The organism is Mycobacterium sp. NGS41 (assembly GCF_059812725.1).
This window is the reverse complement of record NZ_JCALDF010000019.1, coordinates 1-56866: the sequence shown is the minus strand read 5'-3', so window position 1 is coordinate 56866 and position 56866 is coordinate 1. Positions and strand designations below refer to the sequence as shown.

Annotated in this window: 52 protein-coding genes and 1 tRNA gene (1 of these 53 cut by a window edge); 29 read left to right on the top strand and 24 right to left on the bottom strand. The window is 64.1% G+C overall.

Annotation, left to right across the window (positions count from 1 at the left end; genetic code table 11):
• The 4 genes from AC5Y21_RS17415 to AC5Y21_RS17400 all read left to right on the top strand — a co-directional run.
• Positions 1–22 carry the 3' end of a type II toxin-antitoxin system Phd/YefM family antitoxin gene (locus AC5Y21_RS17415; protein WP_499914052.1) on the top strand. The gene continues 227 nt to the left of window position 1, outside the view, so 22 of the gene's 249 nt are visible here — the last part of the coding sequence; its start codon lies beyond the left edge, outside the window; its stop codon occupies positions 20–22.
• A gap of 1 nt (position 23) precedes the next feature.
• The gene (locus AC5Y21_RS17410; RefSeq protein WP_499914050.1) at positions 24–419 is read left to right on the top strand and encodes a type II toxin-antitoxin system VapC family toxin; all 396 of its coding nucleotides are present in this window, start codon (positions 24–26) and stop codon (positions 417–419) included.
• A 142-nt stretch (positions 420–561) separates the two neighbouring features.
• Positions 562–634, top strand: a tRNA-Arg gene (locus AC5Y21_RS17405).
• 231 nt (positions 635–865) lie between these two features.
• Positions 866–1093, top strand: a complete 228-nt coding sequence (locus tag AC5Y21_RS17400) for a helix-turn-helix domain-containing protein (RefSeq protein ID WP_499914048.1) — start codon at positions 866–868, stop codon at positions 1091–1093.
• Here the strand turns inward: AC5Y21_RS17400 and AC5Y21_RS17395 are convergent.
• Entirely contained in the window at positions 1067–2470 is a 1404-nt protein-coding gene (locus AC5Y21_RS17395; protein ID WP_499914046.1) for a hypothetical protein, read from the bottom strand. The two genes, AC5Y21_RS17400 and AC5Y21_RS17395, sit on opposite strands and share 27 nt — an antisense overlap.
• A 304-nt stretch (positions 2471–2774) precedes the next feature.
• Here AC5Y21_RS17395 and AC5Y21_RS17390 point away from each other — a divergent pair, with 304 nt between their 5' ends.
• Genes AC5Y21_RS17390 through AC5Y21_RS17380 form a run of 3 tightly spaced genes read left to right on the top strand, consistent with a single transcriptional unit; the run spans position 2775 to position 5586 of the window.
• Positions 2775–3464 (top strand): hypothetical protein, encoded by a 690-nt coding sequence (locus tag AC5Y21_RS17390; protein WP_499914045.1) that lies wholly within the window; start codon positions 2775–2777, stop codon positions 3462–3464.
• Between the two features lie 32 nt (positions 3465–3496).
• Positions 3497–4348, top strand: a complete 852-nt coding sequence (locus AC5Y21_RS17385; RefSeq protein WP_499914043.1) for a hypothetical protein — start codon at positions 3497–3499, stop codon at positions 4346–4348.
• Complete coding sequence (locus AC5Y21_RS17380; protein ID WP_499914041.1) at positions 4348–5586, top strand: DNA adenine methylase; 1239 nt, start codon at positions 4348–4350, stop codon at positions 5584–5586. Before AC5Y21_RS17385 ends, AC5Y21_RS17380 begins: the two co-directional genes overlap by 1 nt.
• Positions 5587–5953: 367 nt before the next feature.
• Here the strand turns inward: AC5Y21_RS17380 and AC5Y21_RS17375 are convergent, their stop codons facing one another.
• Positions 5954–7135: a hypothetical protein gene (locus AC5Y21_RS17375; protein ID WP_499914039.1), complete on the bottom strand. Its 1182-nt coding sequence runs from the start codon at positions 7133–7135 to the stop codon at positions 5954–5956.
• A 274-nt stretch (positions 7136–7409) separates the two neighbouring features.
• Here AC5Y21_RS17375 and AC5Y21_RS17370 point away from each other — a divergent pair, with 274 nt between their 5' ends.
• From AC5Y21_RS17370 to AC5Y21_RS17360, 3 genes are all read left to right on the top strand, one after another.
• Positions 7410–7613 (top strand): helix-turn-helix domain-containing protein, encoded by a 204-nt coding sequence (locus AC5Y21_RS17370; RefSeq protein WP_499914037.1) that lies wholly within the window; start codon positions 7410–7412, stop codon positions 7611–7613.
• A 328-nt stretch (positions 7614–7941) separates the two neighbouring features.
• Positions 7942–8640, top strand: coding sequence for a hypothetical protein (locus AC5Y21_RS17365; protein WP_499914035.1), 699 nt, complete (start codon positions 7942–7944; stop codon positions 8638–8640).
• Positions 8641–8988: 348 nt separating this feature from the next.
• A complete protein-coding gene (locus tag AC5Y21_RS17360) occupies positions 8989–11175 on the top strand; it encodes an AAA family ATPase (protein WP_499914033.1) in 2187 nt (728 codons plus the stop codon).
• A 1208-nt stretch (positions 11176–12383) separates the two neighbouring features.
• Here AC5Y21_RS17360 and AC5Y21_RS17355 read toward each other — a convergent pair.
• A complete protein-coding gene (locus AC5Y21_RS17355; RefSeq protein WP_499914031.1) occupies positions 12384–13658 on the bottom strand; it encodes a tyrosine-type recombinase/integrase in 1275 nt (424 codons plus the stop codon).
• Positions 13659–14083: 425 nt separating this feature from the next.
• Here AC5Y21_RS17355 and AC5Y21_RS17350 point away from each other — a divergent pair, with 425 nt between their 5' ends.
• Positions 14084–15037, top strand: a complete 954-nt coding sequence (locus AC5Y21_RS17350; protein ID WP_499914029.1) for a dipeptidase — start codon at positions 14084–14086, stop codon at positions 15035–15037.
• Between the two features lie 11 nt (positions 15038–15048).
• On the opposite strand, the gene AC5Y21_RS17345 is transcribed toward AC5Y21_RS17350, so the two are convergent.
• Entirely contained in the window at positions 15049–15447 is a 399-nt protein-coding gene (locus tag AC5Y21_RS17345; RefSeq protein WP_499914027.1) for a hypothetical protein, read from the bottom strand.
• A gap of 717 nt (positions 15448–16164) precedes the next feature.
• Between AC5Y21_RS17345 and AC5Y21_RS17340 the strand changes: the two genes are divergently transcribed.
• Genes AC5Y21_RS17340 through AC5Y21_RS17330 form a run of 3 tightly spaced genes read left to right on the top strand, consistent with a single transcriptional unit; the run spans position 16165 to position 19413 of the window.
• On the top strand, positions 16165–17409 hold the full coding sequence (locus tag AC5Y21_RS17340) for an acetyl-CoA acetyltransferase (protein ID WP_499914025.1): 1245 nt from the start codon (positions 16165–16167) through the stop codon (positions 17407–17409).
• 1 nt (position 17410) lies between these two features.
• Positions 17411–18934 (top strand): carotenoid oxygenase family protein, encoded by a 1524-nt coding sequence (locus AC5Y21_RS17335; protein ID WP_499914023.1) that lies wholly within the window; start codon positions 17411–17413, stop codon positions 18932–18934.
• Positions 18931–19413, top strand: coding sequence for a VOC family protein (locus AC5Y21_RS17330; protein ID WP_499914021.1), 483 nt, complete (start codon positions 18931–18933; stop codon positions 19411–19413). Before AC5Y21_RS17335 ends, AC5Y21_RS17330 begins: the two co-directional genes overlap by 4 nt.
• A gap of 4 nt (positions 19414–19417) precedes the next feature.
• On the opposite strand, the gene AC5Y21_RS17325 is transcribed toward AC5Y21_RS17330, so the two are convergent.
• The 7 genes from AC5Y21_RS17325 to AC5Y21_RS17295 form a co-directional block, all read right to left on the bottom strand.
• A complete protein-coding gene (locus AC5Y21_RS17325; RefSeq protein ID WP_499914019.1) occupies positions 19418–19849 on the bottom strand; it encodes a hypothetical protein in 432 nt (143 codons plus the stop codon).
• A gap of 79 nt (positions 19850–19928) precedes the next feature.
• Entirely contained in the window at positions 19929–20702 is a 774-nt protein-coding gene (locus AC5Y21_RS17320; protein ID WP_499914017.1) for a VOC family protein, read from the bottom strand.
• A 93-nt stretch (positions 20703–20795) separates the two neighbouring features.
• Positions 20796–21269, bottom strand: coding sequence for a type II toxin-antitoxin system Rv0910 family toxin (locus tag AC5Y21_RS17315; RefSeq protein ID WP_499914015.1), 474 nt, complete (start codon positions 21267–21269; stop codon positions 20796–20798).
• Positions 21270–21273: 4 nt separating this feature from the next.
• Entirely contained in the window at positions 21274–21480 is a 207-nt protein-coding gene (locus tag AC5Y21_RS17310) for an antitoxin (RefSeq protein WP_499914013.1), read from the bottom strand.
• A 244-nt stretch (positions 21481–21724) separates the two neighbouring features.
• Complete coding sequence (locus AC5Y21_RS17305) at positions 21725–24169, bottom strand: cation-translocating P-type ATPase (RefSeq protein WP_499914113.1); 2445 nt, start codon at positions 24167–24169, stop codon at positions 21725–21727.
• Between the two features lie 76 nt (positions 24170–24245).
• Positions 24246–25364, bottom strand: a complete 1119-nt coding sequence (locus AC5Y21_RS17300) for an MBL fold metallo-hydrolase (RefSeq protein WP_499914011.1) — start codon at positions 25362–25364, stop codon at positions 24246–24248.
• A 6-nt stretch (positions 25365–25370) separates the two neighbouring features.
• A complete protein-coding gene (locus AC5Y21_RS17295; protein ID WP_499914010.1) occupies positions 25371–26102 on the bottom strand; it encodes an enoyl-CoA hydratase in 732 nt (243 codons plus the stop codon).
• An 85-nt stretch (positions 26103–26187) separates the two neighbouring features.
• Between AC5Y21_RS17295 and AC5Y21_RS17290 the strand changes: the two genes are divergently transcribed.
• Both AC5Y21_RS17290 and AC5Y21_RS17285 read left to right on the top strand, forming a co-directional pair.
• The gene (locus AC5Y21_RS17290) at positions 26188–27672 is read left to right on the top strand and encodes a carboxyl transferase domain-containing protein (protein ID WP_499914008.1); all 1485 of its coding nucleotides are present in this window, start codon (positions 26188–26190) and stop codon (positions 27670–27672) included.
• Between the two features lie 97 nt (positions 27673–27769).
• Positions 27770–28618 carry an endonuclease domain-containing protein gene (locus AC5Y21_RS17285; RefSeq protein WP_499914006.1) on the top strand — a complete coding sequence of 283 codons (849 nt, stop codon included), beginning with the start codon at positions 27770–27772 and terminating at the stop codon, positions 28616–28618.
• A 37-nt stretch (positions 28619–28655) separates the two neighbouring features.
• Here AC5Y21_RS17285 and AC5Y21_RS17280 read toward each other — a convergent pair whose 3' ends face one another.
• Positions 28656–29237 (bottom strand): TetR/AcrR family transcriptional regulator, encoded by a 582-nt coding sequence (locus AC5Y21_RS17280; RefSeq protein WP_499914004.1) that lies wholly within the window; start codon positions 29235–29237, stop codon positions 28656–28658.
• A 105-nt stretch (positions 29238–29342) separates the two neighbouring features.
• On the opposite strand from AC5Y21_RS17280, the gene AC5Y21_RS17275 reads away from it, so the two are divergent.
• The 3 genes from AC5Y21_RS17275 to AC5Y21_RS17265 all read left to right on the top strand — a co-directional run bounded on the left by AC5Y21_RS17275 (position 29343) and on the right by AC5Y21_RS17265 (position 32715).
• A complete protein-coding gene (locus tag AC5Y21_RS17275; protein ID WP_499914002.1) occupies positions 29343–30479 on the top strand; it encodes an FAD-dependent oxidoreductase in 1137 nt (378 codons plus the stop codon).
• A 147-nt stretch (positions 30480–30626) separates the two neighbouring features.
• Positions 30627–31337 carry a two-component system response regulator PrrA gene (gene prrA / locus AC5Y21_RS17270; RefSeq protein ID WP_499914000.1) on the top strand — a complete coding sequence of 237 codons (711 nt, stop codon included), beginning with the start codon at positions 30627–30629 and terminating at the stop codon, positions 31335–31337.
• Between the two features lie 34 nt (positions 31338–31371).
• Complete coding sequence (locus AC5Y21_RS17265) at positions 31372–32715, top strand: HAMP domain-containing sensor histidine kinase (protein ID WP_499913998.1); 1344 nt, start codon at positions 31372–31374, stop codon at positions 32713–32715.
• An 8-nt stretch (positions 32716–32723) separates the two neighbouring features.
• Here AC5Y21_RS17265 and AC5Y21_RS17260 read toward each other — a convergent pair whose 3' ends face one another.
• Together AC5Y21_RS17260 and AC5Y21_RS17255 are read right to left on the bottom strand one after the other, a co-directional pair.
• Complete coding sequence (locus tag AC5Y21_RS17260; RefSeq protein WP_499913996.1) at positions 32724–34499, bottom strand: serine/threonine-protein kinase PknH/PknJ; 1776 nt, start codon at positions 34497–34499, stop codon at positions 32724–32726.
• 55 nt (positions 34500–34554) lie between these two features.
• Complete coding sequence (locus AC5Y21_RS17255) at positions 34555–36294, bottom strand: serine/threonine-protein kinase PknH/PknJ (protein WP_499913993.1); 1740 nt, start codon at positions 36292–36294, stop codon at positions 34555–34557.
• A gap of 101 nt (positions 36295–36395) precedes the next feature.
• Between AC5Y21_RS17255 and AC5Y21_RS17250 the strand changes: the two genes are divergently transcribed.
• Positions 36396–36659 (top strand): DUF2630 family protein, encoded by a 264-nt coding sequence (locus AC5Y21_RS17250; protein ID WP_499913991.1) that lies wholly within the window; start codon positions 36396–36398, stop codon positions 36657–36659.
• A 3-nt stretch (positions 36660–36662) separates the two neighbouring features.
• Positions 36663–38249 carry a phytoene desaturase family protein gene (locus tag AC5Y21_RS17245; protein ID WP_499913989.1) on the top strand — a complete coding sequence of 529 codons (1587 nt, stop codon included), beginning with the start codon at positions 36663–36665 and terminating at the stop codon, positions 38247–38249.
• Here AC5Y21_RS17245 and AC5Y21_RS17240 read toward each other — a convergent pair.
• Together AC5Y21_RS17240 and pdxH are read right to left on the bottom strand one after the other, a co-directional pair.
• Positions 38246–39541, bottom strand: coding sequence for a citrate synthase (locus AC5Y21_RS17240; protein WP_499913987.1), 1296 nt, complete (start codon positions 39539–39541; stop codon positions 38246–38248). The two genes, AC5Y21_RS17245 and AC5Y21_RS17240, sit on opposite strands and share 4 nt — an antisense overlap.
• A gap of 214 nt (positions 39542–39755) precedes the next feature.
• A complete protein-coding gene (gene pdxH / locus AC5Y21_RS17235; RefSeq protein WP_499914112.1) occupies positions 39756–40382 on the bottom strand; it encodes a pyridoxamine 5'-phosphate oxidase in 627 nt (208 codons plus the stop codon).
• Between the two features lie 104 nt (positions 40383–40486).
• On the opposite strand from pdxH, the gene AC5Y21_RS17230 reads away from it, so the two are divergent.
• Positions 40487–41608 (top strand): citrate synthase 2, encoded by a 1122-nt coding sequence (locus AC5Y21_RS17230; protein ID WP_499913985.1) that lies wholly within the window; start codon positions 40487–40489, stop codon positions 41606–41608.
• 484 nt (positions 41609–42092) lie between these two features.
• A complete protein-coding gene (locus AC5Y21_RS17225) occupies positions 42093–42551 on the top strand; it encodes a VOC family protein (RefSeq protein ID WP_499914110.1) in 459 nt (152 codons plus the stop codon).
• On the opposite strand, the gene AC5Y21_RS17220 is transcribed toward AC5Y21_RS17225, so the two are convergent.
• Both AC5Y21_RS17220 and AC5Y21_RS17215 read right to left on the bottom strand, forming a co-directional pair.
• Positions 42548–44248 carry an FAD-dependent oxidoreductase gene (locus AC5Y21_RS17220; RefSeq protein ID WP_499913983.1) on the bottom strand — a complete coding sequence of 567 codons (1701 nt, stop codon included), beginning with the start codon at positions 44246–44248 and terminating at the stop codon, positions 42548–42550. The genes AC5Y21_RS17225 and AC5Y21_RS17220 overlap by 4 nt on opposite strands.
• Positions 44249–44279: 31 nt before the next feature.
• Complete coding sequence (locus AC5Y21_RS17215; RefSeq protein WP_499913981.1) at positions 44280–45305, bottom strand: AurF N-oxygenase family protein; 1026 nt, start codon at positions 45303–45305, stop codon at positions 44280–44282.
• A gap of 195 nt (positions 45306–45500) precedes the next feature.
• On the opposite strand from AC5Y21_RS17215, the gene serC reads away from it, so the two are divergent.
• Together serC and sepH are read left to right on the top strand one after the other, a co-directional pair.
• On the top strand, positions 45501–46619 hold the full coding sequence (gene serC, locus AC5Y21_RS17210; RefSeq protein WP_499913979.1) for a phosphoserine transaminase: 1119 nt from the start codon (positions 45501–45503) through the stop codon (positions 46617–46619).
• 160 nt (positions 46620–46779) lie between these two features.
• On the top strand, positions 46780–47541 hold the full coding sequence (sepH, locus tag AC5Y21_RS17205) for a septation protein SepH (RefSeq protein ID WP_499913977.1): 762 nt from the start codon (positions 46780–46782) through the stop codon (positions 47539–47541).
• Here sepH and AC5Y21_RS17200 read toward each other — a convergent pair.
• Genes AC5Y21_RS17200 through AC5Y21_RS17190 form a run of 3 tightly spaced genes read right to left on the bottom strand, consistent with a single transcriptional unit; the run spans position 47538 to position 49135 of the window.
• A complete protein-coding gene (locus tag AC5Y21_RS17200; RefSeq protein ID WP_499913975.1) occupies positions 47538–47810 on the bottom strand; it encodes a DUF2537 domain-containing protein in 273 nt (90 codons plus the stop codon). The genes sepH and AC5Y21_RS17200 overlap by 4 nt on opposite strands.
• Positions 47811–47819: 9 nt before the next feature.
• Positions 47820–48695 carry a TrmH family RNA methyltransferase gene (locus AC5Y21_RS17195; RefSeq protein ID WP_499913973.1) on the bottom strand — a complete coding sequence of 292 codons (876 nt, stop codon included), beginning with the start codon at positions 48693–48695 and terminating at the stop codon, positions 47820–47822.
• The gene (locus AC5Y21_RS17190) at positions 48692–49135 is read right to left on the bottom strand and encodes an Rv0880 family HTH-type transcriptional regulator (protein WP_499913972.1); all 444 of its coding nucleotides are present in this window, start codon (positions 49133–49135) and stop codon (positions 48692–48694) included. Before AC5Y21_RS17190 ends, AC5Y21_RS17195 begins: the two co-directional genes overlap by 4 nt.
• A gap of 142 nt (positions 49136–49277) precedes the next feature.
• On the opposite strand from AC5Y21_RS17190, the gene AC5Y21_RS17185 reads away from it, so the two are divergent.
• Positions 49278–49553 (top strand): DUF2530 domain-containing protein, encoded by a 276-nt coding sequence (locus tag AC5Y21_RS17185; RefSeq protein WP_499913970.1) that lies wholly within the window; start codon positions 49278–49280, stop codon positions 49551–49553.
• Positions 49554–49596: 43 nt separating this feature from the next.
• Positions 49597–50052 (top strand): SRPBCC family protein, encoded by a 456-nt coding sequence (locus AC5Y21_RS17180; RefSeq protein ID WP_499913968.1) that lies wholly within the window; start codon positions 49597–49599, stop codon positions 50050–50052.
• Here AC5Y21_RS17180 and AC5Y21_RS17175 read toward each other — a convergent pair.
• On the bottom strand, positions 50049–50882 hold the full coding sequence (locus AC5Y21_RS17175) for a DUF3027 domain-containing protein (RefSeq protein ID WP_499913967.1): 834 nt from the start codon (positions 50880–50882) through the stop codon (positions 50049–50051). The genes AC5Y21_RS17180 and AC5Y21_RS17175 overlap by 4 nt on opposite strands.
• Positions 50883–51091: 209 nt before the next feature.
• Here AC5Y21_RS17175 and AC5Y21_RS17170 point away from each other — a divergent pair, with 209 nt between their 5' ends.
• On the top strand, positions 51092–52702 hold the full coding sequence (locus tag AC5Y21_RS17170) for an MFS transporter (protein ID WP_499914109.1): 1611 nt from the start codon (positions 51092–51094) through the stop codon (positions 52700–52702).
• Complete coding sequence (locus AC5Y21_RS17165) at positions 52699–53187, top strand: DUF2771 domain-containing protein (RefSeq protein ID WP_499913965.1); 489 nt, start codon at positions 52699–52701, stop codon at positions 53185–53187. Before AC5Y21_RS17170 ends, AC5Y21_RS17165 begins: the two co-directional genes overlap by 4 nt.
• Before the next feature lie 527 nt (positions 53188–53714).
• On the opposite strand, the gene AC5Y21_RS17160 is transcribed toward AC5Y21_RS17165, so the two are convergent.
• Complete coding sequence (locus tag AC5Y21_RS17160) at positions 53715–54719, bottom strand: glutathione S-transferase family protein (RefSeq protein ID WP_499913963.1); 1005 nt, start codon at positions 54717–54719, stop codon at positions 53715–53717.
• Between the two features lie 45 nt (positions 54720–54764).
• Positions 54765–56714, bottom strand: a complete 1950-nt coding sequence (locus AC5Y21_RS17155; RefSeq protein WP_499913961.1) for an acyl-CoA dehydrogenase family protein — start codon at positions 56712–56714, stop codon at positions 54765–54767.
• Positions 56715–56866: the final 152 nt, after the last annotated feature.

The following is a 56866-nucleotide window of genomic DNA, read 5'->3' as shown; positions in this document are numbered from 1 at the left end:
GTTGATTGACCAGGGTCTGTGAGGTGACATCTGGCCTTTTGGATACGTCGGTCGTGGTCGACTGGCACGACCCGGTGGTCATTGCCGCGCTGCCCGACGAGCTGGCGATTTCAGCCATTACCGCTGCCGAGTTGGCCGCTGGTCCGCTGCTGGCTACGGCGCCGATCGAGGCGGCCAAACGCCAGGCCCGATTGCAGGAGGTGGAGTCGCGGCTGGAGCCCATCCCGTTCGACGGGGCCGCCGTGCGCAGTTACGGGCTCATTGTTGCCGCCGTAGTGCGCGAAGGTCGAAAGCCGCGAAGTAGGTTCGCGGATCTGTTGATCGCCGCGACGGCGCACGCCAATCGCCTAGATCTCTACAGTCGAAACGCCGAAGACTTTTCGGGGCTCGAGGAACTGATCCGCGTCGTCGCGGTCTGACGACCGACGTTGCCTGTCGCTACTCAACCGGTCCGGCGCCGATCGCCGCAACGGCGACACCGCCGCTGACCACGCATGCCGCAACCGTCGTGTGGCCCTCGTTATGCCACCGAGGTTTCGTAAGGTATTCAAGGACGTCCCCGCCCTCGTAGCTCAGGGGATAGAGCACGGCTCTCCTAAAGCCGGTGTCGCAGGTTCGAATCCTGCCGGGGGCACAGTTTCTACCTCGACAAATGTCGCCTTTCGGGGTGCCGTACCTATCCACTACCCATGTTGCCGCCGCGCCAGCGGTGCCGAGAAGGTTGCTGGCCTCCCCGCCACGGTTGGCTCGCTTGGTATCGCTCGGGCGGCGCAATTGGCCTGGCCTGCGCAGACGGCGCGGGTTCGCGCAGTCTGCTAATCTCGGCGCTGCGGGAGGATGGTAACTCCGGAAAGGTTCATCCTCCATGTCCAAGTTCAGTTCTGGCGCACAAGGCTCCAAAACCGGTGCTACCGATATCTCCTCGCGTCGACTCATCTCCACGACGAAGGCAGCCGACCGTCTAAACGTGTCGCCCGGCACCATCCGGCAGTACATCGCAGACGGCAAGCTGCGCGGTTACAAGATCGGCAGACTGATCAAGTGCGACGTCAAAGAGGTAGACGCACTAATCGTCACTATCGACAACAGCTGAGCCGTCGTCGTTGTCCTCTGGGTCCTCCCAGCCCTGGAAGCTGTCGGCAAAGGCCAGCACCCTCGGCGCAAGCGGGCTCAGCTTTGGGCACATATTGCGGCGGGTGAAGCCCGGTCCGCTCTGCAGCGCACGTTGTCCCTGTACGCCATCGGGATACCGGGCCAAGAATTCCCGAACCGTCGCAGCGTCTGCCCCTGCATCGGGGTAGAGGATCCGATCAAGCCTCTCCTGCAAGGGACCCATTTGAGGCTGTACGGCTTTGATCATGTCCAGGACGCTGGGGTCAGACGTCATGGCTTCCAACTCGTTCCGCTTCAGCCAGGGCTTTCCCCGTTCCTCTTTAGTGAAATCAAACATGTACTGGCGATCCATGTACACGTTGACGGCGTTCTCGCCATCGAGGCTTGCCGTGAAGTCGTACTTGAAGGCGTTGATGTCGCCGTGCAGCAGGGCATCGCGCATTTTGAGCAGCCAGCGATACTCGAAGGAGTCGGCTTTGAAGTCATTGAATAGGGTCAGCACGGCCTGTTCCTGCGGCGTTCGGCGGGCGAAGGTGTCACGCACTGCGCGAACCGTTTGATCCTCATGGCTCTGTAGGGCACTGGTGAAGCTGATCAGCGCTGAGCGCACCTTGCGCCTGCGCTCATCCCACGCATCTGCATCGAAGATCCCGATCTTGTTGTCTCGCAGATCCTCAAGGATCGAAACCAGCTGATCGAGAAAACGGTCGCTCTCATCGGAGATGTGTACCAGCAGTTCACTGTCCAGCATCTTCCGAAGCCGTTCGTACGCATCGCGATACCGCTTGTCTTCCTCTTCAGTCAACGAACACACCTTCTCGAAAATCGGGGCATCAGACCGGTTGGGATCCAGATGGACCAGGATCGCGCCGTAGGGGTCTGCTTCGGCCTCTGCGTCCTGGGCTTCCAGCTCGGCGTTGCGCCTGCCAAGGGTTTCCTGTGCCTCTTGCATTTCCTTCGCCCCTGCCGCGATGCGTTGCTGTACTTCGTCGGCTGGCGGTAGGCCATCGGAAAGCCAGGGCTTACAACGAGATAGCACATCGTCCAGCGCCGTCTTGAAGAGAGGCTGGGCGGTCTCGCGCGTGTAGCGATCCCGAACGTCAGGTGTGTCAGCCCAGTCCATAATCACCACTGTTGCCGCCTGAGTTACTGCGACTACGGCTTCCAGTGCCAGCAGCATCGAGGAAGACTTCGCCGGAACCAAGTGTGGTAGGACCGCGTCGTTCAGCGCCTCAAGCGCGTTGTTGGCGAAGTCTGTTGCGTTGTCGCCCTCGACGTCGTTTAGCGCAGCGGTGAAGGCTTCGAGCCGTTCGATCCAGTCTCGTACCCGCTCTACTTCTTCCTGCTCGTCGTCCACGTTCGTACCTTCCTCTGTACTGTCACATCGTTTGTGGCTCCCTTCTCGTGGGCAGCCAAATAGACTTGCACACCGGTCCGACAAGTGCACGCACCGCCGCGCGGCGTGTCGTCAGCGGTGTACTGTCGTCAATGCAGCGGTTCCGCGACGCGGGGGCAGTTGGATGCTTAAAGAGCCCGTGGTTGCTCGGACACGTCGGATTACCAGCCGTGTCCCCACAGAAGAGAGCCGACTGAGAGCGCACCCCGCTGGGCGCTAGGTGAGCAAGGGGTCTCCTTATCTGCGCCTATCGGTAGGGGTACCTATGTCTCTCGACGACGACGCCCGCTCATTCGGGCACCACTCTAAACAAGGCGGTTGGCGGCTAGGTCTGCTGGTCGTCCGCAACGTGCACGTGTCCGATGACGAACGCGGCCGCAGTGATCTTGTTGCCGACTCCCATGGAAAGGTCACTGCGAACCAGTTCGCAGAGAAGGCGGGGGTGAGCGCAAGAACCGTACTGCTGTACTACAAAGCGTGGCAGATGGCCGCCAAGGACGGGAAATGTACACCAGCTGAGGAACTGTCGCCCGGCGACGAAGATCCAAACATCAACTTTGAAGAAGACTACGACGACATGCGGGACGAGTGGCTGACGTATTACCGGAAGACCAAGGGACCCAAAGCTGCAACACCTGATGAGCAGTCGCGACCCATCGCCTCGCAGCGACCGACCGGCACACCGCATACACCGCAGGCACGATGCAAGTTCGCCGTGAAGTCGATTCTAGGCATCGACTTAGCAGCTGCCGAAGACCTACGGGAGCTAGCACACCACCTGCAGGAGGCCCGGAAACTCATTTGCGAGCGGATAGATCAGCTGCTTGAGCGGATCGAGGCAGAACCGGTGAGCCTGGACACGGGGCCATCTACGGCTCCGGGACCCGACGCTCTTGATGGCGATGGCGGCGCGCCCTGCGTCCTTAAGCCGGACTGTCGTCCGTGCCCGATATGATCTGCGCATCCAGCCGACCGAGAGACTAGGTGATGACGGAAGCCGAGGATCTATATCTCGATTTCACAACCCGCCTAAGTCTCTTGATCTCACAGCATCCTCAGTTGATCGTTACGACGCTGTCGAATGTCTTCACCATGCGATTGATCGGGAACAAGACGCACGGCGATCTAGCTGAAGTTGCAATTTCCGAATTCATTAATCAATTTATGTATGACTTCGAGTCTAAGCACGTAGGGAAGGACCTCTTCCGGTCTAAGCAACTAGAAGAGGACATTCTAGTTAGGAGCTTGGTTACAGGCGACACGCTTCCTATTTCGTTGAAAGCGTATGGCGACGGCCCACTCCAGCTCTCAACAGATAAAGAAGCCGCAATGTTCCCGTATCTTGAGGCCCTAGGCGTTCAAGAGATCACCGATACCGCCCTCATCGCTCAAGTCTTTGATGATGTGGCGTTTAAGGGCTTCAGTGGAATAAACGTCCTTCCACTGATCTATGACGAAACCCAAAAGAAGTGCAACATCCTGGTCTTTGATTCTCGAAAGGCCAAAGAAAGTACGGCTCGTATTATCAAGGTCTCCGAGGGGCGAGGCCGTCGGCATCCAGTCTGGCGGTTCGAGACAGGTGATAGTAAGTACATCTGTGAAGTCCGGTACGGCGGCGCGTCAGCCAACGCTCTTCAACGCGGCCTTTGGACCCATACTAGGAACGCCCTGCCCTTCTTCCGATCGATAACGAATGGCTGGATCGACTACTCACACAACCTGACCCTAACTGAATTACTTGCGAAAGCACTGAACGCGACTGAAGAGGGTCACGCCGCTGCATTGAGGGAGATCGAAAGTGACCTCACTCGAATCAAAGAAAGGGAAGGCATACCGTAATGTCCCCTGAGGAGCCGACTCTCTTTGACGTATCGCCAGTCACTCACGGCGACATTGCTCCGGTCAGCCACCGGGCCCGAAAGAGGCGAAACGGCAACGCCGCCAACCCGATGCTCGTCGAAGGGCTGAATGAGGATGTGCGGACTCAAGGCATCAAGTATGCCGGCTCTAAGAGGAAGATATTGCCGCACTTGCTCCGGATGGTTCGGGACTTGCCCGTACGCACGGTGTTCGATGGATTCTCAGGCACGACACGAGTATCCCAAGCCTTCGCGAAGACCGGTTATACCGTAATTTCGAACGATAGAGCCGAATGGTCTGGGTGCTTCGGAACCGCGTACCTTCTCAATCGAAAGCATCCTGCGGACTACCATGACTTGATCGAACACCTAAACAATGTTGCGCCCGTTGAGGGTTGGTTCACCGAACACTACGGCGGCGATGACTTCAACGGTTCTGCAATTCAGCCGGACGGCAGTAAACGCCTCTGGCAGAGGCACAACACGATGAAACTAGACGGAATTCGGTCCGAGATCGACAATCTGGGGCTTGATAACACAACGAAGGCTGTTGCTCTAACTTCGCTCATATTGGCTCTCGACGCAGTCGATTCTACGATGGGCCACTTTGTTTCGTATCTGAAAGAATGGTCCCCGCGCTCGTACCTTGACCTAAAGCTAGATGTTCCGCTCTTGTGGGAGAATGACAATGTTGACCATCGAGTGCTCAAGGAAGATGTTTTCGATTGTTTGAGCACCGTTAATTCCCTGGCTGACCTGGCATATTATGACCCGCCGTACGGCTCAAACAATGAGAAAATGCCTCCTTCTCGCGTCCGTTATCAGTCTTACTATCATGTTTGGACGACAATTATATTAAACGACGAACCTGACATATTCGGTGCCGCGAAGCGGCGCGCCGACACATCCGACACCATCGCGGGATCGGTTTTCGAGGAATTTCGCAGAGGTGCATCCGGTCGATTCGTCGTCATTGAGTCGATTGATCGACTCATACGAGACACGTCGTGCCAATTCATCGCGTTGTCTTACTCCAACGGAGGCCGCGCGACGGCTGCAGAGCTTGATGATGTGTTGCGTTTGCACGGCAAGATTCGCAATGTCATCGAGCTTGAGTACAAACGAAATGTTATGTCGGGTATGCGCTGGACGAATGAATGGCTTAAGGAAGACGAAGGAAAGAACGTCGAGTACATCTTCCTGCTCGAAAAAGGATAAGACTGACAGAGCCAAGGTCGCCCAGAATCGCCGTCGGTCCTATCGGGACCTTTTACATCGGTGATGCCGCTACCTCCGACTCACACCGATGACCGGGTCGCATTTCGGCGATGTGCCCCTATATCTCCCGCCTTCGGACGGTGCCTTTACGCGGACAGACTTCGGCTCGATGCCGCCTCCCCAGCTGAACTCGGACACATCGGGTTCGGCGTTGGGGTCGAGCGGAGGCCTGATGTTGCTATTCATCTGACGTGCCTTCCTGCGCCTCTCCCGCCACGGCTGATAGCCCAAGCGTTGCGCTGGCCTGTGCTATCGCCACGATCACGTCGGCCAAATTGTCGTGAAGCCAATTCGATGCAGTCATGGCTTACATCGGGATCGACGGAGCGACGTAGCTGCCGGTGGCCTTGATCTGCGTGACCACAGCTGCACCTCGGTGCCGCGTTCCGACTCCGATGCAGCGCGCCCAGAAGCTTTCTTGCAGGGGGTAACCGGGCCGCAGGCCAGGAATGGTCCGCAAGCCCTGGTAAGTGGTGTTGGTGTGCTGGCGAACGCTTACAGCATTGTTGGGGCTGTTGGCGCCATTGGTGGCCACGACGAGCAGGTACTTGGCGGGAATGTATTGGCTGCGCACGATCCACAGCGGGCCGTAGCTGCCGTCAATCTTCAAACCGGAGTACTCGGCAGGCGCGACATCGCCCACAATCTCGTTGGGAGTGTAGTAAGCCGGAGCGCCTTGGCTGGGGATGAAGTCATGCCGCGCCACGACGGTGTTGTTGGACACCTCGCCAGCCCGGAACGACGAGACTTCATCGGCTTCTACCGGGTTCATGAAGGCGATCAGCCGCGTGCTGGGATCTACGCCGTACCCGTGCTCTTGCACATGGTTAATGGCCGCTTCCAGGTCTCCGCTGTCGATATCGGTGCTTCCGCTCACCAGATAGTGGGTGTGGCTGGCGTCGAAAGTGCGGCCCAGATACGGCGGTGGCACCATGCCGTCAGCACTCCACAACGGGTAGCAGGTGTGTCCAAATTCGTTGACCTGCGGTGCCGGATTGAACAGACGATTGACGATGAGTCCGTTCACAAGCTTGTTGTCGGCAGCGATAGCGTAGTTGGTCACCGCGCGAATCTGTTCAGCGGTGCTGTCTCGCAGAAACTTCCAGGTGAACCGGCCGGCCTTGTCGTAGTCAACCAACGTATTGCCTAGCAAGATGGCGTTGCTCGGAGCTCGCATACTCTGGGGCTCGCCGAACTCCGAGGCCACCTCGAAACTCTCGTCCGCGATGCTCTGCGGAACGGCGTCTGCGGCGTTGATCGTGTAGTGGGACAGCAGGCTGGCGACTGCGCCGCGTTCGGCGTTCCACGCCGCTAGCACGGCTTGTACCTCGGCCCACAGCGCGTTGACGTCGACGCCGTCCGCCGTGGTGTTGACCAGAACGTCGCCCTCGGTACTGATACCGAGTCCTTCGCCGCCGAAGGGGGGCAGTGCCCAGAGTGACTGCAATAATTCAGGGTTGAAGCGGGGTTGTGTGTAGATGGCACTCACGTTGCGAGCCTTTCGTTCTCGCTACCTTGCGGTAGGTGGATGAAAACACCAGGCCCGCAACGCGGCGCGGGACTGAAAGGAAAGTGTCACCGCGCTGCGTTAGGTGCCGACATCATGCCCACTTGTGTGGGTGCACAACGCCGTAGCGGCTCCTCACCGCGTGCCAGCCATGATACCCCCGGTCGGCGCGGGGCGGGGCGGCCAACGCCGTTCCCGCACAACGTGATTCGGCTATACTCGGGATCGGGCGGCAACCGCCGGAAGGGCAGAACAAATGACTGCAGTAAAGACGTATCGACCGTTTCTGGATATCAATCAGGCCGCGGAGTACCTGCAAGACATGGGGTTTGAATCGTGCACCGCGCAGACGATCAAGTATCTGGCCTATGAGAAGGGTCTCCTGCCACGGCCGAAGGTTGTCGGAAGGCGCGCGTATTGGTCACGCGTTGATCTTGACCGTTTCGTTGAGAACCTGTGAGCAATCAGATGTACCAGGATCTTCCAACGGCCGATATCTTCGCGGTGCAGCTCCCCGGCGATGGACCGCCTCAGTGTCTTGGACGCGTAACCGTGCGGTGTCCCTTCTGCGCTCACTTGCACAGCCATCGGGTGTTCACCAACGATTCCCTGGTTTTCACTCGTACCGGGCCGTGCTCCACAAACACAGATGTGCGCAGGTACAGCGTGGATCTCAATACACAGCTCCCTAAACGCGATGTCTCTCAGCCACACCCTGTGTACGCAGCCGGCCAAGACCGAGACGACAACGCTTTCGATGTGCAAGTACCGAATTGGGAGGAACAGTCATGAGATTCGATGGCGAGTCGACCGACTCATCACGTCTGCAGGAGATGAACCAACTACTCTCACAGTCGAGAACCGGCAGGCCGATTCATCCCGAAGATTGGGCCGCTGCGAGCGACAGAGCCGACGAATTGAACGGGGTAGTCGCCGATGAGTTCTCGTCGCTGGACAACAATCTGATCGCGCAGAGGATGGCGGCGCACCTGGTGTCCAAGCACGCGATGATGTGGCCAGGCTTGGGCGAACGGTGGATTGATGACCGCTTCTGCCCTGGGTACGACGAGGGAGACCTAGACACCCTGACACGGTTGTACGCGCTGGTTTACACGACCGTCGTTGCCTATCCCCTAGACACCCCAGGGCAATACCGGCAAGTGGCCGAATACCTGTTGGAGTACGCCGAGTGCTGCCAGGCGGGTATCACCAAGGGCTGCCATGAGGCTGACCGGATGCCGTCCGAGTTCATCGCCGTTAAGCGCGGGGAGTACCTGTGCCTGTTCAGGATTTGTACGTCGTGCCTGGATGCCCTAGGCAGGCTAACCCCAGATAGCCCCGAATACGCGGGTCCACCCGAATGGAACGACGACCGCATCTGGGAGCCGGATTTCTTCGAGCTCTACTACAAGAGCCCTTGGTCGGATCAGCTCAGCGAGTGGAGGCCAGCCAATCCCAACGTCGACGACGACCCTTGGAGCAGCTAGTGATAGACGACGAGATCGTGCGGCTGCACCAGACCGGGCTTGTTACCGGCGCTATAGCAATTCGCCTCAGAGTCGAATCCAACTACGTACGCCGCGTGGTCCGCACACATCTGATGACTGTGGCGTCCGCGGCCAAACCGCAATACAGCGCAAAGACTGAGCGCCTGCAGAAAGCTCAAGCGAAGGTGACCAAAGCCCGAGAGGCGCTACGAGCGGCAGCAGCCGAGCTGGACAGACTAGACAGCTGACCAAAGTCAACAAAGGCGGTGAAGCCTAGGGATAGAAGGGAAGTGGCGCCACCCGAATTTGTTTGGGACAGAACGGATGACGCCACCGGAGTGAGAAGTGATGACAGAGTTTATACCGGCGACCGGCGCAGGTGTCCACCGTGCTAACGGCCATGAACCGCAAAGCCTTTCGGTGGAGTCCTGGCTACAACAGGCTGACTGGAACCTAGCCAACGGTTGGACCGGACCCCTGCCCATCGGCAAGGAACACAAAGGCAGGTACAAACTTCCGTGGGTATCTGCCCACCACGGTTGGGACGGTACGGACGCCGACCTCGACACCTGGCCAGAGCTTGCGGGCGACGCCGAAGGCCGTCGGGGTAACGGTGCCTACGGAATCCTGTCGCTTGGTGAGCGGCTGCCCGCTGGTGTGCTCGGTATCGACGTGGACGCGTATGACGGCAAAAACGGCAAGGCCACGCTAGAGGACTGGGAACAGCGGTGGGGTCCGCTTCCACCTACCTACATCGTCACCGCTCGCCGCGACGGGGTATCCGGTATCCGCCTGTACCGAGTACCGGAGAACTACTACCCCAAAGAGATACCGAACAGCGGCGTGGAATTTCTAGACCACCATCACCGCTACATTGTCGCTCCACCCAGCTGGCACCACACCGGCCAGCTATATCGCCTGCTCGTACCGAGCGGGAAACGTAGTAAATCAGGTGTTCTGCCGTCTATCGAGCGGATTCCCTGGCTTCCTGACAGCTATGTGCAGGGCTTGCCGGCATTAGCAACCAGGGCGGGGAGGGGTGACGCCTCAAGTAGTGAGGTAGCCGATTTCGCGGCCAAGTACGACGACGGCCCACAGCCGGACATGGTGCAGGTGATCATCCGACAGACCATCGACGCACCCGACGCAGACGGCACGCGTAACCCAACGCGGCACGCGCTGTGCTGGGCAGCCCGCGAAGCCAAGGGCAAGCGCTTCGGCTGGGACAACGCCGTCGAACAGATCCGCACGGCGGCAATTGCTGCCTACGAAATCCGCGGCCAACAGCTCGACCAGGAAGAGTTTGACCGCCTGGTCACCTTCGCCGTTGGAGAGGTCCGCGACACCAGCGAGCAAGAGCTGTACGACAAGTGGCAGTCACCAGACTTTCAAGGCGGTGACCCGTTCGACGACTCAGATCCCGATGCCAACGAGAAGCGGATCGAACAACTTGTTGCCAAGGAACTAGAGAGGCAGGAAGTCCGTCGCCGGGTCACCGAAAGAGCGGCAGTGGCCAAGATCGAAGTCAACGCTGACAGGGCGGTTGATGCACTGTCGTTCCTGACCGAAGAGTTAGACGGCGAGTCACTTTGGGGCCGTGGCTCCAAGGTCCTGTGGGCACCCGGTGAAGGGCTGATGATAGTCGGCCCGCAAGGCACCGGAAAGTCGACCATCGCGCAACAGCTGTGCCTGGCGCGGATGAAGCTGCGAGACACCGAGCTACTCGGGTTTCCGGTTGCCGCTGACGACAGACCGATTCTGTACCTCGCCATGGACCGTCGTGCTCAGATACGCCGCAGCCTGGCACGCATGGTGGATGTGGACGACCCCACGACGCGTCAACGTCTATCCGATCAGCTGATCGTGTGGCCGGGTCCACCGCCACTGAAAGCCAACGAGTCACCGGATGCCTTCTGTGAGTGGGTTCGCCGCCGTGGCAACAATCCCGGTCTGGTTGTCGTTGATTCCCTCAAGGACTTGCTGTCCGGTCTGATCGACGACAGCGACGGCATCGGCTTCAACGATGCAATGCAGCTGGTCCTCAACGAGCTACGTTGCGACTTTCTGACCCTGCATCACCAGCGCAAGGCAACGTCTGACAACCGCAAACCCAACAAGTTGAGCGACGTCTACGGAAGCGGATGGCTCACGGCCGGACAGGGCAGTGTGGTGCTGCTGTGGGGTGAGGCCGGTAGCGGCGCAGTCGAACTCAACCACCTCAAGCAGCCGCAGGAGAAGGTGGAAGCGTTCACGATTCATCACAGCCACAGCGTGGGTGCTAGCTCATCCATCGACGTTGAGTCCGAGCTACTTTCGCACGCAACCGTGGCGGGAGAGAAGTGGTTCAGTCTCAACGCCATTGGTCGCCGTGTTTATCAGCTGCGCGACGATGAGCGGTTGGATACCGCCCAGCGCTCGAAGCTGCAGCGAGAGCTCAAGAAGCTTATGAACGAAGGTGTTTTGGAGCACCAGGCCGGTACTCGGGGCGGAAAGGGTGGCGGCGGAAAAGAGGCTCTATGGCGCGTAAAGACGTAACGGTCGAAGATCGCAGGGGTGCCGCGATCATCGCCGGTTTCAGCGTTAGCCCAGGTCGGCGCGGCTCAGTTGGCGAAGATCGCATAGTTGGCGCACCAGCAATCGAAAACCGGTCGAAAACCGCACTGCGGTTACGGGATACGTTTGCGCAGATCAGAGTCGAAAACCGGGGCGAAAAGCGGAGCGATCACCGCCTACACACCAGCAACGCTCGCAGGCGAAAATCGCCGCGCCCCTTTAAAGGCGCGGTTTTCGCTCGCGCCGTGTGCTCCGCCATGGCGGATGAAAGACGACAGAAGGAGTCGACCAATGACAGGCGATGACAACATCATTGACGTTGAAGCTGAGGAGATACCGGATAGCCCGGACAATCTGCCTGCAGTAGTACCTAGGCGCAGTATTGAAGACAACGGTACCCATGGAAGCACGGAACCCGTGTCAGCGGGGCACGAGACTGCCGAGCGTCCCTCTACGCCCCGTGACTGGTCTACGTACTCTAGGCCAGAACGCAGATGCACCGCACATTCGTCTCGTACCGGCGAGCAGTGCAAGAATGTTGCGATAAAGGGACACAACGTTTGTCGCTTCCACGGTGGCGCTGCGAAACAGATCAAGCGGGCCGCTCAGACGCGCCTGGACAACGCGGCTGAAGTCATGGCGAAACAACTACTGGGACTGGCACTTACGGCCGAAAGCGAAGGCGTCCAGCTGGCTGCCGTCAGGGATGCGCTAGACCGAACTATCGGCAAGGCACCAACCACAGTCGAGATAGGACCCACTAAGCCGTACGAAGAAATCTTTGAAGGTATCTCGGGTCTCAGCCGCGAAGAGTCTAGAGCGCGTAGGGGTTTGGAACCGGACAGCTACTCGCCGGCTGCTGAACCTGTGGAAGGCCGTAGCTACGCTACTGCAGAGTATGACGCCGTACCCTCTCCCGCCAAGGCTGCTCAGGCTCATTCGCCGGATGCCCCGCCACGACAGCCTAGGCCGCGCAACCCCGACCGCGACCGGCACGCTCAGCCACCCGCTCGGCACATCTCAGGCGACGCCGCGTACGAGGTCAGCGGTCAGCTGCACCGCCAGCTGGCTATCGAGAGCCCGCACAAGCGGTACCCACGACCGTAGGCAGGCAGGTAGTTAACCTGCGGCAGACAGTGCTCAGACCTGGGCAGACAGCCCTAGTAGACCGGTAGCTACCTATCCGCTAACTATGCGCGCGGTGTCGGGTCGTACGAGTCAGGGTCGTCCATGCCTGCGCATGTGGGCTCAGGCCGGTTCTTCGCCGCCTCCAGCTCTGCTAACGCATTGGCGCTCAAATTCGCGGCAACGACTGCGTCCCTACCGTCCTGGCTGTGCTGGTAGCGCAGAGCCGCCTCTACCGTCTTGTGCCCGAGACGCGCCATGTTCTCCGTCAGGGTCGCTACCTGAGCGTTCTTGCTGCCCGCGAACCGCCGCAGATCATGGGCCGAGAGATCATCTCTACCTACACTCTTCGCCGCGCGCTTGAAGGTGTCGTTGAACACCCGGTCGTGAACGTGGCAGCCACCACGGACAGGTGTGAAGAGTAGAGCCTCATTGCCTTTCGCGACGTGTCGCTCAAGGTGGCCGGCAACATCGGCGCGGATATGCGGCGGAATCGTGACTACGCGCGTGTCTTCGTTGCCCTTGGTGCTGTCGATGCGGCACCTGTCCGCCTTAGCAACACTCCCCTTCTCTGCCGCGTGAGGATCACTGCGGTGTGTGACCGCCCGTGTCACCGTGAGCACACTGCAATCGCTGTTCAAGTCCTTTCGCCGTAGCTCCGATACCTCACCGAAGCGCAGGCCACACCATGCTGCCAGCAGGACCAGTACCCGAAACTGAGCCGTACCGTCATCTGCCCCTAGCTTGTCGGCGATGGCGTGCAGCTCCACCGTGGAGGCGATGCGTACCTTTCGCTTCGGTTTGGCGTTTGTCGCCCCCACGATTTGGCACGGGTTGCGATCCAACAGACCGTCTCTGACGGCGGTATTGCAGATCATACTGAGCACGCCATAGGCGTGGCTGTTCCTGGTCGGTTTCTTCGCATCCAGTGCCGAGTACCAGGCCCGAACGGCGGTGGTGGTGATGTCGCGGACAGCCAGCCTGCCCAGCTTCGGTTCGATCAGCTGAGTCCACTTGGCTTCGTATTCCAAACGCGTGCGTGGCTTGAGCAGACGCTGGTCAATGACCGTTTTACCGTACTCGCTCAACGTGAGAACCTTGGCCTTCTTCTCGGTGGCCCGCTCGGCAGGCGGCTTCCACGTCTCCCCTGTGGCTAGGCAGCTCTCCTTGTAGTCGCGCTCTCGCGCCAACCAGCGTTCGGCGTTCATTCGAGCGGTGAAAACCGTAGGCGCGTAGTGCCGACGTTGGTCCGGCCCGATGTAACTGGCCTGGTAGCTAGGGGTTTTGGTGCGCTGCTTCTTGATGTTGCCCCATGCTCGGTGTCCCTTGGTGCCCGCCACGGTTGCCGCCTTCCTTGCATATCCTGCGGAGAGTCGGCTGTACCAGCGTAGTTGCTGGGAGCTACCTATCCGCTACCTATGCAGAGCCATCTTAACCCACGCGAGATGAGCGAACTGAGCGACCGCTCAGCACTCGAAATACCCAGTGGCCGAGATGTTTTCGCAAGTCAGACTACCTGAGAGCGGCGGGCGCGCAGGCAGGTTCGAATCCTGCCGGGGGCACGTTTTCCCCGTATTACCTCGGCTGATGCTTGACAGTTTGTCTTCGGCTGATGCCTGACAGTGTTTCGGCTGATGGTTGACGGCTGTTTCGGCTGATCCTTGACACTCCCTAGATGAAGGGAGTTCGAGTCGAGCACGCCGTCACCGCAGAACCAACATCGGCAAGTACACGGGCCGGCCACGATGATGCAGTATCGGTATTCATGACGTCGCTGCTGTGGGATCAGCATGTCTGTCTGCCGTTGCGGACCGAAACCGACGTCGATCCGCTGACGCGCTACCACCGAAGGGGCGGCGCATTCGTATCTGTCAATGTCGGGTATTCGCCGCACAGCTTCGACGACACGATGGCGCTGCTGCGCCACTATCGCGCCGCCATCGACGCACACCCCGATCTGGAGTTGGCGGCCGACGTCGACGATGTCGCAACCATCACGGGTGCCGGCCGTATCGCGGTGGTATTCGACCTGGAAGACTCCCGTCCCCTCGATGACGACATCGACAACCTGGCCGTACTGGCCAACCTCGGCGTGCGTACTCTCCTGCCCACCTACAACCACGCCAACCGTGCCGGAAGCGGCTGCCTAGACAGCAACGATGGTGGTCTCACCGCGTGGGGACGTTCGATCGTCACCGAGATGAACAGGGTCGGTATCGTCCCGGACGGATCGCACTGCAGCGCCCGTACCGGCCTCGATATGTGTGAAACCTCTACTGGCCCAGTCATTTACAGCCACTCCTGCATGCAGACGGTGTGGGATCACCCGCGCAACATCACCGACGACCAGGCGCGGGCCTGCGCGGCCACCGGTGGCGTCGTCGGAATCACCGGCGTCGGCATCTTCCTCGGCCCCAACACCCCCACCCTCGACGCCATGACCCGGCACCTGGAATACGCCGTTGACCTGGTCGGCATCGACCACGTCGGCATCAGCTCGGACTTCTCTTTCGACTACGCCGACTTCGTCGAAGAACTCACGCGCAATCCTCAACTGTTCGACGACAGCTATACGCGTTGGGGACCGATCCAGTGGATGTCGCCGGAAACGCTGCTGATGCTCGGCGATCACCTCAGCAGCAAAGGGTGGGCCGACAGCGATATCCGAGCCGTGCTTTGCGGCAACTTCTGCCGCGTCGCGCGACGAGCATGGCGCTGACGCGACGCTCACTACAGCCCGGGCAAGCAGAGGGGGAAGATACACGGCGAAGTAGGAGGCGTCTGCTCTTTCCGGAGAATGTCAGCCAGCCTGACGACCGCCACCCCCAACATCGCTTCCACTTCCGGCCGCTGCTCGGGAGGCAAATTGCGGGTCTCCCTATCCACGACGGTGACCTGCTGCTGTAGCCCTGCTATCCGCCGATTTCGCTCATCGGGGGTGAGGCCGTCCCACTGATCGTCCAGTTCGGTGATCTGCCGCAGCAACTCTTGAACCTCCGACTTGGGGTCCTGCTGGAGCTTCGGAATCGGGGTCAGCGCCGGTTGCGCCGTCAACTCGGCCTGGGCGGGACTCGCTGTCATCAGCGTGCCTGCCGCCAGACACGCCATCACGGTCGCAGTGATCTTCATGACGGTTCCCTTCTGCGAGGTAGTCGGCGATCTGGCGCTAAAACGTTGAGAATTAAGGCCTTAGTGGCTAAGGAAACAGCTGGCACAACAGTGATGATTCGGATCGGCAGCGACGGTACCTGCGGTGAGGCCCAATCCGGCCACCGCAAAACCACCGGACAGCAGCGCGCCGGCAACTAACCGCATCACCCCGCGGCTGGCAGTCATGTTGTGCTTCCCTTGTCCATGGTGTCGCCTTGATTGCTGCACTTAGGCTCCCCCGCAACGCTTGTGAGTCCATCGCGGAATCCTTGCGAATTTCTTGCGACGTTCGCGCGCGCGGCGTTGGCGACATGTGGTCAGACTTCGGGAACCCCTCTGCCCCCATCTGCCGCAGTCGAACGGGCAGGATCAGTTGTGGTCAGAACAGGCTTCTGAAAATCACTGCGAAGCAGGCGGTTTGACATCACCCGGGATATCGGCCGACGCGCACCGGATCGTGTTCACCCGTGTCTTCGCAGTTCAGGCCGTTCCGATTGGTACCTGCCGCGCGGACCGCCCGGACATGTTTGCCAACGGTCGCGGAGGGTAATGCCCCTTGGGAGGCTGACGCGTTAGCCGGCTGACGCGTTCCTCTAGGTCCCGTCGGTTCAGCCCGAGAGCCGACGGGGCCGCCACTACTTCTCCGGCATGCTCCGATTTTCCGACGAGCGATTCGATCTGTTGTACCGTCCGCATATGGAAGGCTCTTCAGGCTCGGCAGCTGTGTGGATTCTCGGTGGGTACCAGAGCGACTTTGCCCGTAACCTCACGAAAGAGAAACGCGACTTCGCGGCCCTGACCGCGGAGGTAGTCGACGCCACGCTGGACTCGGCGCGGATGGAGGCCGCTGACGTCGGGGTCGTCCACATCGGCAACGCCTTCGGCGAGATGTTTGCCAGCCAGGGTCATCTAGGGGCGATGCCGGCCACGGTTTGCGACGAGCTGTGGGACACCCCGGCCACACGCCACGAGGCCGCGTGCGCGTCGGGCAGCGTCGCGGCGCTGGCCGCGATCGCAGACCTGCGGTCCGGCGCATACGACAGCGCGCTGGTCGTGGGCCTCGAGCTGGAAAAGACCGTCCCCGGCGACACCGCGGCCCAGTATCTCGGTGCGGCCGCGTGGACCGGGCACGAGGGAGCCGACGCGCGCTACCTGTGGCCCTCGATGTTCGCTCAGGTCGCCGACGAGTACGACCGGCGGTACGGCCTGGACGACGCGCACCTGCGCGCCATTGCGCAGCTCAACTTCGCCAACGCGCGCCGCAACCCCAACGCCCAGACCCGCGGATGGACGATCCCCGAACCGATCACCGACGACGACGCGACCAACCCGATAACCGAAGGCAGGCTGCGTCGGTTCGACTGCAGTCAAATGACCGACGGCGGAGCGGGATTGGTGCTGGTCAACGATGCCTATCTGCGCGATCACCCCGATGTTCGTCCGATCGGCCGTATCGACGGCTGGGGACATCGCACCGTGGGGCTGGGTCTGCGGCAGAAGCTGGAACGCAATGTCGAAGACCTCTACGTGATGCCGCATGTGCGGGCTGCCGTGCTCGACGCCCTGCGGCGCGCGCAGGTGACCCTCGACGACGTCGACGGGTTCGAGGTGCACGACTGCTTTACCCCGAGCGAGTACCTGGCGATCGACCACATCGGGCTGACCGGACCCGGAGAATCGTGGAAGGCCATCGAAAACGGCGAGATCGAGATCGGCGGACGGCTGCCGATCAACCCCAGCGGAGGACTGATCGGCGGCGGGCACCCCGTCGGCGCTTCCGGTGTGCGGATGCTACTCGACGCGGCGAAACAAGTCAGCGGCGCGGCCGGCGACTACCAGGTCGAGGACGCAAAAACGTTCGGGACCTTGAATTTCGGCGGCAGCACCGCCACCACCGTGAGTTTCGTTGTTGGAAGTACACGAGGCGCAAGAGGCATATGACATGGATGTTGAGCTCGTCGGCAAGTATTTGTCGACACTGCCCGAAGACGACGACCACCCCTATCGCACCGGTCCGTGGCGACCGCAGACCAACGAGTGGGACGCCAACAACCTGACCGCCGTCGAAGGGGAAATCCCTCACGACCTGGACGGCATCTACCTGCGCAACACCGAAAATCCGCTACATCCGGCGTTTAAGATCTACCATCCGTTCGACGGCGACGGCATGCTACACGTCGTCGAGTTCCGCGATGGAGAAGCTTTCTACCGCAACAGGTTTATTCAAACCGAGGGTTTTCTGGCGGAGAACGAGGCGGGCGAGCCATTGTGGCCCGGACTGGCCGAACCGGTCCAATTCGCGAAACGCGAAAAGGGTTGGGGTGCACGCACGCTGATGAAGGACGCGTCGAGCACCGACGTCATCGTGCACCGCGGCATCGCACTCACCAGCTTCTACCAGTGCGGCGACCTGTACCGGATCGACCCCTACTCCGCCACCACGCTCGGCAAGGAGAGCTGGAACGGCAGCTTCCCCGCCGACTGGGGCGTGTCCGCACATCCCAAGGTGGACAACAAAACCGGCGAGCTGTTGTTCTTCAACTACAGCAAGCAAGAGCCGTACATGCGCTACGGCGTGGTGGACCAGAGCGACCAGCTGGTCAACTACGTCGACGTCCCGCTGCCCGGGCCGCGACTTCCGCACGATATGGCGTTCACCGAAAACTACGCGATCCTCAACGATTTCCCGCTGTTCTGGGATCCTGACCTGCTCGAGCACAACCTGCATCTGCCACGCTTCTATCCCGACATCCCGTCGCGCTTCGCGGTGCTCCCTCGTCGCGGCGGAACCGCCGACATCCGCTGGTTCGAGGCGGATCCGACGTTCGTGCTGCACTTCGTCAACGCCTACGAGGATGGTGACGAGATTGTGCTCGACGGCTTCTTCGAAGGTGAGCCTCAACCTCTTGAAACCGCGGCATCCGGAGGAGACAAGTGGGACAAGGTCTTTCGCTTCCTGGCGTTGGATCGTCTGCAGACCCGGTTGCACCGATGGCGGCTCAACCTGATCACCGGCGCCGTGAAAGAGGAGCAATTGTCGGAGTCCATCACCGAATTCGGCACCATGAACTCCAACTACGCAACCACTAACTATCGCTACGCGTATGCCGCTACCGGTAAGCCAGGCTGGTTCCTGTTCGACGGGTTGATGAAACACGATCTGCTCACCGGAAACCACGAGCGCTACTCATTCGGGGACGGCGTCTACGGCAGCGAGACACAAATGGCGCCCCGGTTAGGAAGCAGTGGCGAGGACGACGGCTATCTGGTCACCCTTACCACCGACATGGACGCCGACGCATCGTACTGCCTGGTCTTCGACGCCGCCCGGGTAGCCGACGGTCCGGTATGCAAATTACAACTGCCGGAACGCATTTCCAGCGGCACGCATTCGGCGTGGGTGGCCGGGGCAGAGTTGCGCCGCTGGGATACCGCTGATTCGGCGGCCGGCGCGGTGGGGCTATGAACACTCACCCGCCCCGTCGGAGAACGCACTGGCCCAGGGAGTTGGCCTCGATCGGCGCCATCCGCTTCGCTCGCCGCTCACGCAACTTCGACGAAACCGTACGGTTTTACCGTGAGCTGGTGGGCCTGCCGCTCTTCGAGACATTCGAGGCCAGCTACGGCAGCAACGGCGCGATCTTCGGCCTGCCGAGCTTCAACCTGACGATGGAAATCGTGGAGGCGGTCGACGAGGACGCGGTGGACCACCACGAGCAGCTGTGCCTGTACTTCCCGGACAAGCAGGCGCAGCAGACGGCGATCGCCCGTTTGCGGGAAGTCGGCGCCGAACCCGTCGAGCAGCACCCGTACTGGGAAGCGACCGGAGCCGTCACCTACCGCGACCCCGACGGCCGCGAAGTCGTGTTCGCGCCCTTCGTATTCGGCGTCAACGAGCCTGACACCAGTGCCGTCTCAGGCAAGCACGAGTTCCCGTCGGGCTGAGACATCATCGTCGGGCCCGACGAGACACCACTGCTGCGATGAGCGACCAAACCGAACAGGCAACTGCGCAGACCACCGCGGCGGCACCAACATAGAGGCCGTATTGGGCCGAAATCGACGGGCTGACGTTGAGTTTGTAATACACAACCGTCAACGCGGCGATGAGCAGCGAAATTATCAGCGCGGCAGTCGAAGCGAGAATCGCCGACAAGCCGCGGCCCACCATCGCGCCGGCCACCAGTAGCGTCGACGACAGCAACACGATGAGCTGGCCGGCGCCGAACCCGTGTGGCAATTGCAGGTTGTGGGCGCCCCCGATGGCACTGGCCCATCCCCCGCCGCCAGCTGACGTCGTCAGCCACGGCAACCAGGCGCTGACCGAAACGACCAAGCCGAAAAACGCCACCAGCCAGCCAGGACGGAGGCGACGAGTCATGATTTCGAGATTAGCTGACGTCTCTGACCGAGCGGACGTTAGCGCGGCCACCGGAAATGTCGGGCCGCGATCGCCGCCCTCAGGTTTGCAAAGACGACAAGTTGAACACCGCGCCCGTCGGATCGGCGGCGGTGGCGAGCCGTCCGTAGGGCGTGTCCTCAGCCGGACGCAGCACAGCACCGCCGGTGTCGCCGATCACTTGCAGGGTCTTGTCGACATCTTCGGCGCCGAAATAAATCGTCCAGTTCGACGGCACGCCTTCCGGCAGGAAACCCGCGCCATCCATCACGCCAAGCAGCTGTTGGTCACCGAACCACGCTGTGGTGTAACGGAATTCGTCTGTGTCGCCGACGTCCTCGGTCCGCCACCCGAAGACCGCGCGGTAGAAGTCCACTGCGGCCCGATAGCCACGCGTCGTCAGTTGGTGCCAGACGGGCGCGCCGGCTTCACCGACCAACTCGAAGCCGCGATGCTCCAACGGCTGCCACAACCCGAACATCGCTCCCGACGGGTCGCTCGCGACGGCCATGTAACCCTTCGCGGGTACCTCCATCACGCCCATGCATGTCGTGCCGCCCGCGGCGTTCACCGCGGAGGTGATCGCGTTGATGTCGGCGGTGTGGAAGTAGGTGCTCCAGCCGTCCGGCGCCTGAGACTCCGGGTTGTTGGCCATCAGCCCGGCGACGGGATGACCGTCCTTGGCGGCGTTGATGTAGCCGCCGTATTCCGGTCCCGCGGACTCGAACGTCCAACCGAACACCGTGCCGTAGAAGTCTTGGGCACGCTCGACGTTCGATGACATTAAATCGATCCAGCAGGGAGCGCCCAGCGGCGCGTCGTTTCGGGTGGGCACGATGATCTCCTCGTGGTGTCGGTAGGCCCCAGCCGGGGCTCAGAGATATCGACCGGTGCCGAACCGGAAAGTCATCGCGCAGGTGCCGACCAATCAGCTACCGAGGCCACGGTTTCCATTCAGACCTGGAGCGGGACCGCTGAACACCCTGACAAAATTCTGCAGCGATTCGCGGATATCGCTGCGCAGCGCCGCGGCGACGATCATGCCGATCGGCCCGAACAGCGCCGGGCCACCGAGGTGAACGTTGAAAGTCACGACGGAGCCGTCACCTTTGGGTATGACCTTGGCGAGCAGCTTGACTTTGACGCCACCCACACCGTCGCCGTTGAGCGTCATGGCCTCCGGCGGCTTGTAGTGCACGATCGTCCATTTGATCCGGTTGGGCATGCCCTTGACCTCGACGTAAGACTCGATGACCGTGCCCTTCAGTAGGACTTCGGGCAGCTCGCCACGCCAGAGCCGGTGGATGGTCAGCCACTCCTTGAACCGCGACAGATCCGAGGCATGCTTCCAGGCCTGCTCGGGCGGCAGCGGCACGTCGATGGATCCGGAGAGTTTCGCCATGCGTTCAGTTCTGCTGGTCGCCCTGGTCGCCCTGGTCGCCCGCGCCGTCCGAGCCGGCGGCCTTCTTGGCCTCCTCCTGCACCTTGTGGATGGTGTCGGAGTACTTGCCCTTGGTCTTGTCGTCCACGAACTCGCCGGCCTTGTCGATCGCCGTCCCGACCTTGTCGGCATTCTGCGACAACAGGTCCTTTGCCTTGTCCAGGAATCCCATCCTGCTTCCTTCCTCGTTTGGGGGTGATGCTAGACCAAGTCAGCCTGGCCACGACCCGGCGCAGTGTAGGACCAGGTCCGATGGCTACTGGAGTCGCAGCCGTCACAGCAGCCACGCCTGTCCCTGCGAAGCTCGGTCAGTGACTTTGCAGGCGCGATATCGTCGGTGCTATCACATTCCAGACCAGAACATGGGTCACTTTTTGGTACTCGAGTGGCATATGTGGTCTGCACCAACGCGAGATCTAAACGTGCCGCCCGCCAGCATGATCGGGCGCAGCGACGGCGAATTCGCTGCCTCCGACAGCGCTGCGGGAAGGCCGCCCCCACAACTGCGGCTTAACCCCGAGCATCCGCGCCCGAATCCACCAGATTGCTTCGATCGCCGCCGCGCCCAGCACGCCGATGCCCAACGCTTTCGACGTCACCCACAGGTTCGACGGGTCCAGCAGGAACTTCTGCTGCGCCCACGGAACACTGAAGATCACCACATAGGCCAGACCGGAGACGATGACCAGCGCCAGTCGCCACCACTGGTAGGGGCGCGCAACCACCGCGAGCACCCAGAGAGCGGTCACCAACAACGTGATCAGCGCTCCGGTCGACGCTTGGTCCTGTTGCACCCACGGTGCGTGGCGGCCCTTGTACGCGGCCAGGTAGGAGACGAAAGTCGCGACCCCGACGACAAGTCCGGACGGCAGCGCCGAGCTCAACACCCGACGGACGAAGCCCGGATTGGCGCGCTCGTTGTTGGGGGCCAGCGACAGGATGAACGACGGGATACCAATCGTGAACCAGGCCGCGATGGTGACATGGATCGGTTGAAAGGGATACAGCAGCGGGTCGGCGTGCAGCGCTTTGGAAAACAGGCACTCGATACCCACCAACAGGGCCAGCAGCGCTGAGTACACGGTCTTGGTCAAAAACAGGTTCGCGACCCGTTCGATGTTGCCGATTACCCGCCGGCCCTCTCCGACCACGTAGGGCAGCGTGGCAAACCTGTTGTCCAGCAGCACGATCTGCGCAACTGCACGCGAGGCCGGGCTACCAGCGCCCATCGCGACACCGATATCGGCGTCCTTGAGGGCCAGTACGTCGTTGACGCCATCGCCGGTCATCGCCACGGTGTGTCCGCGCGATTGCAATGCATGCACCATGGCGCGTTTCTGATCTGGCCGCACCCTGCCGAAGGTGGTGTGTGACTCCACCGCATCAGCCAGTTCGGCCGGCTCCGTGGACAGTTGACGCGCGTCCATAGTCTGTCCGCGCAGCCCGAGTTCGCCGGCCACCGCGCCGACCGAAACGGCGTTGTCGCCGGATATCACCTTCACCGAGACATCCTGGGCGGCAAAGTATTCCATCGTCTCACGGGCGTCGGGCCGCACCTTCTGCTCGAGAACCACCAGTGCGGCCGGAGTGACTTGGCCCGGCGCGTCTGGATGGTCCACGGCCACGTCTGCGCTACCCAGCAACAGGACCCGTAAGCCCCGCCCGCCGATCCGCTCGGCCCGTTCGGCGGCCGTCGAAGCCGGATCGAGCAGCACGTCGGGTGCGCCGATCACCCAATTGCCATGGTCGCGGTAAGACACGCCGCTCCACTTGGTGGCCGACTTGAAAGGTGCGGTGGCGGTGGCGGTCCAGCCCGGCGGCTGGCCGTAGGTTTCGGCGATCGCCTGCATGCTCGCGTTAGGCCGAGCATCGGCGGCGGCCAGCGAGGCAAGCACGTCAGCGACCGTTGCACGTTGTGCGGCAAGCTCTTCGACGTCTGAGACCCGCATACCGTTTTCGGTCAGGGTGCCGGTCTTGTCGGCGCAGACCACGTCGACTCGGGCCAACCCCTCGATCGCGGGCAATTCCTGTACCAGGCATCGGCGCCGGCCCAGCCGCACGACGCCGACCGCGAATGCGATCGACGTCATCAGCACCAGACCTTCGGGCACCATCGGCACCAAAGCACCCACGGTCCGCAGCACCGACTCCCGCCACCCCGCGGGCGTGGTGAACAACTGGGTGTAAATCGTCAGCAGGCCGGCCGGCACCAGCAGGTAGGTGACGAATTGCAGAATGCGGTTAATGCCATTGCGCAGTTCGGATTTCACCAGGGTGAACTTGCTTGCCTCCTCGGCCAGCTTCGCGGCATATGCGTGCTGACCCACCTTGGTGGCGCGATAGGCGCCGGTGCCGGAGACGACGAAGCTGCCCGACATCACCGCGTCTCCGGCGTCCTTGGCGATCGGATCGGCCTCACCGGTCAGCAGCGACTCGTCGACCTCGAGGTTGTCCTCCTCGAGGATCTGTCCGTCGACCACGATTTGATCGCCGGGGCCGAGTTCGATGACGTCGTCGAGCACCACCTCGCTGGGCGACAGTGGCTGCGTCCCGGATTGCCTGCGCACCAACGGTTTTGCCTGCCCGACGATCGCCAGCTTGTCCAGCGTCTGCTTGGCTCGGATCTCCTGGACCATGCCGATGACGCTGTTGGCGACGATGAGCAGGCCGAACAGCCCGTTGATCACCGAGCCCGTCGCCAGCACGATGATCAGCAGCACGCTCAGGATCGCGTTGATCCGGGTGAACACGTTGGCCCGCACGATCTCCCGGACACTGCGGGCGGCGCGCTCCGGAACATCGTTGCTATGGCCGTCGGCTACCCGCTGGGCCACCTCAACATCGGTCAGACCGGCGATCATCGGGCCCGCGAGCAGACGCAAAAGCTCCCGAACGCACGGCGAGTCGGGAGCTTTTGCGTCTGCTCGCCGTGGTTAATCAGAACCGCCACCAGGGGTTGAACCGCACCGGCCCGGCCGGATCGATCCGCTGACCGGGCGTGGGCACCGCCACCTGGACACCGGACGGCTCTGCGGCCTTCAGCAACCGCTCCACCGGCTCGGCCCATGGATGCGGCGCCAGCCGGAAGGTGCCCCAGTGAATCGGCACCAGCAGTCCAGAGCCCGAGTCGGTGACATCCAGATGCGCCCGGACCGTCTCCTCGGGATTCATGTGGATGTCCGGCCACGCCGTGTTGTAGGCGCCGACCGGTAGCAGCGTCAGATCGAACGGTCCGTGGTCGGCGCCGATGTCCGCGAAACTCTTGGTGTAGCCGGTGTCGCCGCCGAAATATGCGCGGTGGTTCGGGCCGACGAACGCCCATGACGCCCATAGCGTGTTGTTGCGGCTGAGGGTCCGCCCGGAGAAGTGCCGTGCCGGCATGCAAACGACGGTGAGCTCGTCGACCTGAGCGCTCTGATTCCAGTCCAGTTCGACGATGCGATCATCGGGGATACCCCAGGTACGCAGATGGGCACCGACTCCGAGCGGCACGAAAAACGGGGCGCGCTGCATACGGGCCAAAGCGATGACCGTGTCGAGATCCAGATGGTCGTAGTGGTCATGGCTGATGACCACCGCGTCTACCGCCGGCAGCCCTTCCAATTGCACCGGCGGCGGATGCAGCCGCCGTGGGCCGACAATGTCCGACGGCGAGCATCGGTCACTCCACACCGGATCGGTGAGCACCCGGTAACCGTCGATTTCCACCAGCGACGTGGAATGACCGAACCAGCTGACGGCAAGCTCGCTGGCATCACCGCGATAGATCTGCGGCGAGGCCAACGGAATCGGCGCGGTAGGCCGGCTGGCGCTGCGCGGCCCCAGCATCTCCCAGGCGATTTGCCGCAATTGCTCGCGGTCCATGACGAACCCCGTCGGGGGATCGAGGTTGACGAAGACACCGTCGCTGTAGTTCGGCGATCTCTCGCACACCGCGCGGATCGACGCGGGATCCGCGCCCCTTTCGGCCTGCATGCCGTGCAGCGCACGCAGTACCCAGCCCCCGGTGGCCAGTGAGACCGTGCCGGTGACCTTCCGCAGCGCGGAACCCACCATGTCTGCCTATGCCCCTTGGAACTTCGGCGGTCGCTTCTCCACGCGAGCGATCTGCGCTTCGATGACGTCCTGGCTACCCCAGGCCTTGTCGAAGAGCTCCTTGTGCTCCGGCCACGCCTCCTCGATCGACCCGTCGTCGTTGAGCACCCGCTTGGCGTGCTGTAACGCCAGCGGCGCCAGGCCGGCGACCTCGGCGGCCCAGGCCTGCGCGTCTGCCAGCGTCCCGAGCCGGTTGGCCATTCCGGTGTGCAGCGCGACGTCGGCGGTCAGCTTCTCGGCGGTCAGCAGCATCGCCCGCGCCCGTCCGTGTCCGACCAACGACGACAGTCGCCGGATGCTCCAGTTATCCAGGGCCAGGCCGTATTTCGAAGTCGGAAATTGGAAGAACGCCTCCGGCGCGACGACCCGCAAATCGCACTGCATGGCCAGCTGCAGGCCCGCGCCGATGGCCGGACCGTTGATGGCGCCGATGACCGGCAGCGGAGTCGCGTCCATGACCTTGTGCAGTTCGATGAGCCGGTCGGGATAGTCAGCGGCGAACGCGTCGCCACTCAGGTCCGCCCCGGCGCAGAACACCGTGCCCTGCCCGGTCAGCACGATGACGCGGGTCTGGCCGTCGCCGGCTTTCAATATGGCCTCGCGCAGTTCTTCGACGAGCTGGGAATTCAGCGCGTTGCGGCGCTCTGGGCGCTGCAGCTCAATCGTCATAACCGCTTCGGCTTGGGTGATACCGATCATGGCCGCAAGGATATATAAAGCGTGACGATCGGCTCGGCCGAGTGTTGATCGCAGCCATTCATTCGACGCCCTTTAGCCTCGTCGCGTGAGCCATATCACTACCGGCCAGGTGCTGGACGCGGTGCTGGACCGCGGCTCCTTCGTCAGCTGGGACAGCGAGCCGCCGGCGCTGCCCATATCGGAGTCCTATGCCCGCGAGCTCGCCGACGCCCGAGCCGCCACCGGCCTGGACGAAGCGGTGCAGACCGGTGAGGGCCTTGTTTTTGGTCGCCGGGTGGCGGTGGTGGTCTGCGAGTTCGGCTTCCTCGGCGGCTCGATCGGGGTGGCGGCCGCCGAGCGCATCACCGCCGCTGTGCAACGGGCCACGGCCGAGGGTTTGCCGCTGCTGGCCTCGCCCAGCTCCGGCGGCACCCGCATGCAGGAGGGCACCGTCGCGTTCCTGCAGATGGTCAAAATCGCCGCGGCCGTCCGACTCCACAAACAGGCACACCTGCCCTACCTCGTTTACTTACGCAACCCGACCACCGGGGGGGTGTTCGCGTCGTGGGGCTCGCTGGGCCACGTCACCGTCGCCGAACCGGGCGCGTTGATCGGATTCCTCGGTCCGCGGGTCTACCAGCTGCTCTATGGCGAGCCGTTCCCGCCCGGCGTCCAGACCGCGGAGAACCTGCAGCGGCACGGCGTGATCGACGCCGTGGTGGCGGTCGACGAGCTGCGCGAGATGCTGGACCGTGCGCTGACGGTGACCGCCGATCCGCCCTTGACGGCGCCGATCACGCGGGCCTCCGGACCGGTGCCCGACGTACCGGCCTGGGACTCGGTGGTGGCGTCGCGGCGGCCGGACCGCCCGGATGTCGGGCATCTGTTGCAGCACGGCGCCACCGACCGGGTGCTGCTGTCCGGCACGGGTCAGGGCGAGGCGGCGACCACTCTGCTGGCGCTCGCCCGGTTCTCCGGCCAGCCCGCGGTGGTGCTGGGCCAGCAGAGGTTGGTGGGCGGCGGGGCAAGCACCGTCGGCCCCGCTTCGCTGCGCGAGGCCCGCCGCGGGATGGCGCTGGCCGCCGAGTTGCGCCTGCCGCTGGTGCTGGTGATCGACACCGCCGGCCCGGCGTTGTCGGCGGAGGCCGAGCAGGGTGGGCTGGCCGGCCAGATCGCCCAGTGCCTGGCCGAGCTGGTCACGCTGGACACCCCGACGGTGTCGGTCCTGCTGGGACAGGGCAGCGGCGGCCCTGCCCTGGCGATGGTGCCGGCCGACCGGGTGCTGGCCGCGCTGCATGGCTGGCTGGCGCCGTTGCCGCCCGAGGGCGCCAGTGCGATCGTCTTCCGTGACACCGACCATGCCGCCGAACTGGCTGCGGCCCAAGGCATTCGGTCTGCCGACCTGCTGAAGTCCGGCATTGTCGATGCCATTGTTCCGGAGTATCCCGACGCCGCCGACGAGCCGGTCGAGTTCTGCCAGCGACTGTCGAGCGCCATCGCCGCCGAAGTCCACGCATTGCGCGCGACACCTGACGCCGAGCGCCTCACCGCCCGCCTGCAGCGCTATCGCCGCATCGGTTTGCCCCGCTAGGCCACGACATTTAATTCACGCACACGACACGCCGCGAAGGCCCGCAGTGGCTTAAGTTTCGGCGGAACCTGTTAGTCGGCCATGACGTCCTACGACCATGACGAATCCGTTCCTCGGCAGCGAAGCGTTGCGGCAACGAAAGCTAACCCCCCACCAATTACGTACCGAGTTTCGCACCATATATCCCGACGTTTACCTGCCAGTCGGTGCACCAGTGACGCTGCGAACAAGCTCGGAAGCTGCGTGGCTGTGGTCGCGCCGACGGGGTGTCCTGGCCGGACTGGCCGCAGCGGCGCTGCACGGCTCGAAATGGATCGACGACGACGAGCCCATCGAGTTGATCTGGCGCAACCCGCATGCGCCACCGGGCGTGATCACCCGCAATCAGCGAGTCGAGAATGACGAGTTCACCCGTGTCTCGGGCCTTCCGGTGACCACATCTCCGCGAACGGCGTTCGACTTGGCGAGGCTACTACCCCCCGGCGAGGCTGTGGCGCGGCTCGATGCACTGACGCGGGCCACGCCGTTCTCCGTCGAGGATGTGCTGTTACTCGCCAAACGCCACCCGGGCGCGCGCGGACTGCGCCAACTGAGGGCGGTGCTTCCGCGAGTCGACCGGGGGGCGGAGTCTCCGAAAGAGACCTGGCTACGGCTGCTGCTGATCGACGCCGGATTGCCGATTCCGGAAACGCAGATCCCCGTCGTGGCCAATTGGCGGACGGTAGGGGTGCTCGACATGGGTTGGGAGGAGTTCAAGGTGGCGGCCGAGTATGACGGTGACGTGCATCGGACCAGCAGGCGCCGATACGTCCAAGACATGCGCCGGCTCAGAAAACTGCAAGAACTCGGATGGATCGTCATTCGGGTGATCGCTGAAGATCGGCCCGACGACGTCGTGCGTCAGGTCCGCGAGGCGCTTCGGCGTCGGGGCTGCCGCGACATTTAATTCACGCACACGACACGCCGGGAAGGCCCGCAGTGGCTTAAGTTTCGGCGACGCCCTCACCGCCCAGCCCGAGATACCGCTGGATCGTCGGGCCCAGCCGCTCCACCACCTCGTCGCGACTCATCTCGGCGATGGGCGGCAACCGCAGCACAAACCGGCACAGCGCCAATCCCAGGATCTGGGTGGCTATCAGCCCGGCCCGCGCCGAAACCTCTAGCGCTTCAGCAGCCGACACCAACGACGCGACCAGCGGCTGCAGCTGGCTGCCGAAAATCTCCCGCATCCGTTGCGCGGCTTCGGCATTCGTGGCACTGGACCGCAGCAGGATCACCAGCGCGTCGTCGCTCTCCCAGCGCTGCAGAAAGTGCCGGACCAGCAACCATCCCAGCCGTTCACGGTCGGACTCAGCGAATTCGGGAAACTGCAGATCGAAGTCGGCCGCGGCCGCGGCCGCGAACAACTTGTCCTTGTTGCCGTAATAGCGCATCACCATCGCCGGATCGACTCCGGCGTCAGCGGCGATCCCCCGAATCGTGGCGGCCTGGAAACCAGCGCTGCCGAACCGCTCCCGGGCCGCCGCCAGGATCACAGCCTTGGTCTCAGCCGACGATCTTCGCATGTCAACAATTGTAGGCCAACAAGTGTTGACATACCCCTCGCAAAGCGCGCACCATAAAACTATGCCAACAAGCGTTGACTAACGGACGCAGCAAAGGAGCCCCCGATGTACGACACGGATGTCCTGGTTGTAGGCGCCGGCCCCACTGGCCTCACGCTGGCGGCGTCCCTGCTCACACAGGGCGTCGACGTCGTAGTGGTCGACAAGTCGCCCCAAGGCGCAAACACCTCACGCGCGGCCGCGGTCAATGCCCGCACCCTTGAGGTTCTCGAAGGCCTCGACGTGTCCCGCCGCTTGGTCAAGGCCGGTCTCATCGCGCCACGCTTCACCATGCGCGAGGGCTCGAAACTCCTGATCTCGGTCGACTTCAGCAACCTGCCGACGCAGTATCCCTACACGCTGATGATCTCCCAGGCCGATACCGAGCGACTGCTGGAAGAGCGCCTCAATGAACTGGGCACCGCGGTGGTCCGGCCCAAGTCGCTGACCCGCGTAAACCAGGACGTCAGCGGCGTCACCGCCAGCTTCGACGACGGCGAAACCATCAGAGCGCGCTACGTTGTCGGCGCCGACGGCATGCACAGCATCGTGCGCGAGCAGGCCGGCATTGGCTTCACCGGCGGCGAGTTCGCCGAGTCCTTCGCACTGGCCGACGTCCGCGTCACCGGCGACGCGCCCCGCGACGAGGTGATTCTGTTCTACGGCAGGGACGGCCTCAACGTGCTGGCCCCGCTGCCCGACGACATCTTCCGCATTGTCGCCCCCGCCGCCGATGTGCCGCCGGTGCCGTCGGCGGAGTTCGTGCAGCAACTGCTGGACAGCCGCGGCTTCGGGCCGGGCCGCACAGTGGTCACCGAGCTGCTGTGGGGATCGCGGTTCCGGATCCACCACCGCGTCGCAGACAGCTACCGGGCCGGACGCCTGTTGCTGGCCGGCGACGCCGCCCACGTGCACAGCCCCGCCGGCGGCCAGGGCATGAACCTGGGAATCACCGACGCGACCGCTCTGGCCACGGCACTCACCCAGGCACTGCGCGGCGGCCCGGACACCTTGGACGCCTACAGCGCGTCCCAGCGCCAAAAGGCCCGGCAAGTGTTGAGCTTGACCGGACGGCTGACCCGGGTCGCAACGCTGCCGCGTGCCTTGCGTCCGATCCGCAATTCGGCCATGCGCGTGGCCGCGCACATTCCGGCCGCGCGACGGCAATTGGCCTGGCGGTTGAGTGGTTTGGTGTACCGGTAACGCAGGCCACTTCCTCGGCGAGCAGACGCACAATCGCATCCAGAGAGCGAATTTTGTGCGATTCTGCGTCTGCTGGCCGCTGCTACCTGCGACCGCCATGCGACCCGGCGGGTGTCCTCCCACCCCCGTAGGCAACCATCAGGCAAAATGGGCGCCATGGACACTGGTGTCACCTCGCCGCGGGTCTTGGTCGTCGACGACGACTCCGACGTGCTGGCTTCGTTGGAACGCGGCCTGCGGCTATCCGGATTCGAAGTGTCCACAGCGGTCGACGGCGCCGAGGCCTTGCGCAGCGCCACCGAGACCCGGCCGGACGCGATAGTGCTGGACATCAACATGCCCGTCCTCGACGGCGTCAGCGTGGTCACCGCGCTGAGAGCCATGGACAACGACGTGCCCGTCTGCGTGCTCAGCGCGCGCAGTTCGGTCGACGACCGCGTGGCCGGCCTGGAGGCTGGCGCCGACGATTACCTGGTCAAACCGTTCGTACTGGCCGAGCTGGTCGCGCGGGTGAAGGCGTTGCTGCGCCGCCGCGGCGCCACCGCGACGTCCTCCTCGGAAACCATCACGGTGGGCCCGCTGGAGGTGGACATCCCCGGCCGGCGCGCCCGCGTCAACGGCGTGGACGTCGACCTGACCAAGCGGGAGTTCGATCTGCTGGCGGTGCTGGCCGAACACAAGACCGCGGTGCTGTCCCGGGCTCAACTGTTGGAGCTGGTGTGGGGCTATGACTTCGCCGCCGACACCAACGTCGTCGATGTCTTCATCGGCTACCTGCGCCGTAAACTCGAGGCCAACGGCGGCCCCAGGCTGCTGCACACGGTCCGCGGAGTCGGATTCGTGCTGCGCATGCAATAAAGACCGAACCATTAAGAATCAGTTAGAGCCAGTTATGAGCCTCCTGTCGCGCATCTTTGCCCGTACGCCTTCGCTGCGTACCCGGGTCGTGGTCGCGACGGCGATCGGCGCAGCAATCCCGGTACTCATCGTCGGAGTTGTGGTCTGGGTCGGCATCACCAACGACCGCAAGGAACGCCTGGACCGCCGTCTGGATGAGGCCGCAGGTTTCGCGATCCCCTTCCTGCCGCGCGGTCTTGACGCGATCCCGCGTTCGCCCAACGACCAGGACGCCATCATCACCGTCCGTCGCGGCGACACGGTCAAGTCAAGTTCCGACGACGTCACGCTGCCCGAGCTCAAAGCCGACTACGCCGACACCTATATCCGCGGGGTTCGTTACCGGGTGCGGACGGTCGAGATCCCCGGACCCGAACCGACGTCGGTCGCCGTCGGCGCAACCTACGACGCCACCATCGCCGAGACGAACAACCTGCACCGCCGGGTGCTGTTGATCTGTGGCTTCGCCATCGGCGCGGCGGCGGTATTCGCGTGGCTATTGGCCATCTTCGCGGTGCGCCCGTTCAAACAGCTGGCTCAGCAGACCCGAAATATCGACGCGGGCGACGAGGCGCCGCAGGTCGAAGTGCACGGTGCCAGCGAGGCCGTCGAGATCGCCGAGGCGATGCGGGGCATGTTGCAGCGCATCTGGGACGAGCAGAACCGGACCAAGGAGGCACTCGCCTCGGCCCGCGACTTCGCCGCGGTGTCCTCCCACGAGCTGCGCACTCCGCTGACCGCGATGCGTACCAACCTCGAGGTGCTGGCCACCCTGGACCTGCCCGACGACCAGCGCAAAGAAGTGCTCAACGACGTCATCCGGACCCAATCGCGGATCGAGGCCACGCTGAGCGCGCTGGAGCGGTTGGCCCAGGGCGAACTGTCCACGTCCGACGACCATGTGCCGGTCGACATCACCGACCTGCTGGACCGCGCCGCCCACGACGCGACCCGGATCTATCCGGACCTCGACGTCTCACTGGTGCCGTCGCCCACCTGCATCATCGTGGGGTTGCCGGCCGGGTTGCGGCTGGCCGTCGACAACGCCATCGCCAACGCCGTCAAACACGGCGGCGCCACCGAGGTCCAGCTGTCCGCGGTCAGCTCGCGGGCAGGGGTGGAGATCGCCATCGACGACAACGGCAGCGGAGTGCCCGAAGAGGAACGACAGGTGGTGTTCGAGCGGTTCTCCCGCGGGTCGACGGCTTCCCATTCCGGGTCGGGACTCGGCCTGGCGTTGGTGGCCCAACAGGCCCACCTGCACGCCGGCACGGCGTCGCTGGAGAACAGCCCGCTGGGTGGCGCACGCCTAGTGCTGCGTCTGCCCGGCCCCAGCTGACCCCGGCGTCATTGCGGGAACTTCGCGACGATCGCGTTCAGGACATCGACGCCCTGATTGCTCGCATCGGCCCGGCAGGCGCTGACGTCGACGATGACGTTGTCGCGGACGGTCATGGCCCGCTGACACCTCCAGCCGTTGATGTCTTCCTTGATCTGCGTCATCGACACGACGCCGTCGACGTTGCTCAGCGGGCCGAAAGTGGTGCGCTGCAGCGGTTTACCGGGCAACGCCGCCGTCATTGTTCGGCCCGAGCAGGACGACCACAGCGATATCTGATCCGACAGCACTTTCCGGGCCACATCCGCGCTCTGGAAGCTGAGCACCGCTTGGGAAACCATGTACAGGGGCTGCTCGTTGCCGTCGCTGAGATCTTGTCTGCGCGCCGCACTCCATCCGCTCTTGGCGTAGGCACGATGCTGAGCCGGCAATAGAGCTCCGACACAGTCCGCATCCTTTCCGAACACGGACTCGGCTGCCGAATCGTCGGCCACCTGGGCCAGATTTTGCGTGACCACCATTTTGGGCGCGCCGACGATGTCGGCGGCCTGCTGGGAGGTCAGCAGCAGGCCGGACAACTCCGATGCACCCACCTGCGTTGTCTTGGATGTCGGTGCCGACGATGTCACTGCCGACCCGGGGGTGGCGCGATCCTGCGACCGCACCAGAACCGTCGCCACGACCGCCAGCACGGTCACGACCACCAAAGCCGCCACCGCTGCGATCCAGCGGCCACGACGCCGTCGGGGCGGCGGGAAGTGCCCGGGAAAGTGCCCAGGCGGGTACGGCCCCGGCGGAAACGGTCCGGGCACCGGCCCCGATGGCCGATAGGCGACCGGACCACCGTGCTGCTGCCAGCCCTGCGTTCCATCCACCGTCGGCGGCGGCGCATAGGGGGCCACAGCCGCAACGGGAACCGGCCGCAACGCCACCGTGGTGTGCTCATCGCCCAACGCCTCGGCGGCCGCGGCCGCGAACTCACGCGACGAATCGAACCGCTCCGCCGGATCCTTGGCCATCGCCTTGGCGATCACCGCATCCATGCGCGTGGACAAACCCGGTACCCGATCACTGACCCGAGGCGGTGGCGCCGTCAAATGCGCAGCTATCACCGCCGCCATCCCGTTGGACGAGGCGTAGGGCGGCTCACCAGTCAACAACCGAAACAGCGTGCACCCCAACGAATACAAATCCGCGCGACCGTCAAACGGGAGTCCGGACAACACCTCCGGCGCCGCGTAGCTGACCGTGGCCATAAACGATCCCGTCGCGGTCAACTTCGAGTCGTCGAGCGCACGCGCAATCCCGAAGTCCCCCAACAACACCCGCTCTTCGGGCCCCACCGCTCCCGACAACAGAAAATTGCCGGGCTTGACGTCGCGATGCACCACGTTGCGCTCATGCGCGTAATCCAGCGCCTTGGCCACCTCGGTCACCACATGCACCGCACGTACCGGAGTCATCGCCCCATCGCTCAACGCGTCGTCGGCATCGGTGCCGTCGACGAACTGCATCGCGATCCACAGCTGACCCATGAATTCGCCGCGCCGATAAATCGACACCACATTCGGGTGATCCAGCCCCGCGGCCACGTCGGCCTCACGGACAAACCGGGTGCGAAAATCCGGATCACGCGAAAGTTCCGCGGACAGCACCTTGATCGCCTCAAACCGCGGCAAATCGGGATTACGCGCCAGATACACCGTGCCCATACCACCGGCACCGAGCAGCCGCTCAATCCGATAACCGGCAAACAGCGACCCCGCACTCAACCCAGCAGTCACCCGCTCACACCCTCACCACAACCACCCGCCGACCGTACCTGCCAGCCGACCAGACCTACTTCGGGATCTTGCCCGCAATCGCATTCAGCACATCCACGCCCTGATTACCGACATCGGGACGACACACCGCGATGTCGACGACGACATTGCCGCGAGCACCCAGAGCACGCTGACATCCGACATTGTTGGTGCTGAAATCTTCGCTGGTTTGCGTCATGGACAGTATTCCGTCGGTGTTGGTCAGCGGGCCGAAAGTGAAGTGCGCGTCTGGCTTGTCGTTCATTTGGTGCACCGTCACCGTGCGACCCGAGCAGGCAGCCCACTGCGGTTCCTGCTGCGCGACGACCTTCCGGGCAGCGTCCGCCGACGGGTACGAAATCACTGTCTGGGTGAAGGCCATCCCACCGGTGCTGGCTTTCAAACCCTGTTCCTGCGCCCCGCGCCATCCGGTGTCGGCGTAAACAACCCGCTGGGCCGGCAGTAAGGCGCCGAGACAGTCTTTGTCAACGATCGTCCATGACGCGTCGTCGTGTATCGCGTTAAGAGATTGTGTGACAGTCATATCGGGGGCACCCAGGAGGTCGGCGGCCTGCTCTGGGGTAAGCAGCAGGCCAAGCAATGCCGAGGGTGCCACGGTTGGCGTTGTCGTGGTGGCCGTGGATTTGGGCGCCGTCGACTCCGCCGCGGAGTTGGTCCGATGCTGCGAGCGGGCCAGGACCGTCACCCCGACGGCCGCCGCGGCCAAGATCACCACGGCCGTCAGCGCAGCGATCCAGCGCCCGCGACGGCGTCGTCGCGGCGGCGGGAAGGGACCCGGCACCGATCCCGGCGGTGGATAGGTGACGGGAACACCGTGCTGCTGCCAAGGCTGCGGCCCGTTCGTCACTGTCGGCTGCGGCACATACGGCGCGACGGCTGTACGCGGCACCGGCCGCAACGTCACCGTCGTATGCTCAGCCGCCAATGCCTGAGCAGCCGCGGCAGCGAACATTCGCGCCGAAGCAAACCGCGCCGCGGGATCCTTGGCCATCGCCTTGGCGATCACCTCATCCATGCGCATCGACAACTCCGGCACCCGATCGCTCACCCGCGGCGGCGGGGCCTGTAGGTGCGCAGCCATCACCGCGGCCATCCCGTTGGTCGAGGCAAAGGGCGGCTCACCGCTCAGCAACCGAAAAAGCGTGCACCCCAACGAATACAAATCCGCCCGACCGTCAAAGGGCTCACCGGCCAACACCTCCGGTGCGGCGTAACTGATCGTGGCCATAAACGACCCCGTCGCGGTCAACTTCGCATCATCCAGCGCACGCGCAATCCCGAAGTCCCCCAACAACACCCGCTCGTCAGGGCCCACCGGACCCGACAACAAGAAGTTGCCCGGCTTGACATCACGGTGTACGACATTGCGCTCATGCGCGTAATCCAGCGCCTTGGCCACCTCGGTCACCACATGCACCGCCCGTACCGGAGTCATCGCGCCATCGCTCAACGCGTCGTCGGCGTCGGTGCCATCGACGAACTGCATCGCGATCCACAGCTGGCCGTCAAAGTCGCCGCGCCCGTAGATCTTCACCACGTTGGGGTGATCCAGCCCGGCGGCTATGTCGGCCTCGCGCACAAACCTCGCCCGAAAGTCCGGATCACGCGACAGCTCCGCCGACAGCACCTTGATCGCCTCAAACCGCGGCAAATCAGGATTGCGCGCCAGGTACACCGTGCCCATACCGCCGGCGCCGAGGACCCGCTCCACCCGATACCCGGCGAACACCGACCCCGCACTCAGCCCAGCAGTCACCCGCTCACCCCCACCACAACCACCCGCCGACCGTACACAATCCGCGATGTCCACCGACGACGCCGCCGCAAGAACCGAAGCCCGTGCGGCACACTGGAGCGATGGCTAACGGGAGGAAACCGACCGACCGCGAGACCCTGTCACACATCCGCGAACTGGTCGCCGAAGAGAAAGCGCTGCGGGCGCAACTACAGCACGGCGACATCAGCACATCCGAAGAGCACGACCGCCTGCGCCGGCTGGAAATCGAACTGGATCAGTGCTGGGACCTGCTGCGACAGCGTCGGGCGCTGCGCGACACCGGTGGCGACCCGCGCGAGGCGAGCGTGCGCCCGGCCGACCAGGTCGAGGGCTATACCGGCTAGCGAATGGCACCCGACGACGACACGCAGGACTTCGATGTGGTCGTCGTCGGCGGAGGTCACAACGGCCTGGTTGCCGCCGCTTACCTGGCCCGGGCGGGCCTGCGGGTGCGCCTGCTGGAGCGGCTGGAGCACACCGGCGGGGCGGCGGTGTCGGCGCATGCGTTCGAGGGCGTCGAGGTCCGCGTGTCGCGCTATTCCTACCTGGTCAGCCTGCTGCCGTCCCGAATCGTCGACGACCTGGGCGCATCTGTGCGGCTGGCCCGCCGGCAGTTTTCGTCGTATACCCCCGATCCGGCTGTCGCCGGTCGCACCGGCCTGCTTATCGGGCAGCACTCCAACACATTCGCGGCCATCGGCGCCGCCGGCGACCGACAAGGATTCGCTGCGTTCTACCGACGCTGCCGACTGGTGACCGAACGGCTCTGGCCAACGCTGCTAGAGCCGCTGCGCACCCGGGGCCAGGCTCGTCGGCACGTTTTGGACGGCGGCGATCCCGAAGCGGTGGCCGCCTGGCGGGCCACGGTGGACGAGCCGATCGGGCATGCCATCGCCTCTGCCGTAAGCAACGACCTGGTCCGCGGAGTAATCGCCACCGACGCGCTGATCGGCACCTTCGCACGCCTCGATGACGAGTCGCTGCGGCAAAACATCTGCTTCCTGTACCACGTGCTCGGCGGCGGCACCGGCGACTGGAACGTCCCGATCGGCGGGATGGGCTCGGTGACTGCTGCCCTGGCGGCTGCGGCCAGCCATCACGGCGCCGAAATAGCCACTGGCGCAGACGTTTACGCCGTCGACCCAGACGGCGAGGTGCGCTACCGCACCGGCGACGACGAGCACGTCGTCCGAGGCCGCTTCGTATTGGCCGGCGTTACACCGGCGGTACTTGCCGAGTTGCTCGGCGCACCCGCACCGGTGGTGGCCCCGGGCGCACAGGTGAAGGTGAACATGGCGATGCGTCGGCTGCCGCGTTTGCGCGACGAGCGCGTCACCCCGCAGCAGGCCTTCGTCGGCACGTTCCACGTCAACGAAACGTGGACCCAACTAGACACTGCCTATTTGCGGGCGGCCGAGGGGCAACTTCCAAATCCCCTGCCGTGCGAGGTTTACTGCCATTCGCTGACCGACCCGAGCATCCTGTCGCCCGGGCTGCGCGACTCGGGTGCACAGACGATGACAGTGTTCGGCCTGCACACACCACACTGGCTGTCGAGCTCGAGCGCTTCACCCGACGAGCTCACCGAGTCGGTCCTGGCGTCGCTGAATTCCGTTCTGGCCGAGCCGATTCAGGACGTGCTGATGACCGACGCGCAGGGTCGGCCGTGCATCGAAACGACGACCACCCTGGACTTGCAGCGCACCCTGCGGATGACCGAGGGCAACATCTTCCACGGCGCGTTGTCCTGGCCGTTCGTGGAGGACGATGACGCGCTGGACACACCGGCGCGGCGCTGGGGCGTTGCGACCGCCTACGAGCGGATCATGTTGTGCGGCTCGGGCGCTCGCCGCGGCGGCGCGGTGTCAGGCATCGGCGGCCACAACGCCGCGATGGCGGTGCTGGACTGTGTCGCGAGCAGACAGAAAAACTAGCGACCGTCGATGGCGACGTAGTCGCGTTCGGTGTAGCCGGTGTAAATCTGGCGCGGACGGCCGATCTTGCTGTCGCCCTCGTCGTGCATCTCCCGCCAGTGCGCGATCCAGCCGGGCAGCCGGCCCAATGCGAACAGCACGGTGAACATGCGGGTCGGGAAGCCGAGGGCCCGGTAGATCAGGCCGGTGTAGAAGTCGACGTTCGGGTAGAGCTTGCGTTCGACGAAGTAGTCGTCGGTCAGCGCCGCCTCTTCGAGATGCTTGGCGATGCTCAGCAGGTCGTCGTCGCCGCCCAGTTTGGACAGGATCTTGTCGGCCTGCTCCTTGACGATGCGGGCCCGCGGATCGTAGTTCTTGTAGACACGGTGGCCGAAGCCCATCAACTTGACGCCGGCCTCGCGGTTCTTCACTTTCCGGACGAATTCACTGACGTCGTCGCCGCTCTCGCGGATCTCCTCGAGCATCTCGAGCACCGCCTGGTTGGCCCCTCCGTGCAGCGGGCCCCACAGCGCATTGATCCCGCCGGAGATCGAGGTGAAAAGGTTGGCACGCGACGAGCCCACCAGCCGAACCGTCGACGTCGAGCAGTTCTGCTCGTGGTCGGCATGCAGGATGAACAGCATGTCCAGCGCCCGTACCACCTCGGGATCAGGCTCATAGGGCTCGGCCGGGAACCCGAACGTCATCCGCAGAAAGTTCTCCACCAGTGAGAGCGAGTTGTCCGGGTAGAGGAACGGCTGGCCAACCGACTTCTTGTACGCATACGCGGCGATGGTGGGCAGCTTGGCCAGCAAGCGGATAGTCGACAGCTCGACCTGGCCGTTGTCTATCGGGTCCAGCGCGTCTTGATAGTAGGCGCTCAATGCGTTGACCACGCTGGACAGCACCGGCATCGGGTGGGCATTGCGCGGAAATCCGTCGAAGAACCGTTTCAGGTCCTCGTGCAGCATGGTGTGCCGCTGGATTCGGTGGGTGAACTCGGCGAGCTGCTCGGTGTTCGGCAGCTCACCGTAGATCAGCAGGTAGCTGACCTCGATAAAAGTCGATTTCTCGGCCAGCTGCTCGATCGGATAGCCGCGGTAGCGCAGAATGCCGGCATCGCCGTCGATGTAGGTGATTGCGCTCTTGGTCGACGCGGTGTTGCCGTAGCCGACATCGAACGTGGTGTAGCCGGTCTTGGCCAGCAGCGGCCCGAGCGCAATACCGTCGTTTCCCTCGGTGGCGTGCACAATCTGGAGGTCAACCTCGCCACCCGGGTATCGGAGGTTGGCGGTGTCGTCGTTGTCGGCCACGAGAACCCCTTTGCGCTTCTGCTGACAAGGCTGCCGCACCAGGTGCGTCTGAGTGCGTATAGGTGAAGGTAGTCGTTATCGGGCCGTTGTGTCTGCCCGGGGTGGAAACTGCTGCTAGCAGCCCCGTAGCGACCGGACCAAGTCCAGCGAAACGACCTTGCCTCGCGCCTGAGTCCTGGGCAGATGCCGCAACCACGCAGGCCGGCGGCCAAGCTCAGGGTTGTAGGCGTTCGACCCGATTGCCGACGAGCCGGATCCGGTTGTGCACCCGGTTTTCCCGGCCCTGCCAGAATTCCACCACCTCAGCAGCGATGAGGTAGCCGCCCCAGTTCGGCGGCACCGGGACGTGTTCGGAGTCCGCGAAGCGTGCCGTGACCTCTGTCAGCTGGTCGAGCAGCGCAGCACGCGACGCGATCGGCCGCGACTGGTGCGACGCCCACGCACCCAGTTGCGAGCCGCGCGGCCGCTTGGACCAGTAGTCCTCGGTGACCTGGGGGTCGACCTTGCTCACCGGCCCGCGGATGTGGACCTGCCGCCCCAGTTGATACCAGGGGAACGTCGCCGATGCGTACGGTGTTGCCGCCAGCTCGGCACCCTTGTCCGAGTCATAGTTGGTGAAAAATGTGATGCCCGTCTCGTCGGCGTTTTTGCATAACACCGACCGGCACACCGGTCTCCCCTCCGCCACGGTCGCCAGGACAAACGCGTTGGGCTCGGCGACGCCGGCGCGTTCGGCGTCGTCAATCCATTTGCGGAACAACGCAAGCCAGCCATCATCGAGCCAGTCGGCGTCCAGGTCCGGGCTGCCGTCTTTCTCGTCGGAGCCGTACTCCACGCGCATCCCCGCCAGGTGGTGCTCCTCTGGGACTGCCATTACGCCAACGCTACCGGCGGTTGCTACCGGCCGGTAGCGTCGGCCCGGAGCGCGGGTGCGAGAATTTTCGCATGACTGTGGTCCCGGAAGATTTCGTCCCCGGCCTCAACGGCGTGGTGGCCTTCACCACTGAGATTGCCGAGCCGGACAAAGATGGTGGCGCGCTGCGCTATCGCGGTGTCGATATCGAGGATCTGGTCAACCAGCAGATCACGTTTGGTGACGTCTGGTCGTTGCTGGTCGATGGCAAGTTCGGCAGCAGCCTGCCTCCGGCGGAGCCCTTCCCGCTGCCGATTCACACCGGCGACGTGCGGGTCGACGTGCAGGCCGGTCTGGCGATGCTGGCACCCATCTGGGGATACATGCCCCTGTTGGATATCGACGACACCACCGCCCGCGATCAGCTGGCCCGCGCGTCGGTGATGGCGCTGTCGTATGTCGCGCAGTCCGCACGCGGCATCTACCAGCCCGCCGTGCCGCAGCGAATCATCGACGAATGCTCAACGGTCACAGCACGTTTCATGACGCGCTGGCAGGGTGAGCCGGATCCCCGGCACGTCGAAGCCATTGACGCATATTGGGTGTCGGCAGCCGAGCACGGCATGAACGCCTCGACGTTCACCGCGCGGGTGATCGCCTCGACCGGTGCGGACGTGGCGGCAGCACTGTCGGGTGCGATCGGGGCGATGAGCGGACCCCTGCACGGCGGAGCGCCTGCCCGGGTGTTGCCGATGCTCGAAGAGGTGGAGCGCACCGGCGATGCACGCGGCCTGGTGAAGGGAATCCTGGACCGCGGCGACAAGCTGATGGGCTTCGGGCACCGGGTGTACCGCGCGGAGGACCCGCGTGCACGGGTACTGCGGGCGGCGGCCGAACGGCTGGGCGCACCGCGCCACGACGTCGCGGTCGCGCTGGAACAGGCCGCACTTTCGGAGCTGCGCGAACGTCGTCCAGACCACCCGATCGAAACCAATGTCGAGTTCTGGGCCGCGGTCATCCTCGACTTCGCCCGCGTGCCGGCCAACATGATGCCCGCGATGTTCACCTGTGGCCGCACCGCCGGATGGTGCGCCCACATCCTTGAGCAGAAGCGACTCGGCAAGCTGGTCCGCCCGTCGGCCATCTATGTCGGGCCGGGCCCACGCTCTCCGGAGTCTGTCGAAGGCTGGGACCGAGTACTCACCAGCGCCTAAGAGTCGCGACGGTCGCCTTCGGGGTTTCGGGCGTGAATCCTGGGCTTTGCGGGTGAATCCTGGGCTTTGCGAGTGAATCCTGGGCTTTGCGAGTGAATCCTGGGCTTTGCGAGTGAATCCTGGGCTTTGCGAGTGAATCCTGGGCTTTGCGAGTGAATCCCGGGCTTTGGGCGTGAATCCTGGGCGCAATCTAGCGCCGATTCCCACCGTCCCCTCACACCGAACGCCGCCAGTACACACTCAAAGCCCAGGATTCACAGCGAAGGTCCGCAGCGGCGCATCGAAGCTCCGCCGCGGCGCATCTCAACTCGCCTTTTTCACGGGCTTCTGTGACAGATGCGTCACACCACAGCACGCGCCGCGTTTTGTCGGTGCCTCGCGATTGAATGTCCCCGGGCGCGATGAGTTCTCATCGCGCACACGGTCAATATCCGTGAGCCCGGGCCAAAGGCTGGTCCGGGGTATCGACAGCAAGGAGACCACCATGGCGATCAACGTCGAGCCGGCTCTGTCCCCGCATCTCGTCGTCGACGACGCCGCAGCGGCGATCGATTTCTACGTCAAGGCTTTTGATGCCGTCGAGGTGGGCCGAGTGCCGGGTCCCGAGGGCAAGCTGGTTCACGCCGCCGTACGCATCAACGGCTTCCTGGTGATGCTCGCCGACGACTTCCCCGAGATGTGCGGCGGTAAGTCGATGACGCCGAAGTCGCTGGGCGGCACGCCGGTCACCATCCATCTGACGGTCTCCGACGTCGATGCCAAATTCCAGCAGGCACTGGACGCCGGCGCCACCGTGGTGATGCCTTTGGACGACCAGTTCTGGGGAGACCGGTACGGCGCGGTCGCCGATCCGTTCGGGCACAACTGGTCGCTGGGGCAGCCGGTGCGCGAGGTCAGCATGGAGGAGATGCAGGCGGCCATGGCCGCGCAGGCCGGAACTTAGCTAGTCGACAGTTCACGCAGCCGGGCTGTCAGCCGGCGTCGCAGCGGCGGCGTTGGCTGACCGGCGGCCGCGGCGGCCAACATGCCGTCGATGTCTGTGAACTTGTTACGCGGTCGGTCGTCGGCACTGCCGCGCGCAATTTCGGCGGCGTCGATCGCGCGCCAGCCGACCGAGTCCAGGGCGTCGGGTTGACGAGCCCGAACCAACTTGGCGAGGGCCGCCGGCTTGGCCACGGGGTCGGTGAGCCTGCCTGCGTTGAAGTCGGCGACCAACGCCTGCACCGTCTGCAGGGAACACGACTTGTTGGTGCCGATGAAGCCGGTCGGCCCGCGCTTGATCCAGCCGGCGACGTAACTGCCGAGTACCGGCCGGCCAGAGCCACGGTCGACGACACGACCGTCGTCATTGGGCACGACGGCCGCCGCCGCATCGAATGGCAGATCGTGAATCGGCTTGCCGCGGTAGCCAATCGATGTCAGCACCAAGCCGGCATCGAGTCGGCGCCGCTGGTCTGTACCGGTGATGGTGAACTCGACGGCGGTCGCACGCTGCGGTCCCAGGACCCGCTCGGGCGTGAGCCGATACGCCAACCGAACCCGCGGCCGTGACGCCGGTGTCGAAGCGTCGCCCAGTTTGCTCAAAATCTCCAACTTGTTCTTGGTCAACGGATCGGAGACGGTCGCAAGATCGTGGGCCACCAACTCGTGGTCGGCGGCGTCCAGCACCACGTCGGACGCGCCCGTCAGCCCGATCAACTCGGGCAACGTAAACGCCGAGTGGGCGGGGCCGCGCCGTGCGGCGATGACCACCTCGCGAACCGCGGAGTTGCGTAACTCATTCAGCGCCCGATCGGAGATGTCAGTGTGGGCCAGGTCATCCGGGTCGGCGGTGAGCACGCGGGCCACGTCGAGGGCGACGTTGCCGTTGCCGATGATCACCACCCGCTCATGGCTGAGATCTACTGGCAGATGGGCGAAGTCGGGATGTCCGTTTATCCAGGCGACAACCTCTGTGGCGGTTCCGGTGCCCGGCAGACCCATTCCCTCGATGTCCAGCCGACGGTCGTCGGGCGCGCCGACCGCGTACAGCACGGCGTGATGGTGCGCCAACAATTCGGCATGGCTCAGGTGCTTGCCGATCTCGACGTTGAGAAAAAACCGGAAGCGGCGATGATTGGCCACCCGATCGAAGAGCCGAGTGACCCGCTTGGTGCTCTGGTGATCAGGGGCCACCCCGGCGCGCACCAGCCCGTAGGGCGTCGGCAGCTTCTCGAAGACATTGACGCGCACCCCATGTTGGACCAGCAGTTCGTCGGCGGCATACATCGCCGCGGGCCCAGACCCCACGATGGCAACCGTCAGCGGCTGAGAACGCGCCCGCACCTCGGCTGCCGGGATCACCGGAGCCAGCTTCGACGTCGGCGGGAGTTTCACGTCGGCGGGCCGCTCGGGATAGAACGACGCGTTGATCTCGACGAAGGGCAGTTGCTTAGGCTCAAGCCTGGTGTCGGGCGCGATCGCGCCGACCGGGCAGGCACTCACGCAAGCACCGCAGTCCACGCAGGCCACCGGATCGATATACAGCATCTCCGAGGTCGCGAAACCCGGCTCGTCCGGAGACGGGTGGATGCAATTGACCGGGCATGCAAAGACGCACGACCCGTCATTGCAGCACGACTGAGTAATAACGTGCGGCATCAGCAGTTAAACCTTCGAAAAGCTCGGAGCGTTACGCGGCCGGCGCAGCGGCCAGGTGCTGGCGCTGCGGCTCGCTGCGGTAGCGCGACGGCTTGCCGTTGATCTTGCAGATCCGCCACATCAGCCGGGCAGAGCGGGTTTCCATCAGCCCGGTGTCGTAGGCCAGCATCCGGACATCGGAGAACATGTCGCGCAACCACTTTCGCGACTCCGGCGACCGGAAGAACAGTTCCTTCTTGACCGAACGCGGAATGTCGAACTCCTGCCAGAACGCCTTGGGCGGAATCAAAATCGCATTGCACAACGTCCGCATCGTCAGCGGAAAGTACAGCGAAACCCAGAATCGCTGCCTGCGAGTCAACTCCGGCAGTCGCCTGCGCAGGAACTCATGGGCAAACGAGATGTGTCGCGCTTCCTCGGCCACGTGTATGGCCATCACCCGTTCCATGATCGGGTGCAGCGACTTGCCTTCCCGAAGCACCTGCTTCTGGGTGTGGTCGATGGGCTCCTCGCCGGCGAGCACGCCGATGAAGAACGCCACCGGCAACGGTCCGGCGACCAGCGGGACCAGCGGCGAAATCCAGCGCAGCCGCTTGGGCATTCCAGGGACATCCGCGCCGATGCGGTTGACCATCTCCTGGAACATCATGGTGTGGTTGCACTCTTCGACCGATTCGTGCAGGCAGTACCGATATTCCGGCGAACCGTTGGGCACCCAGAACGTGTAGTTCATCAGCCCGCGGATCAAGATGGATTCGAAGTGCAACCCCACCTTGGCGACGTTGGCCTGTCGCCACATGCCTATTTGAATCTGGCGTTCCAGCGGCTGTGCCTGGTACCAGGGGTGACGGCCCAACGGGTCAGTCGACGGCAGGACCCACCGCTGATCGTTGTCGGTGACTTCGAACTCCGGTGATTCCCAATCGATATCGGTGTACGGGTTGAAGTTTCGCCGCACAGACCCCTCGGACAGTGTGGCGAGCATTTCCACGTACTCAGCGTCGTCGCGCACCTCCATGTTGCGGCGCCAACGCTGCACCATTCGCGTCCTGGCCATTCAGCCCTCCTCAATGAGGTTTATGTATGGACGTGTACCCAAGACGGTACCGGCGGTACCGCGAATTCACCAGACTTGTCTAAAGCAGTGTGGCCTGACCAGTGGTCAGTCGCTTGATGTGGGCTAGGTCACAAGGTCTCTGCGGCAATCGGCCCACCGCCCGGTCGCCTCTGCACCGCTCACTACCCTGGTGCCATGGCTGAGCCCCTGCAGATTCCCGCTGACATCAAACCGCGCGACGGCCGCTTCGGGTCGGGCCCATCCAAGGTCCGGCCCGAACAATTGCAGGCGCTGACCACCACCGCTGCCGCGCTGTTCGGCACGTCGCACCGGCAGGCTCCGGTGAAGAATCTGGTGGGCCGAGTGCGGTCCGGGCTGGCTGAGCTTTTTTCTATACCGGATGGTTACGAGGTCATTCTGGGTAACGGCGGCGCAACGGCGTTCTGGGATGCGGCGGCCTTCGGGCTGATCGACAAGCGCTCGCTGCATCTGTCCTACGGCGAGTTCAGCTCCAAATTCGCCTCCGCAGTCACCAAGAACCCGTTCGTCGGCGACCCGGTCATCGTCAAGGCGGACCCGGGCAGCGCCCCGGAGCCGCAGAGCGACCCGTCCGTCGACGTGATCGCCTGGGCGCACAACGAGACATCGACCGGCGTCGCGGTGCCGGTGCGCCGCCCGGCCGATTCGGGTGAGGCATTGATCGCCATCGATGCCACCTCCGGCGCCGGCGGCCTACCGGTCGACATCACCGATACCGATGCCTACTACTTCGCGCCGCAGAAGAATTTCGCCAGCGACGGCGGTCTGTGGCTGGCCATCATGAGTCCCGCCGCGCTGGCCCGGGTCGAGTCCATCGCCGCGTCGGGTCGCTGGGTTCCCGACTTTTTGTCGCTGCCGATCGCCGTTGAGAACAGCCTGAAAAACCAGACCTACAACACGCCGGCGATCGGCACCCTGGCGCTGCTGGCCGAGCAGCTCGACTGGATGCTGGGCAACGGAGGTCTGCAATGGGCGGTCAAGCGCACGGCGGACTCGTCGCAGCGGTTGTACACGTGGGCGCACGAGCGGCCGTACACCACGCCCTTTGTCACCGACCCGGCGCTGCGGTCGCAGGTGGTAGGCACGATCGACTTCGCAGACGACGTCGACGCCGCGGCCGTCGCGAAGATCTTGCGGGCTAACGGCATCGTCGATACCGAGCCGTACCGCAAGCTCGGCCGCAACCAGTTGCGGGTGGCGATGTTCCCCGCTGTCGAGCCTGACGATGTCAGCGCGCTGACCGAATGCGTCGACTGGGTGGTCGAGCGGCTTTAAGGGCGAGCAGACGCAAAAGCCCCGTTTCGGCACGAAATCGTGGGCTTTTGCGTCTGCTCGGCAGGCCCCCGCGTGTCACGACGGTGAACGGCGTTTGTCGCATTAGAGTGCGCACCTAACAGGTCCGTGCCGACCCGCACGAAACCTGCGAGGAGATGCCATGCGGGAACTCAGAGTCGTCGGACTCGACGCCGACGGAAAAAGCATGATCTGCGAGGGCGATAACCCCGCCGAAAAGTTCAAGCTCCCGGCCGATGACCGACTGCGGGCGGCCCTCGACGGCGAGCGGCCGCAGCCGGAACAACCGCAGCTCGAAATCGAAGTCACCAACATGCTGAGCCCGAAGGATATTCAGGCTCGTATCCGCGCCGGCGCGTCCGTCGAGCAGGTAGCCGCGGCATCGGGCTCCGATATCGCCCGAATTCAGCGGTTCGCCAACCCGGTATTGCTGGAACGCTTCCGCGCCGCGGAGCTCGCGACGGCCGCTCACCCGCTGCTCGTCGACGGGCCCTCGGTACTGACCCTGCTGGAGACCATCACCGCCGCCCTGGTGACGCGTGGCCTGCAATCCGACCGCCTCAGCTGGGACGCCTGGCGCAACGAAGACAGCCGCTGGACGGTGCAGCTGGCTTGGAAAGCGGGTCGGTCGGACAATCGCGCCCATTTCCGCTTCACTCCCGGGGCTCACGGCGGAACGGTCACCGCGATCGACGACGCGGCCAGTGAGCTGATCGACCCGGAGTTCAAGCCTCCGCTGCGGCCGCTGGCGCCCGTGGCCCGCATCGCGTTCGACGAGCCGGCCAAGCCGGGCAAGCCGGTCACCCCGCAGCCGGAACAACCGGTCAGTAGCCGACGCGGCAAGCCGCCCGTTCCGGCCTGGGAGGACGTGCTGCTCGGGGTGCGCTCAGGCGGACAGCGCTAGCCGCTGGCTGCCAGCGCAAGCAGCGCCAGCCACGCCCCAGCGACGCCTACTCCCGCACCGAGCACAAACCATCGCAGCACCGGGGTGCGTCGCCAGCCCCACACCGTCGGCGCCAGCCCGCCGACCGCCACAATGTTGAGCCCCACCGCCAGCAGCGGATGCACCCGGATCAGCCCGAGGCTCAGCACCACGACCGCGGTTCCGGTGACCGCGGCGACAAATCCAGCCACCGTCAAACCCGTTGCCCAAGGCGTGGATTGGCCTGTCACGGGCCGAGCCTAACCTGAATTGTCCGCCTTCTCCCCGGGCCGCGCCGCGGCCCGCATGGTCGGCGACCGGACCCGCTCGTAGAACGCCAGCGCGGCGGCCGTCGCGACGTTGAGCGAGTCGGTGCCCCGCGACATCGGGACGCGAACCCGCACATCGCTGCGTCGCAGCGCGGCCGGCGTCAGTCCCGGGCCTTCGGCTCCCACCAGGACCGCAACGCGCTCGTCCCGCACCGCCGCCATCACCTCGGCCAGCGGGCGCGCATCGCCGTGCGGAGTCATCGCCAGCAACTGGAAGCCGCTTTGCTTCAGCTTCACGAGATCGACCGGCCAGTCGGTCGCTCGTGCATACGGCACCAGCAACGCGTGACCCATGGATACCCGGACCGCGCGGCGGTACAGCGGATCGGCACAGCCGCTGCCGAACACCACTGCGTCGACGCACAGGCCCGCCGCATTGCGAAAAATCGAGCCCAGGTTCTCGTGGTCGTTGACGCCTTCGAGCACGACGACGGTACGGGCGCCGTCGACCACCTCGCCGATCCTCAGTTCGGGCACCCGTCTCGCGGCGGCCAGCACACCACGGTTGAGGTGAAAGCCGACCACCCGCGCCATGACATCGGCGGACACCCGGTAGTAGGGCGCCTCGGCACCGGCCAGGTCGTCGCTGAGTTCGGCCAGCCTGCGGTCGGTACCGAGCAAGGCAAACGGGATGAACCGCGATGCCAGCATCCGCTGCACGACCAGCACGCCCTCCGCGATCACCAGCCCTTTACCGGTGGGCAGATCGGGACGACGGTCGACGCTGTTCAGGTCGCGGAAATCGTCGAGCCGTGGATCGTCGGGATCGTCGATGTCGACAATCTCCACGTCCGGAACATCGGTCACGGACGTCCGTCGGCCCTGTCATCCACCAGAGCCAGCATCAAATCGGCGGCGCCACGCAGGATGTCACGTTTGTCGTTGTCGAGCGTCGCGAGCCGCTCGGCCAGCCACTCCTGACGGGCGCGGCGCGCGGCCTTGACCAACTCGGCACCGGTCTCCGACACCGAGACCAGCACCTGGCGGCCGTCGACCGGATGTGGGGTGCGGTCCACGAAACCCATGTCGGCCAGAGACGCGACCACCCGGGTCATCGACGGCGGCCGGACTCGTTCGCGAATCGCCAGCGCCCCGGGCGTCATCGCGCCCTCGTTGGCCAACGTGGCCAGCACCGACAGTTGGGACAGCGACACCGGCGACTGCGGATTCCGGAACCGCAGTTGTCGGGCCAGCCGCATCACCGCCAGCGACAAGTCACTGGCCAGGCGGGCATCGCTGTCAGACACAGCGCGAGGTTACAACGGAACCTCACTAAGAACACGAGAAACGGGAACCACGGACGTCGACGCATTTCACCGTGCGATGCCGTTCCGCCAGCGAAACAGGCCACGAAGCGTCCGCCAGCATCGTCGGGCTAGATTTATCGCGATGTCTGTCGAACCCGACCGGGAAATCGAGCCACCGCCACTGCCGCCCGCACTGCTCCAGGTGTGGCCGGTCATCGCTGTCGGAGTGCTCGGCTGGCTGGTCGCCACGGCCGTGGCGTTCCTGGTACCAACGCTGGCTAGTTGGCGTCCGCTGGCGTTGGCCGGACTCATGACCGGCGTGATCGGTACGAGCATCTTCTTATGGCAACTCGCCGCTGCCCGACGTGGCGCACGCGGCGCGCAATCCGGACTCGAAAACTATCTCCGCCCGAACTAGATTGCCCAAAGCAACTCACGAACAACGCATTCCGGGAGGAACAGTGGTAGCACCGCTGCTACAAGCGCAAGTCGACATCGACGCACCCGCATCGAAAGTCTGGGCATTGATATCAGATTTCCGGCGCATGCCGGATTGGAGCCCGCAGTGCCGCTGGATGAGGCCTTTTGGTCCGGTTCGCCAGGGCACCCGAACGCTAAACCTCAACCGCCGCAATCGATTGTTCTGGCCCACTACCTGCACTGTGATCGAGGTCATCCCGGAGAAGAAGCTGGCGTTCCGGGTCGACGCCAATCGCACGGTCTGGAGTTACGAGCTTGAGCCGAATGGCGAGGGCACCCGAGTGACGGAGAGCCGGCACGCCGAAAACGGGGTCAGCGCGATTTCGAACATGTCGGTCCAGGCTTTCCTGGGCGGAACGACGAACTTCGAACGCGAACTGCTGGACGGCATGAACACGTCGCTGGCAAACATCAAAGCCGCCGCCGAGCGAGGCTAACCCGACGACTCTGTCTCCGACGGCTCGGATGTCTCTGGCGGCTGCGCCGGCCGCGCCGCCGCCATCATGTCGAGGACGCCGTCGTCGTACGGCTCATACATCGGCGAGCCGCTGCCCGCCGGAGCAGGGGTGTCGGAATGGGCGCCGCAACCGTACTGCTTGTCCACTACGTGCCCATCGGCGGAGAGCTCGTTGCCGCACACCCCGAACATTGCGCCCAGTGCTCCGGCCAACGGCAGGAAGAAGCCACAGTCGCGGCACACGCGCTTGGTGGACCGCGCCATCGCCGACGCGGGACCGTAGTCGCCGTCGTGCCATCGTTCGGCGGCGTCGGCGCGGCCCCAGGCACTCAGGACCCAGCGCCGGCCCAGTCCGGTCTCGACGGCGGTCTCGTCCACCTGCGGGTCACCGCTTGCGGCGTAGCCGGGAACCAGCCTCGGGTCGTCCGCCGCCGGAGCGAGCAGATCGCCAGGGCTCAAATCTCCCGGCCTGACCCGCTGCTCCCACGGTACCCAGTGCGGCGCCAGCAGTGCCGTCGGCCCGGGGACCAGCACCACCTCGCTGATGGTGGCGCGCTCGGCACCGGGATACGCCGCGACGACGACCGCCCACTGCCACCCGTGATAGCCGGGCAGATGCGCCAGGAACCGGTGCGTCGCGGCGGCCGGGTCTTCGTACCCCACGCCCAGGTAGTCACCCACCGTCTCGGCGCCGCCGAACTCCGCGACGGCCTGCCTGGCCTGGTCGACCGCACCCGTGAGCACCGCCGCCAATCCCTCGGGCCACTCGCCGGTGGTCCGCACGGCGGCTTCCTCGATGGGTCCGCTCACACTGCTACCTTTCTGTCCCCGCTCGATCAACTGCGACCTCAATACTGCCGAAAACCAGCTTGACGAGCCACACCGCCTCCTTGCAGACGCGGGCAGTCGGCATAAGACAGAATTGAACGGTGTCTGGACGGCGGCGTGATCATCCGGGACGTGCGGCCCCATACCCGGGCCGCCAGCCCCGCACAGGACCCGTCAACCAGCACCCGGGAATGGCCAACTACCCGGCCGACCCCTCGGCCAACGAGGCCGACTACCGACGGATGCGCCGCCCACCCCCGATGCCCAGCGCCAACCGCTATCTCCCGCCACTCGACCAGCAGGAACCCCAGGCCGAACGCAGCGTACCGCCGCCGCCACGCGGCCCCGCTTCCGGTGAACGGATCACCGTCACCCGCGCCGCGGCAATGCGCAGCCGCGAAATGGGTTCCCGGATGTACTGGATGGTCCAGCGGGCCGCCACCGCCGACGGCGCCGACAAGTCCGGGCTGACCGCACTGACCTGGCCGGTGGTGGCCAATTTCGCGACCGACGCGGCAATGGCTGTGGCACTGGCCAATACGCTGTTTTTCGCCGCGGCCAGCGGGGAGAGCAAGTCCAAGGTTGCGCTGTATCTGCTGATCACCATCGCACCGTTCGCGGTCATCGCACCGCTGATCGGGCCGGCCCTGGACAAGCTCCAGCATGGCCGGCGGGTCGCGCTAGCGGCGTCGTTCGCGCTTCGCACGCTGTTGGCGGTGGTGCTGATCATGAACTACGACGGCGTCAACGCGAGCTACCCATCGTGGGTGCTGTATCCGTGTGCGCTGGCCATGATGGTGTTCTCGAAATCGTTCAGCGTGCTGCGCAGTGCGGTAACGCCCAGGGTGATGCCGCCGACCATTGACCTGGTCCGGGTCAACTCGCGGCTGACGGTGTTCGGTCTGCTTGGCGGGACCATCGCGGGCGGTACCGTCGCGGTCGGCGTGGAGTTCGTCTGCACTCACTTGCTGAAGCTGCCGGGCGCGTTGTTCGTCATCGTCGTGGTCACGCTCGCCGGCGCGTTTCTGTCGATGCGGATTCCACGCTGGGTCGAGGTGACCGCAGGCGAGGTCCCGGCCACGTTGAGCTATCACCACCACAGCGGCCCGCCGCCGACCCGCCCGCCGGAAGCGAAGAACATCAGTGGATCATTGCGACAACCGCTGGGCCGCAACATTATTACCTCGCTGTGGGGGAACTGCACCATCAAGGTGATGGTCGGGTTCCTGTTCCTGTATCCGGCGTTCGTCGCCAAGGCGCATCAGGCCAGCGGCTGGGTTCAGGTGGGCATGCTGGGCCTCATCGGCGCGGCGGCAGGCATCGGCAATTTCGCCGGCAACTTCACCAGCGCGCGCCTGCGACTCGGCAGGCCGGCCGTCCTCGTGGTGCGCTGCACGGTGGCGGTCACGGTATTGGCGTTGGCGGCCGCCGTGGCCGGCAATTTGGTGGTGGCCGCCGTCGCGACGCTGGTCACCTCGGCGGCCAGCGCAATCGGAAAGGCCTCGCTGGATGCCTCGTTGCAACATGACCTGCCCGAGGAGTCGAGGGCGTCGGGATTCGGGCGTTCCGAGTCGACGCTGCAGCTGGCCTGGGTACTCGGCGGCGCCATGGGCGTTTTGGTGTACACCGAGTTGTGGGTTGGGTTCACTGCGATGAGCGCCGTGCTGATCCTCGGTCTGGCGCAGACCCTCGTGAGCTTCCGCGGCAACTCATTAATCCCCGGTCTCGGCGGCAATCGGCCGGTGATGGTCGAGCAGGAGGTCACGCGGCCCGGAGCCACACACTCTGGGGCGCGGATATGAAGCGCCCTGTGACAGTGCTGCTCGCGGTGGTAGTGCTACTGCTTGCCACCGGCGCCGGGGTGGGTGCATGGATGTGGGCCCGGCGATCCGGTCCGCAGCGACCTGAGATCAGCGTGTACTCGCACGGTCACCTGACCCGCGTGGGGCCCTACATGTACTGCAATGTCCTTAACCTCAACGACTGCGAGACCCCGGAGACGCAGGGCGAATTGCGGGTCAGCTCACACTATCCCGTACAGCTTTCCGTGCCGGATGCCATTTCCCGCGCGCCCTGGCGACTGCTTCAGGAATATGAAGATCCCAACAACAGAGCCAAGCGCGACTTCCGGTCCGGTAGCCGACTGGCGGTGACCATTCCCACGCTCGACCCGCAGCGTGGGCAACTGACCGGTATCGTCGTGCAGTTGCTGACGCTGGTGGTGGACCAGTCCGGTGAACTTCGCGATGCCCCGCACGCGGAATGGTCTGTGCGGCTGGTGTATTGAGTTCGGTTCGACCACATCCGTCACACCAGCGACACCACGCGAGGCTGCGGCGGTGCTCATCCTGCGATCACGGCGTAGCTCAAGCGAACTTTTGCGCCCTGGACGCAGACTCGACGCCGAGACCGCAGGCTCGAGAGCGTTAGCGCCGGATGCCGTCATTGAGAGTGAACTAGCGGCGTTGAGTGTGAACTGGCGGCGTTGAGTGTGAACTAGCGGCGTTGAGCGTGAACTGGCGGCGTTGAGCGTGAACTAGCGGCGTTGAATGTGAACCGGCGGTGGGGATTCGGCGATTTTTCCGCCCAGGCTTAACACCCAAAGCCCTGGCTTCACACCCAAAGCCCAGGCTTCACAGCCAACACCGACGAAACACCCTCGGTAATAATCGACCACTGCAGGCGGCGCAAACTTGGCCACAGCGCGCCGCCGCGGCTTCACCGCGACAATGCTTGCGCAGCAGCCACTTTAGGCCAGAACTCAAGTGGCAATTGTGACTGATGCGACGCGCCCACCCCCAGCCGCGTACCCGTCTACGCTCCGTGACCGGCCGGAACTCGCTCACCCTCGGCCGTCGGCCCTGGAGGTGTGCCGTCTCCGAAAGGCCGGCCCCCCAACGCTTCCCGTCCGTGTGGAGTGAGCCACTCGGACAGGTCGGGGCCCTTCGGGACGATGCCGGTAGGGTTGATGTCGGAGTGCACGATGTAGTAGTGCTGCTTGATCTGCACGAAGTCGGTGGTATCGCCAAAACCCGGCGTCTGGAACAGGTCTCGGGCGTAGGCCCACAGCACCGGCATCTCGGACAGCTTGCTCCGATTGCACTTGAAATGGCCGTGGTAGACGGGGTCGAAGCGGGCCAGGGTGGTGAACAGGCGCACGTCGGCCTCGGTAATGGTGTCGCCCACCAGATATCGCTGGCCGGCCAACCGCTCGCTCACCCAGTCGAGCGCGGTGAACAGTCGGTCGTAGGCCGCTTCGTAGGAATCCTGCGAACCGGCAAAGCCGCACCGATACACGCCGTTGTTGATCTCGGTGTAGATCCTCTTGCTGACCTCGTCGATCTCGGCCCGCAACTCCGCGGGGTACAGCTGCGGCGCGCCCTCGCGGTGGTAGGCGGTCCATTCCGTGGAGAAGTCCAGGGTGATCTGGGCGAAGTCGTTGGTCACCACCGCTCCGGTAGGCACGTCGACGATCGCCGGGACGGTGATGCCTTTGGGATAGTCGGGAAAGCGTTTGAAATAGGCGTCTTGCAGCCGCGGGATTTTGAGCACCGGGTCGACGCCGCCTGGGTCGAGGTCGAATGTCCAACTGCGCTGGTCATGGGTCGGGCCGCAAAATCCAATGGAGAGAACGCTTTCCAAGCCCAGCAGGCGGCGGACGATGATGGTGCGGTTTGCCCACGGACACGCGCGGGCAACAACAAGCCGGTACCGATCGGGCTCCACCGGATAGCCGTCGCGTCCGTCGGCGGTGATACGGGTGGTGATGTAGTTGGTGTCGCGGGTGAATTCACCCGTTCCGGCAACATAAGAGGGCATGACAGTAATCCTGCCGCACGCCGCGCCGCGACGGACGCCCCCGGTTCAGAGTTTCGCGTCGGACGGTGACACAGTCAGGAACTGTCGAGCCACATTGGTCTCGGTTGACGGACCCGGTTCCCAGTTCGCGATCCACGGCCCGGTGCCCGCCGATTGGTCGATGACGCCCTCCTCCAGCCACGCGTAGCGATCCTCCAGCACCGCGTCGGTCAGCCGAACATCGCTGCTGTCGGTGTTGGCCCACAACCCATGGAACAAAGCCTCAACCCGCAGCGTCGCTTGCTCGCAAAACGTCTCTGCCAGCTCGTACGCCTGCCGCCCGGCGGCCGGATCCAGTGCTCGCGTGGCCTCGGCCCGCACGCACGTCGCCGACATGGCGAACAGCTCGGCACCGATATCCACGATGCGCCCCAAGAATCCCTGCTTTTCCTCTAGCTTGGCCTGCCAGCGCGCCATGCCGTAGAACGTGTTGCGGGCCAGCTTGCGTGAGGAACGCTCGATGAATCTCAAGTGTGACGCCAGCGACCCGAACTCGCTGAAGGCCCTGGGTCGTTGACCTCCACCGAAAACCAGCTGCGGCAACCACTTTGCGTAGAACCCGCTGGCACCCACCGCGGCCGAGGCCTTCTGGCGCAAAGCGGCGTCGGGTTTGGCGAGGTCGCCGGCGGCGGTCAGGTGTGCGTCGACCGCCTCCCGGGCGATGAGCAGCCGCATGATCTCGCTCGAGCCTTCGAAGATGCGGTTGATCCGCAGATCCCGCACCGCCTGCTCCACCGGCACCGCACGTTCCCCGCGCGCCGCAAGGGACTCGGCGGTCTCGTAGCCTCGCCCGCCGCGGATCTGCATCAGCTCGTCGGCAATCAGACAGCCCATCTCGCTGGACCACAACTTGGCCAACGCAGCTTCAATCCGGATGTCGTTGCGGCCCTCGTCGGCCATTTGGCCGGACAGTTCGAGCACTGCGTCGAGCGCGTAGGTGGTGGCGGCGATGAAAGAAATCTTGCTGGCGACCGCTTCATGCTTGCCCAGCGGCTTGCCCCACTGCACCCGCTCCTTCGACCATTCGCGCGCAATCTTCAGCGACCACTTGGCGCCTCCGGTCGCGGTCGCGGGTATCGACAGCCGACCGGCGTTGAGTGTCGTCAGCGCGATCTTCAGACCATCGCCCTCCCGACCGATCAGGTTCTCCCTGGGGACCCGAACACCGTGGAGTCTGGTGACCCCGTTTTCGATACCGCGCAGTCCCATGAACTTGTTGCGGCGCTCGACGGTGATCCCGGGCGAATCGGCCTCGACGACAAACGCGCTGATGCCGCCGCGGTGTCCCTCACTCCGGGGTACCCGAGCCATGATCACCAGCAGGTCGGCAACGACGCCGTTAGTGGTCCACAACTTCACGCCCTCTAGTTCGTAGGCCTGGCCGTCGTCGACCGGTGTCGCCGTCGACGCCAGGCGCGCAGGGTCGGAGCCCACGTCGGGCTCGGTCAGCAGAAACGCCGATATGGCGCCGGCCGCGCAGCGCGGCAGAAATTTCCGCTTCTGCTCAGGGGTCCCGGCCAGCTTGAGCGGTTCGGGCACCCCGATCGACTGATGTGCCGACAGCAGCGCGCCGAGGCTGGGATGGACGGACGACACCATCATCAGCGCGCGGTTGTAGGCAACCTGCGACATGTCCAAGCCGCCATACTCGGAGGGGATCTTCATGCCGAAGCAGCCCAGCTCGGCCAGGCCCTTCACATATTCGTCGGGAATCTGGGAGTCGCGCTCGACGACGGCGCCGTCCAGCGTGCCGAGAAATTCCCGCAGTTCCCGCAGAAACGCTCCGGTGCGGGCGTCCTCAGCCTCAGACGGCCTGGGAAAAGGATGTATCAGCTCCAACGCAAAGCGGCCCAGAAACAGCTCTTTGGTGAAAGATGGCTTATCCCAACCAGTTTCCCGAGATTCCTCGGCGAGTGCCCGTGCTTGCTCCGCGGTGACCTGTGTTTGCTGCGCCATCCGACGACCTCCTCGCTGACGAATAACATCTAGGTAAGCGACTCACATTTAGGTATGAGTACCCCGTATCTGCCCGAATGTTACGCGCCAGTAGCTTCGTAGGATTCGCGCCCGATTTGGGTCGCTGGATGAGGCCGAATCGCCCTGCGTCA

What these genes read in the sequence shown, in the direction of transcription:
- AC5Y21_RS17220 (WP_499913983.1), bottom strand. Translation starts at nt 44,248, where the DNA reads ATGCCGCACGTTATTACTCAGTCGTGCTGCAATGACGGGTCGTGCGTC.
- AC5Y21_RS17305 (WP_499914113.1), bottom strand. Translation starts at nt 24,169, where the DNA reads ATGATCGCCGGTCTGACCGATGTTGAGGTGGCCCAGCGGGTAGCCGAC.
- AC5Y21_RS17295 (WP_499914010.1), bottom strand. Translation starts at nt 26,102, where the DNA reads ATGATCGGTATCACCCAAGCCGAAGCGGTTATGACGATTGAGCTGCAG.
- AC5Y21_RS17345 (WP_499914027.1), bottom strand. Translation starts at nt 15,447, where the DNA reads ATGAAGATCACTGCGACCGTGATGGCGTGTCTGGCGGCAGGCACGCTG.
- AC5Y21_RS17230 (WP_499913985.1), top strand. Translation starts at nt 40,487, where the DNA reads ATGACTGTGGTCCCGGAAGATTTCGTCCCCGGCCTCAACGGCGTGGTG.
- AC5Y21_RS17380 (WP_499914041.1), top strand. Translation starts at nt 4,348, where the DNA reads ATGTCCCCTGAGGAGCCGACTCTCTTTGACGTATCGCCAGTCACTCAC.
- AC5Y21_RS17170 (WP_499914109.1), top strand. Translation starts at nt 51,092, where the DNA reads ATGGCCAACTACCCGGCCGACCCCTCGGCCAACGAGGCCGACTACCGA.
- AC5Y21_RS17245 (WP_499913989.1), top strand. Translation starts at nt 36,663, where the DNA reads ATGGCACCCGACGACGACACGCAGGACTTCGATGTGGTCGTCGTCGGC.
- AC5Y21_RS17155 (WP_499913961.1), bottom strand. Translation starts at nt 56,714, where the DNA reads ATGGCGCAGCAAACACAGGTCACCGCGGAGCAAGCACGGGCACTCGCC.
- AC5Y21_RS17400 (WP_499914048.1), top strand. Translation starts at nt 866, where the DNA reads ATGTCCAAGTTCAGTTCTGGCGCACAAGGCTCCAAAACCGGTGCTACC.
- AC5Y21_RS17280 (WP_499914004.1), bottom strand. Translation starts at nt 29,237, where the DNA reads ATGCGAAGATCGTCGGCTGAGACCAAGGCTGTGATCCTGGCGGCGGCC.
- sepH (WP_499913977.1), top strand. Translation starts at nt 46,780, where the DNA reads ATGCGGGAACTCAGAGTCGTCGGACTCGACGCCGACGGAAAAAGCATG.
- AC5Y21_RS17340 (WP_499914025.1), top strand. Translation starts at nt 16,165, where the DNA reads ATGGAAGGCTCTTCAGGCTCGGCAGCTGTGTGGATTCTCGGTGGGTAC.
- AC5Y21_RS17315 (WP_499914015.1), bottom strand. Translation starts at nt 21,269, where the DNA reads ATGGCGAAACTCTCCGGATCCATCGACGTGCCGCTGCCGCCCGAGCAG.
- AC5Y21_RS17285 (WP_499914006.1), top strand. Translation starts at nt 27,770, where the DNA reads ATGACGAATCCGTTCCTCGGCAGCGAAGCGTTGCGGCAACGAAAGCTA.
- AC5Y21_RS17385 (WP_499914043.1), top strand. Translation starts at nt 3,497, where the DNA reads ATGACGGAAGCCGAGGATCTATATCTCGATTTCACAACCCGCCTAAGT.
- AC5Y21_RS17185 (WP_499913970.1), top strand. Translation starts at nt 49,278, where the DNA reads ATGTCTGTCGAACCCGACCGGGAAATCGAGCCACCGCCACTGCCGCCC.
- AC5Y21_RS17300 (WP_499914011.1), bottom strand. Translation starts at nt 25,364, where the DNA reads ATGGTGGGTTCCGCGCTGCGGAAGGTCACCGGCACGGTCTCACTGGCC.
- serC (WP_499913979.1), top strand. Translation starts at nt 45,501, where the DNA reads ATGGCTGAGCCCCTGCAGATTCCCGCTGACATCAAACCGCGCGACGGC.
- AC5Y21_RS17310 (WP_499914013.1), bottom strand. Translation starts at nt 21,480, where the DNA reads ATGGGATTCCTGGACAAGGCAAAGGACCTGTTGTCGCAGAATGCCGAC.
- AC5Y21_RS17265 (WP_499913998.1), top strand. Translation starts at nt 31,372, where the DNA reads ATGAGCCTCCTGTCGCGCATCTTTGCCCGTACGCCTTCGCTGCGTACC.
- AC5Y21_RS17225 (WP_499914110.1), top strand. Translation starts at nt 42,093, where the DNA reads ATGGCGATCAACGTCGAGCCGGCTCTGTCCCCGCATCTCGTCGTCGAC.
- AC5Y21_RS17165 (WP_499913965.1), top strand. Translation starts at nt 52,699, where the DNA reads ATGAAGCGCCCTGTGACAGTGCTGCTCGCGGTGGTAGTGCTACTGCTT.
- AC5Y21_RS17160 (WP_499913963.1), bottom strand. Translation starts at nt 54,719, where the DNA reads ATGCCCTCTTATGTTGCCGGAACGGGTGAATTCACCCGCGACACCAAC.
- prrA (WP_499914000.1), top strand. Translation starts at nt 30,627, where the DNA reads ATGGGCGCCATGGACACTGGTGTCACCTCGCCGCGGGTCTTGGTCGTC.
- AC5Y21_RS17360 (WP_499914033.1), top strand. Translation starts at nt 8,989, where the DNA reads ATGACAGAGTTTATACCGGCGACCGGCGCAGGTGTCCACCGTGCTAAC.
- AC5Y21_RS17330 (WP_499914021.1), top strand. Translation starts at nt 18,931, where the DNA reads ATGAACACTCACCCGCCCCGTCGGAGAACGCACTGGCCCAGGGAGTTG.
- AC5Y21_RS17390 (WP_499914045.1), top strand. Translation starts at nt 2,775, where the DNA reads ATGTCTCTCGACGACGACGCCCGCTCATTCGGGCACCACTCTAAACAA.
- AC5Y21_RS17250 (WP_499913991.1), top strand. Translation starts at nt 36,396, where the DNA reads ATGGCTAACGGGAGGAAACCGACCGACCGCGAGACCCTGTCACACATC.
- AC5Y21_RS17350 (WP_499914029.1), top strand. Translation starts at nt 14,084, where the DNA reads ATGACGTCGCTGCTGTGGGATCAGCATGTCTGTCTGCCGTTGCGGACC.
- AC5Y21_RS17370 (WP_499914037.1), top strand. Translation starts at nt 7,410, where the DNA reads ATGACTGCAGTAAAGACGTATCGACCGTTTCTGGATATCAATCAGGCC.
- AC5Y21_RS17275 (WP_499914002.1), top strand. Translation starts at nt 29,343, where the DNA reads ATGTACGACACGGATGTCCTGGTTGTAGGCGCCGGCCCCACTGGCCTC.
- AC5Y21_RS17335 (WP_499914023.1), top strand. Translation starts at nt 17,411, where the DNA reads ATGGATGTTGAGCTCGTCGGCAAGTATTTGTCGACACTGCCCGAAGAC.
- AC5Y21_RS17325 (WP_499914019.1), bottom strand. Translation starts at nt 19,849, where the DNA reads ATGACTCGTCGCCTCCGTCCTGGCTGGCTGGTGGCGTTTTTCGGCTTG.
- pdxH (WP_499914112.1), bottom strand. Translation starts at nt 40,382, where the DNA reads ATGCGCGTGGAGTACGGCTCCGACGAGAAAGACGGCAGCCCGGACCTG.
- AC5Y21_RS17365 (WP_499914035.1), top strand. Translation starts at nt 7,942, where the DNA reads ATGAGATTCGATGGCGAGTCGACCGACTCATCACGTCTGCAGGAGATG.
- AC5Y21_RS17215 (WP_499913981.1), bottom strand. Translation starts at nt 45,305, where the DNA reads ATGGCCAGGACGCGAATGGTGCAGCGTTGGCGCCGCAACATGGAGGTG.